Here is a 48,609-nt window from a genome sequence, read left to right on the forward strand (position 1 = left end):
GGGGAGTCGTCAAGCGGTTAAGACACTGGATTTTGATTCCAGCATGCGAAGGTTCGAATCCTTCCTCCCCAGCCAAATAAAAGCGTGTAAGTTTTCTTACACGCTTTTTTACGCTAAGAGCAAAATAACGCTGAAAAACTTTTTTTTACCCGTTTTTACGAGTATAATCGCATAAATTAGTGTCTTAGACATGGGGCAAAGGGAAGCGTAATGTTTTCTGAGCGTAAATCGAATTTAGAATCAGGTGAAGATATGGCTGCTTATGACAGTTTAATGGTGTTTACCGGTAATGCAAATCCGGAATTGGCGCAACGTGTTGTCAAACATTTGGATATTTCACTCGGTGAAGCCACCGTTTCCAAATTCTCTGATGGTGAAGTAGCCATTGAATTGTTGGAAAATGTGCGTGGTCGCGATGTGTTTATTTTGCAACCTACCTGCGCGCCAACCAATGACAACCTGATGGAAATTTTGACTATGGCCGATGCACTCAAACGTGCTTCTGCCGGTCGTATTACTGCCGCAATTCCTTACTTTGGTTATGCGCGTCAGGATCGCCGTCCTCGCTCTGTTCGTGTACCGATTTCTGCTAAATTGGTAGCGAATATGTTGTACTCAGCCGGTATTGACCGCGTATTGACTGTTGACTTGCATGCCGACCAAATCCAAGGTTTCTTCGATATTCCGGTAGATAATATTTACGCTACCCCGATTTTGTTGAACGATATTAAACAACAGCGCATTGAGAACCTGACTGTTGTCAGCCCTGACATTGGTGGTGTTGTACGTGCACGTGCTGTTGCTAAATCTTTAAATGCTGATTTGGCCATTATCGACAAACGTCGTCCTAAAGCCAACGTGGCTGAAGTGATGAACATTATTGGCGATATTCAAGGCCGTACTTGCTTGATCGTAGATGATATGATCGATACGGCAAACACCTTGTGTAAAGCAGCCGTTGCCCTGAAAGAGCGCGGTGCAGATCGTGTATTGGCATACGCCAGCCATGCAGTATTCTCCGGTGAAGCAGTGAATCGAATTGCTTCTTCCGAAATTGACCAAATAGTTGTGACAGATACCATTCCGTTGTCTGAAGCAGCTAAAAAATGTGAACGTATCCGTCAAGTTACCATTGCCGGTTTGCTGGCTGAGACGGTACGCCGTATCAGTAATGAAGAATCCGTCTCATATCTTTTCAATGAAGATGTGATGACTGGCGGCATGTTGCTGCCATAACTCGATGTCGTCTTAAGCTGGTCGCGGCCGATGACGACGATTTTATCTAAATTGGAGTATTAAACATGACTTACGAAATTCAAGCCTCTGTTCGCGAAGCCCAAGGCACTGGTGCGAGCCGCCGCCTGCGTCGCGAAGGCCAAATCCCTGGCATCCTGTACGGTGAAGGTCAAGAGCCTGTTGCTATCGTTGTAGACCACAAAACTGTATTCTACGCATTGGAAAAAGAATCTTTCCATACTGCTTTGATTAAACTGTCTTTGAACGGTGAAACTAAAGACGTTATCGTGCGTGACTTCCAAATGCACCCATTCCGTCGCGAAGTTCAACACATCGACTTCCAAGCTGTAAAAGCTGACCAAGTTGTACGTATCCGTGTTCCTCTGCACATTGTTAACGCTGAAAACTCTCAAGCTGTTAAATTGCAAGGTGGCCGCGTATCTCTGTTGAACACTTCTGTTGAAGTAGTTGCTTTGCCTGCAAACATTCCTGCTTTCTTGGAGCTGGATTGTGCATCAGTAGTTGCCGGAGATATTCTGCACTTGTCAGACATCAAATTGCCAGAAGGTGTTGAAAGCGTTTCTCTGAAACGTAACGAAAACCTGGCTGTTGCTACTGTTACCGGTAAAAAACGCTAATAGGTAGTTAATATAAGAAAACCGTATCAGATAAATCTGATACGGTTTTTGTTTTGCATATAAAATCATTTGCTATAAAACTTGGGTAAATGTAATAGCATATGCACTTTATAAGAATGAAGCAATTTCATTGCGAAGTTTATTAAGAAAGCGTCCATGCCGTACCCATTGTGCGGCTGATTCATAATCCTGTTGTTCAAATGCTTGTTGTAAATCTTGATATAGGTTGCTTTGTACTTCTTGGATTTCTTGATCCAGCGCTCGGATGGCATCATGGTTTTGTTCCATTTGTGCATCCATCAATGTTTCCCGCCATTCCATCTGCTGCATGAGGAATTCTGGTGAAAACGAAGTGTGTTCAGGTGCATCAGCATCGATATTTTGGCTTTTCAAGAGATAAGCGGCTCGATCAATAGGGCTTTTTAATGTGCGGTAGGCGTCATTAATTGTAGAAGACATCATAACGGCTTGTTTCTGCTCAAAAGCTGAAGCAGAAGCAAATTTATCGGGATGAAAACGGGCAGCTAAAGCTCGATAGATCTGTTCGAGTGCTTCGGTATCAATATTGAAAGATGGCTCAAGCTGAAAGAGGTTGAAGTATTGAGACATGATATTAAAGGAAAAAATCTAAAGAAGAGGATTATTTTACGATATAATCCAGAAACTGTTTATACGAAAGGAAAACAATATGACCGGTAAGGTGCAACACAATAAAGGCAAAATACGAGACAATGCCTTAAAAGCCTTAGTCAAATCTGATTTGTTCCGACACAAAGTAGAACGAAAAAGAAAAGGCAAGGGTAGCTATAATAGGCAAGAAGCCAAAAAATGGCGGGATGGTTTTGATACTTTCTCGCCATTTTTGATATTTTAAACGTGGAAGCTCTCGCCACAGCCGCAGGAGTCTTTAACGTTTGGGTTTTCAAATTTGAAACCTTCCTGCAAGCCTTCTTTAGTGTAATCAACTTGCGTGCCGTCCAAATAAACCAAGCTTTTCGGGTCAATATAAACGCGTGCGCCGTGTTCTTCAAAAATCAGGTCATCCTCGTTCACTTCATCGACAAATTCAAGGTTGTATGCCATGCCCGAGCAGCCGCTGGTTTTCACACCCAAACGCACGCCCAAGCCTTTGCCGCGTTTAGTTAGGTAGTTGTTGATGTGTTTGGCTGCGTTTTCTGTGATGGTAATCATGCTTTTTTCCTCATTTCGCAATCATTTTCTGTTTTGCCTGCTTTTTTATTTCAGACGGCCTCTTGATTTTCAGGCCGTCTGAAAACGTTGTTTTGCCCACTCTATTGCGGCGGCAATGGCAGCTTTAGCCTGCGGACTGTTTTTCCAACAGGTTGAGCCGGTCAATTTTGCCCCTAGTTCCAAAACATCGTCCAAATCCGCTGCCGCCAGTGTGGCAACATCATCCAAACCCATTTGCTGCAAACGCTGTAATATGGTTTTACCTATGCCTTTGACAGCAAGTAGGGATTGGACTTCTTCATCGGTAAAAGGCATATCGTCTTCTTTGATTTTGCAGGTACTGGCGCACTTACTATGGCAGTTGGTGCCTATCAAGCCGATTTAGACATTAATGTCTGCAAACTAAGTATCTGGCAAACAAGATTATTTGTTTTCCTGACGTTTGCGATAGTCGGCAACGGCTGCTTTTACTGCATCTTCAGCTAAGATGGAGCAGTGGATTTTAACTGGAGGTAATTCCAACTCTTCGGCAATTTCGCTGTTTTTGATTGCCAGTGCATCGTCAAGGCTTTTGCCTTTGACCCACTCGGTGATCAGGCTGGAAGACGCGATGGCAGAACCGCAACCGTAAGTTTTGAATTTTGCATCTTCGATAATACCCTCATCGTTTACTTTGATTTGCAGACGCATTACGTCACCGCAGGCCGGTGCGCCGACCATGCCGGTACCGACAGATTCGTCGTTTTTGTCGAAAGTGCCGACGTTGCGGGGGTTTTCGTAGTGGTCGATTACTTTATCGCTGTATGCCATGATGTGGTTTCCTTTGTGTTTTTAGTGGTGTAAATGGTTTGTTTACGAATGTTCAGACGGCCTGAAGTTTAGATTTTGCACGCGCCGCCTTCGCAGCCGTCATCATTCTCTGAATCAACGCCGCCTTCTACAGTAACGCCGTCAAAATCTTCGAGCAGGTTGTCGAGATTGTCGAGGTCGAGTTCTTGTTCGTCCATGGGTCTGTATCCTTAATTTGAAGGTTGTGGCTTTTAGGTCGTCTGAAAAGGTCTTTTATGGTTTTCAGACGACTTTTTTTGTTTTTTTAATGTATAAATTGGGTAGGTTATCAGACCTAACGTTTTGAGCAAGTTTACGGTTTCGGTGGGTTCACAATTCAACCTACGCTTGCTTTTTGCAGAAATTATAACTTTCTTAAACTATCAAAATCATCTTTGTTAAACTCAATTTTCGCACTTCTCTTCACTCCATCTTTATAGAATGGTGTAATCGTGCGTCCTCTAGGTAAAGTCTCGTTTTTAATTATAAATGGAACTAGAAAAGTTCTCTCTATATCAACTTGAATATTTTCAAAATCCTTAAAGAAATCATCAAATTCTTTTTGAGTTAAAGTTTTATTATCATTTGTTAATAATGTCCCAGCTTGATAAATAACAAGCCAAATATTCGTTCCTTTCTCTTCTTCATTTTCCTTAGGTTTAATTTTGACCAGTCCGTCATCTTGTTCTCCCTCTTCAATACAATAATTTTCCAACGCAACAATTGAGTATATTCCATTATTGTATTCAAAATGCTTTTTCAAAGTTTTCATTTTAATAGTCTCCTAAGGTTAGTTAAATTAACATCAAAAATACATAAAACAATCAAAGATTAAGTAGTCTAAATTATCAACCCAATCTAAGTTTACTTGATTTGGCTTTTAGGTCGTCTGAAAAGGTCTCTTGCTATTTTCATACGACCTTTTCTCTTGATTAATGCGCCGCCCATTCAATCGAGTTCAAATCAATACCTTCTTTAAACATTTCCCACAGCGGAGACAGTTCTCGCAGTTTGCCGATTTTGGATTTGATCAGTTCTGCTGCGAATTGGACTTCTTCTTCAGTGGTCATACGGCCGAAGGTGATGCGCAGGGAAGAGTGCGCCAATTCGTCGTTGCGGCCGAGCGCGCGTAAAACGTAGCTTGGTTCAAGACTGGCAGAAGTACAGGCGGAGCCGCTGGATACGGCGAGTTCTTTAACCGCCATAATCAGGCTTTCGCCTTCGACGAAGTTGAAGCTGACGTTCAGGTTGTTCGGAGCGCGGTGTTCGAGGTCGCCGTTGATGTAGACTTCTTCGATGCCTTCGATACCTTTGAGGAAGATATCGCGCAGTTTCAAGTAGTGAGCAGTGTCTTGTGCCAATTCTTCTTTGGCAATGCGGAAGGCTTCGCCCATGCCGACGATTTGGTGGGTCGGCAATGTGCCGGAACGGAAACCGCGTTCGTGGCCGCCGCCGTGCATTTGGGCTTCGAGGCGGACGCGTGGTTTACGGCGTACATACAGGGCGCCGATGCCTTTAGGGCCGTATACTTTGTGGCCGGACATGGACAACAAATCAACTTTGGCGGCTTCAACATCGACAGGCACTTTACCGCATGCTTGTGCTGCGTCAACGTGGAAAATGATTTTGCGTTCGCGGCAGATTTCGCCAATGGCAGGAATATCTTGAACCACACCGATTTCGTTGTTTACCCACATTACGGAAACAAGGATGGTGTCTTCGCGGATGGCGGCTTTCAGTACGTCTAAATCAACCAAACCGTTTTCTTGTACGTCCAGGTAAGTCACTTCGTAACCTTGGCGTTCGAGTTCGCGCATGGTATCGAGCACGGCTTTGTGCTCGGTTTTCACAGTAATGAGGTGGTTGCCTTTGGATTTGTAGAAGTGCGCCGCGCCTTTAATGGCGAGGTTGTTGGATTCGGTCGCGCCGCTGGTAAAAACGATTTCTTTGGAGTCGGCGTTAATCAGGGCTGCAATGTCTGCGCGTGCTTTTTCTACAGCTTCTTCTGCTTCCCAGCCGAAGCTGTGGCTGTTGGAGGCTGGGTTGCCGAAAATATCGGACAGGTAGGGAATCATTTTTTCGGCAACGCGGTGGTCAACGGGAGTGGTGGCGGCGTAGTCGAGGTATACGGGGGTTTTGACGGTCATGGTTTGCTCTTTCGTTTGGTCATCTGCCTGCGGTCTTTGCCGCAAGTCGGTTTAATGAATGTGTGTAAAGGTAACGACATGACTGCTGTCGCTGCAGTTTTTTTGTTCAATGATGCTTTGCAGCGTAACGCCGCTGAGGTAATCATTGATGGTTTTGTTTAAGTTTTCCCAAAGGTCATGGGTCAGACAGGGGGCGCCGTGGTGGCAGTTTGCTTTGCTGCCGCATTGTGTGGCATCCAGTCGGTCTTCGGCTGCGGAGATGATTTGTGCAATATTGATTTGCTCGGCGGGAGCGGCAAGGATATAACCTCCGCCAGGGCCGCGTAGGCTTTCAACCAATCCGGCACGGCGCAGCTTGCTGAATAATTGTTCGAGGTAGGAGAGCGATATGCTTTGTCGTTCGCTGATGGCACTGAGTTTGACAGCGCCGGTTTGCGCGTTCATCGCCAAATCTATCATGGCGGTTACTGCAAATCGCCCTTTGGTAGTCAGTCTCATGGTGTGGTTGCCTGTGTGGGCGTTTTTATTAGTGGAGGGAATTGTCTAATATCTGAGTGTTTCAGTCAAGTATGTGGTGGCTCGGTTTGATTGTTTGTTTAAATGGTGGCATGGGTTGATTTTTAAATCGGAAAATATTTTCTTTATTTTTCTTCAATTTGAATTTAAGGCCGTCTGAAAAAAAGCTATCAACCCTACAAATATCAGGGTTAAAATGTTTTGATTTAATATTGATACTGATATAGATTATCAAAATTATTCTTAAAATTTAGTTGTTTTGATGGAGTAAAATAATGAGGTGTTTGAAATGTTCAGACGGCCTTGACCATCCATCTTTACCTTAACAGAGGCAATCGACAATGAAATGTGATTTAAGCAAAATAACCTGTATCGAAGACTTGCGCCTTGTTGCCAAACGTAAAATGCCGCGTATGTTTTATGACTATATTGACTCAGGCTCTTGGACGGAAACCACTTATCGTGAAAATACTTCGGATTTTAAAGACATCCGTTTCCGCCAAAAGGTATTGGTTAATATGGAGGGACGAAGTCTCGAAACCAAAATGATTGGGCAGGATGTGAAAATGCCGGTAGCGATTGCGCCGACCGGTTTCACGGGCATGGCGCATGCCGACGGCGAAATCTTGGCGGCACGGGCGGCGGAAAAATTTGGTATTCCGTTTACGCTGTCGACCATGTCCATTTGTTCGATTGAAGATGTAGCTGAAAACACCAGCTCGCCGTTTTGGTTTCAGCTTTATGTGATGCGCGACCGCGAGTTTATGGAGAACCTGATTAAGCGTGCGAAGGATGCCAAATGTTCGGCTTTGGTATTGACTGCCGATTTGCAGGTTTTGGGTCAGCGCCACAAAGACATTAAAAACGGCCTGTCTGCGCCGCCGAAACCGACCATCGCCAATTTAATCAATTTGGCGACTAAGCCGGAATGGTGCATGAAAATGCTGAACACGGAACGCCGCACTTTCCGCAATATTGTCGGTCATGCGAAAAACGTGGGCGATTTGTCTTCGCTGTCTTCATGGACTTCTGAACAATTCGATCCGCGCCTGAGCTGGGATGATGTGGCGCGTATTAAAGATTTGTGGGGTGGCAAGCTGATCATCAAAGGCATTATGGAACCTGAAGATGCAGAAAAGGCAGCGAAAAGCGGCGCGGATGCATTGGTCGTTTCCAATCATGGCGGCCGTCAGCTTGACGATACTGTGTCTGCCATTAAGGCTTTGCCGGATGTGGTCAGCGCGGTGGGCAGCGACATCGAGGTTTGGATGGACAGTGGTATCCGCAGCGGTCAGGATATTTTGAAGGCTTGGGCTTTGGGTGCGAAAGGTACGATGATAGGCCGGGCGTTCCTGTATGGTTTGGGTGCGTATGGTGAAGAAGGCGTAACCCGTGCGCTGGAAATCCTGTATAAAGAAATGGATATTTCCATGGCGTTTACCGGTCATCGCAATATTCAAGATGTGGATTCCAGCATTTTGCGTTCTACGCGTTGGGCTCAAGATGAATTTTAATTTTTAAACATAAGAAAAGGCCGTCTGAAAATCTGTTTTCAGACGGCCTTTTTATAGACGGCTATTTCTCGTTTTTGCGATACCATTCGATGAAGGCATCGGGTTTGACGAAGCCTAATAAGGCTTCGCTATGACTACCGTCGGCGCGGACAACAAACACGCCCGGAGGGCCGAAGAGGCCGTATTCTTTCAGTAATGCCTGATGGTCGGGAGTGTTGGCGGTCACGTCGATTTGGAAGAAGCGCTGCATATCGACCGCTTCGTGTACTTGCGGTTGGTTGAGTGTGTAGGCGGCCATTTCTTTGCAGGATACGCACCAGTCGGCGTAGAAATCAATCAGCACAGGCTTGCTTGGGTCGGCTTTCAAGGCGGCATCCATAGCGGCTTTGAGTTCGCCGACATCGGTAAACATCTTGCCGTGGTCGGTTTCTTGTCCGGCTTCGGATGGTGGTACCAGCGTTAAGAAGTGGTGCAGGGCGGTGGTTTGTTTATTAAAGCTTTGCCAGCCAAACCATGAGCCGCCAATCAGCAGTAAAAAGCCCAATATGGCGGCAACTGTTTTCAGACGGCCTTTTTGTTTGCCGGATTTCGCCAAAAGCATAAGGGCGGGAACAATCATCAGCAAGGTGTAGAGGCCGACTACTGCGAAATAAGGCAGATGCGGTGTGGCAAGGTATACGGCAACGGCCAGCAGAATGAAGCCGAATGCGTATTTGATGCCGTTCATCCAGTCGCCTGCTTTAGGCAGGATATGGCCGCCGAATGTGCCGATGATGATGAGCGGCACGCCGGTGCCGAGTGCCAAAACATAAAGCGCAAGTCCGCCCAAGACGGCATCGCCGGTCTGGCCGATATAGCCCAAAGCAAATGCCAGCGGAGGTGCAACGCAAGGGCCGACAATCAGCGCGGACAAAATACCCATGATGAAGACGGAAATGATTTTGCCGCCGGAGAGTTTGTTGCTTTGGTTTTGGAAATAGGATTGGACGGAGTTGGGCAGTTGGATATTGAAGAGGCCGAACATAGACAGCGCCAGTATCACCATCAACGCGGCGGCGGCAAGTACGACCCACGGCTGTTGCAGCCATACGGTCAACAGCGCACCGGTCAAGCCGGCAATCACGCCGACCAAGGTATAGGTCAGCGCCAAGCCTTGTACATACACCATCGACAAGGTAAACGCGCGGCCTTTGCCGGCTTTTTTATCGCCCACGACAATACTGGAAACAATCGGCAGGAGCGGATACATACAGGCGGTAAAGCTTAAGCCCAAACCTGCGACAAAAAACGCCAACAGGTTGGCGTTTAAAGTATCCCAAGAGAGCTTGAAGCGGCTGCTGTCGGGATTGTTTGTAGCGGGCTGCGTGGGCATTTGACCGTCTGAAGAGGCGGACGGTTGCAAAAAGCGGTCTTTAGCAGAAACCGGCTCATCGCTTTGGGGCTGGTAAACCCCGTTGCCTTTTACGTCAAACTCAGTGTCCACAGGCGGATAACACACACCCACTTCGGCGCAGCCTTGATAAGTCAGTGTCAGTTTGTATTGCGGCGCGGCTTGTTTGTAAGGCAGGTCAACCTGTGCGGTATGGTGGTAAACCGTTTGTTTGCCGAAGAATTCGTCTTCTTTTTCTTCGCCTTTGCTGAATTTGGGTTCGCCTAGGATTTTGTCAGGATTGGTCGCTGCAACGATTTTGGACTGGTACATATAGTAGCCGTCAGCGATTTTGAACTGCACGCTGATGCCTTGGTCGGTTACATTGACTTGAGGTACAAAGGCTTGCTCAGGGGGCAGCAAATCATTGGCATCTACTGCGAATGCGAAGCTGCTCAAGCCTAAAAATGCAATGAGGAAATAAAGGAATTTTTTCATAGTATCTACGGAGATGCCGTTGAGAAACCGTCATTATAAATGATGGGAAAAACAATCGGCTTAATTTAAGTTAAAGATTACGCGAGTTGTCTAATTCTTTTGAATTATATCGGATTGCAGTTAACCGTACATGAGCGATAGTCTCATGTTATCGTTCAATTTATGCCAAAGGCCGTCTGAAATGTTCAGACGGCCTTTGTTGCTATTCGGCTTGGCTTTAAGGATAAGCGATATAAGCGTAAGCAGAATGGTTGTGTATCGATTCGAAGTTTTCGCTTTCGACGACGAATGATTCGATGCGTTTGTCTGCAATTAACACCGTGGCCACATCACGAACCATGTCTTCGACAAACTTCGGATTTTCGTACGCCTTTTCCGTTACATACTTCTCGTCAGGGCGTTTGAGCAAACCGTAGAGCTGGCAGCTTGCCTGTGCTTCAACGTAATCGATGATTTCTTCAATACCTACATCCGCGTTTGCAATCAGACTGACCGTCACATGCGAACGTTGGTTGTGCGCGCCGTATTCGGAAATTTCTTTGGAACACGGACACAATGAAGTAACCGGAACCATTACTTTCAGGCAGTGGCTGTATGTACCGTTTTTGATTTCGCCGGTCAGGGTAACATCATAGTCAAGCAGCGATTGGATGCCGGAGACAGGCGCACTTTTTTTGCGGAAAAACGGGAAGGTAACGCTGATTTTGCCGGAATGGGAATCCAACAGGGCAACCATATCGGCGGTCAGCTTGTGCAGCGTATCGAAATCCAAAGCATCGGTTTGTTTTTCCATCAGGGCGACAAAGCGCGACATATGCGTGCCTTTTTGGTCGGCAGGCAGGAAAACCGTCATGGTCAGGCGGGCGACGGTGGATTGTTCGCCTTCTTTGCTTTTGAGGGAGATTGGAAAGCGCAGGTCTTTGATGCCGACCTGATTAATCGGCAGGTTGCGTAAATCGCGGCTGGATTGCACGTCTGCAATGGCGTTCATGCGTGGTATGTCCTTCATGATAGGATTGTTGAGATGCGTGTGGAGGGAATCGGCTCGTGTCGGCCGATTTGCAAATGCGAGATTATATCACTTGCTTTATCCGCCTGCATTGATTGTTTCTATTTTTCAGATAGTGATAAAATCTTCGATTATTCACATCTATATAGGCAGAGACCAAATGAAATTCGCCACGAAAGCCATTCATTCCAGCTACGATTGCGACGAACACAACCGTGCGCTGATGCCGCCGATTTATCAAAACAGTATGTTTGCGTTGCACGAGATTGGCGAAAATGTGCCTTACCGCTACTCGCGCCTGAGCAACCCGACCCGTCAGGTATTGGAAGATACCGTTGCCGATTTGGAGCACGGTGCGGCCGGTTTTGCGTTTTCCAGCGGCATGGCGGGGATTGATGCCGTGTGGCGTACTTTCCTGCGCCCGGGCGATACCATTGTCGCTGTCGCCGATATTTACGGCGGCGCTTATGATTTATTGGTCGATGTTTATCAAAAATGGGGTGTGAACGTTGTTTTTGCCGATTTGGGCAATCCGGATAATTTGGACGAGCTGCTTAACGCACACAATGTCAAACTGGTTTGGCTGGAAACGCCGTCCAATCCGCTTTTGCGCTTGGTAGACATCAAAGCGCTCGCCGCGAAAGCCAAGGCAGCTGGTGCGCTGGTCGGTATCGACAACACCTTTGCCACGCCGTATCTGCAACAGCCGTTGGATATGGGTTGCGATTTTGTGTTCCATTCCGCTACCAAATATTTGTGCGGCCATTCGGACGTACTGATGGGCATAGTCGTTGCCAAAACCAAAGAGCTGGCGCAGCCTTTGCACGACATGATGGTGCATACCGGCGCGATTGCAGGCCCGATGGACTGCTGGCTGGTGTTGCGCGGTATTAAAACGTTGGCCTTGCGCATGAACGCCCATTGCCAAAACGCACTCGAAATCGCGCGCCGTTTGGAAGCTCATCCTGCCATTGAAAAAGTGTTCTATCCCGGCATGCCGTCTCACGAACATTACGAACTCGCCAAAGCACAAATGCCCAAAGGCATCGGCGGCGTGGTGACGGTTTACCTCAAAAACGACACGCGTGAAGCGGCCAATAGCGTGATTAAAAACATGAAACTGGTCAAAATGGCTTCCAGCCTAGGCGGCGTGGAAAGTTTGGTCAACCATTGCTATTCCCAATCCCACAGCGGCGTACCGCATGATGTGAAAATGGAAATGGGCATCAAAGTCGGCCTGCTGCGTTTCTCTGTCGGTATCGAAGATGTGGACGATATTTGGAGCGATATTTCTAAAGCATTGGATACGACTTTGTAAATAAGGCTTAAAGGTCGTCTGAAGGTGGATAGTTTTTCAGACGGTCTTTTGCAATAATTAAGGAATGAATATGAAAACATTATTCGGTGCATTGATGAGTATGGTAGTTTTGGCAGCTTGTACATCTCCTTCAGCATCTCAGCCTGAACAAGCCTCTAAAGTGCAGGTACAAACTCAACAAACGGCGCAACCTACTTTAGCCGCCAAATGGCGTGTTGTTGCTTTCAATAAATTTACTGAAAAAGATTTGGCCGGTACTGATGCCTATCTGGATTTGAGCGAGATGCCTAAGGCGTATGGCAAGATGGGGTGTAACGGTATGATGTTTCAAGCGAATGTAATCGGAGCGGGCAAAATTGATTTTGGCCATATTGCGGTAAGCATGATGCTGTGTGAAGACATGAAGCTGGAAGATGCGTTTTTGCGCAAACAAAGCGTGTGGAACTATCGTTTTGATGGTAACGATTTGATTTTGGAACAAAAAGGCATCAGTATCCGTTTGCGTCGTGAATAATCTTAAAGGCCGTCTGAAAATAAATATTTCAGACGGCCTTTTGAATCTTTATAATAAGCCCTATTTGAAACTGATACCAAATATCAAGGAAACCTATTATGGCAGCTTCTCCAGAAGCCAAGTTTACCGAAGAAAAAGTCTTGTGGATCAAACACCATACGCCCAAGCTGATGACTTTTGCCATCAGCCGTCCAGAGTCCTACCGTTTTTCGGCAGGACAGTTTTCGCGCCTTGGTTTCCGTGACGGCGAGGGCTTTATTTGGCGCGCGTATTCAGTCGTGTCTGCCGAATACGCCGATACGCTTGAGTATTTCGCGGTATTAATCGAAGGCGGCCCGATGTCGGCGCGTTTTGCCGCGATGAAAGAGGATGATACTATTTTGCTGGATAAAACGGCTACCGGTTTTCTCTTGCCCGAGCGTTTCCCCGACGGCAAAGATTTGGTTATGCTCTGCACGGGTTCCGGCATTGCGCCTTTCCTCTCCATTATCGAGCAGCCTGAAATCTGGCAGCGTTTCGACCGTTTGGTTTTGGCGCATTCCGTCTCTTACGCCGACGAGTTGATTTTCAACCAGCGCCTTGCCGATTTGAAAGAGCATCCGCTGATTGAAGAATATTTCCATAAATTCACTTTTGTTCCGGTTACCACGCGTGAGGAAACGGAAGGCGCATTGAGCGGCAAACGGATTCCCGAATTGCTGAAGAATGGCGGCTTGGAAGAAAAAGTCGGCTTCAAGTTCACCAAGGCCGATACGCGCTTTATGGTTTGCGGCAATCCGGCAATGGTCAAAGACACTTTCCAAGCGCTAATGGATTTGGGCTACGCCATGCACCGCAACCGTATCCCCGGCGAAATTATGATGGAAAATGGTTTTTAACAGATAAATGGTCAAAGGCCGTCTGAAAGTTTCAGACGGCCTTCAATATTAAATAAATATAAACCGAAAAACAGAGAAAATATGAATATCAAACAAATTATCCAAGCCCTGCCCAAAGCCGAGCTGCACGTCCATATCGAAGGGACGTTTGAGCCGGAGTTGATGTTTGAAATCGCCAAGCGCAACCATATAGCGATTCCTTATGAAAATGTCGATGCGGTACGGCAGGCTTATGATTTTCATAATCTGCAGTCGTTTTTGGATATTTATTATGCCGGTGCCGGCGTATTGTTGCACGAGGCGGATTTTTACGATTTGACCCGCGCGTATCTTAAGCGTTGCCATGAAGACAATGTCGTGCATACGGAAATATTTTTCGATCCGCAAACCCATACTGCGCGGGGTGTGGCGTTTGAAACCGTGATTAACGGCATTGTCCGTGCCTGTCGTGAAGCTGAGCAGCAATGGGGTATAAGCACGCGTTTGATTATGTGTTTCCTGCGGCATTTGTCGGAAGAAAGCGCATTTGAAACCTTAAATCAGGCTTTGCCTTATAAAGAACACATCATCGGCGTAGGCTTGGATTCGAGCGAATTGGGGCATCCGCCGTCCAAGTTTGAGCGCGTGTTTGTGCAGGCGCGGGCGGAGGGTTTGTTGACGGTGGCCCATGCCGGAGAAGAAGGACCGCCGGAATATGTTTATGAGGCTTTGGACTTACTGCATGTCCGCCGTATCGATCATGGCGTACGGGCGGAAGAAGATGAGGCCTTGATGGCGCGTTTGATTGCAGAGCAAATGCCGTTGACCGTTTGCCCGTTGAGCAATTTGAAATTGAAAGTATTTCCGGAGATGGCGAAACACAATTTGCGCCGTATGTTGCAACGCGGCGTGTTGGTAACCGTCAATTCCGATGATCCGGCGTATTTCGGCGGCTATATGAACCGCAATTTTGAAGCGCTTGCCGAGGCTTTGGATTTGAGTACGGAAGAAGTCAAAACCTTGTGCGCCAATTCGTTCCGCGCTTCGTTTTTGAGCGAGGCGGAAAAGGAAGAATGGATACGGAAGATTGAAAGTTTTCATGTTGAATAACGATAAAAGGCCGTCTGAAAAAGCTTCAGACGGCCTTTTATGATGGCGGTTAATAGTCGACTTTGATTTTAGGCGTTTCCTGAGCGGCTTTGTATTCTTCTTCCAATTCAAAGCGCAGCGGATACAAATTCAATTTTTCCATCAGCAGGCGGTCGCCGTCTTCGTCCGGATTGCCCGTAGTCAGCAGCTTGTCGCCGTAGAAAATCGAGTTTGCGCCAGCCATGAAACACATGGCCTGCATGGATTCCGGCATATTGCTGCGGCCTGCGGACAGGCGAACGTAACTGTGCGGCATGGTAATGCGCGCGACGGCGATGGTGCGGACAAATTCCGTCCAGTCCAAATCTTCGGCATCGGCCAGCGGCGTGCCTTCTACTTTGACCAACTGGTTAATCGGTACGCTTTCGGGCTGAGGATCGAGGTTGGCAAGGCTGGCAATCAGGCCGGCGCGTTCGGCGCGGGTTTCGTTCATACCGACGATGCCGCCGCAGCAGACTTTCAAACCGGCATTGCGGACTTTGCCCAAAGTATCCATGCGGTCTTCGTGTTTACGGGTGTGGATGATGTCGTTGTAGCGTTCGGGGTCGGTGTCGAGGTTGTGGTTGTAGTAGTCCAAACCGGCTTTTTTGAAGTCTTCAGCCATGCCGTCTTCGAGCATGCCGAAGGTGCCGCACACTTCCATGCCCAAGCCTTTCACCGCGCTGATGATTTCGGAAACGACAGCCACGTCTTTGGGTTTGGGGCCGCGCCATGCCGCGCCCATGCAGAAACGGCTGGCGCCGCGCGATTGGGCAATTTTGGCTTTTTCGACGATTTCGTCCACGTCCATCATCTGCTCTTTGCCCAGATTGGTGTTGTGGTGTGCCGATTGCGGGCAGTAGGCGCAGTCTTCGGGACAGCCGCCGGTTTTGATGGAGAGCAGGGTGGAAAGTTGGATTTCGCGCGGGTTGAAGTTTTGGCGGTGGATTTCGGTGGCTTGGAAAACGAGGTCGAGGAAAGGCAGTCCAAACAAAGCCTCGACATCGCATTTTTTCCAATAACGCGCAGTCGGATGCGGCTTGCGCTCGGTTTGACGGCGCAAGGCTACGGGAGATACGGTCATAGTGTGTTCTTTCGTGTTTACAGCGACGCAGTGTCGCTGACGGCTTGACTGCCGGCGCAATGACGGCAGCAGCAGGTTTGAAATCAATATAAAAGGCCGTCTGAAACGGCGCAGCAAGTGTAACGCTTTTGATAATGTAGAGCAAATGTTTCAGACGGCCTGAAATATGGTCTGCCCGGGTTTGCTATAATCGCATTTTTAATTTTTCCGTTTTCTTATGAACGCGCCCAAAGCCTTCGCCGTACTCGGCCCGACAGCCGGCGGTAAAACCGCACTGGCCTTAAATATTGCCCAATCGTTGCCGGTGGAAATCATCAGTTTGGATTCCGCGCTGGTGTATCACGGCATGGACATCGGTACGGCCAAGCCGATTGCCGAAGAGCTTGCCGCCGTACCGCATCATTTGATTGATATTATCTCGCCGCTGGAAAGTTACAGCGCGGCGGATTTTGTCGGCGACTGCGTGCGCTTGGTGAATGAAATACATGCGCGCGGTCGCTATCCGCTGATTGTCGGTGGCACAATGATGTATTTCCACGCGCTGACGGAAGGTTTGAACGATTTGCCTGGCGCAGATACGGCGGTGCGCGCACAGCTTCAGGCGGAAAAAAACGAACATGGTCTGGTAGGCCTGTATCACCGTTTGCAGGAAGTTGACCCGATTACGGCAAGCCGTCTGAAAGCCAATGACAGCCAGCGTATTGAACGCGCTTTGGAAGTCTATCTTTTGACCGGCAAGCCTTTGAGCGAACATTTCACAGAGCAGAAGCAGGCTGCGCCTTTATTGGATTTATGTACGGTTGCCCTTATCCCCGAAGAGCGCCATTTGTTACACCGTCAAATCGAAAAACGCTTTTTAAGTATGCTGGAACACGGTTTCCTCGATGAAATGCACGCCTTACGCCGCGATTATCCGCAGCTGCATGCCGATATGCCGTCTATGCGCTGCGTGGGCTACCGTCAGGCTTGGGATTATCTCGAAGGCGAAACCGATTATGACACCTTTGTCGAAAAAGGCATTGTCGCCACGCGCCAGCTTGCCAAACGCCAGTTGACCTGGTTGCGGAAAATTCCTTTGGCGCACACGTTAGATCCTTACGCAGACAGTGATTATGTTCAGGCGGCCTTAGCCTTGGCGCGTCAGCATTTTCAGGAATAATCTATGCTGAACACGCCACCACTTGCGCCTAAAACATTGGCCGCGCTAAAAGAATTGGGTATTTGTACACTGGAAGATTTACAGGAAATCGGCGCAGTCCGATCGTTTCTATTGCTGAAAGCATCGGGTTTGACCGTAACCAAAAGCACTTTGTGGCAACTGGACGCGTTGGTTTCAGGAATGGATGTCCGGCATATTTCCGAGGAGAGAAAGACGGAACTGGGCGAGGCATTGAAAAATCATCCGCCTGTTGCCGTTTTCCCTTCGCAAAGCGATACGGAAGCCTTTATGCGGCTGGCGATAGAACAGGCCAGACAATCGGCGGCATTGGGTGAGGTGCCGGTTGGCGCGGTCATCGTATATCAAGGTAAGGCAATCGCAGCGGCACACAATACCTGCATTGGCGACCACAATGTCAGCCATCATGCCGAAATCAACGCACTTGCCGCCGCAGGCAAAGCCTTGCAAAACTACCGTTTGGAAGATTGCGATGTGTACATCACATTAGAGCCTTGCTCCATGTGCGCATCTGCTTTGATACAGGCGCGGGTCGGGCGTGTGATTTATGGTGCGGCTGAAGCCAAAACCGGTGCGGCAGGCAGCGTGGTCGATTTATTTGCCGACAAACGTCTGAACAAGCATACCGCAATTTTGGGCAGCATATTGGCAGAAGAATGCCAAAGCGTATTGCAGGATTTCTTTGCGGCCAAACGTAAGGCCGTCTGAATTTCAGACGGCCTGTCAGCAAAAACATTTTATTTTAAATTTTCGGATTTCCCATGTCAGTCAATCATTACGAAAACTTCCCAGTCGGCTCCATTGTGCTGCCACGCCGTTTGCGCAAGCCGGTTCATGCCGTTTATGCTTTTGCACGGACGGCGGACGATATTGCCGACGAAGGCAATGCCGAAGCAGTCAAACGCCTGCGCCAACTGGACAAACTGAAGGCAGAGTTAGACCGCATTACACAAGGTGGGAAACCGCAAACGGCTTTGATGCAGCGTTTGTATAACGAAGCGATTGAGCCGTTTCAATTGCCGTTGCAGCCGTTTTATGATTTGCTGGCGGCGTTCAGTCAGGATGTGGTTAAAACCCGTTATGAAAACTTTGGCGAATTGATTGCCTATTGCCGTTTGTCCGCCAATCCTGTGGGGCGCATTATGCTGCATTTGTACGGGCAAACCGATGAAGTGAGCATGGCGCAAAGCGACGGCATTTGCACTGCCTTGCAGCTGATTAATTTCTGGCAGGACGTGGCGGTGGATTGGCAGAAAGGGCGCGTGTACATCCCCCAGGAAGATTTGCAGAAGTTCAAAGTTAGCGAAGAACAGATTGCGGCCGGTAAAGCCGACTTTGCTTTTCAACGATTGATGGCGCACGAGTGCCAACGTGCCTTTCAAATGCTGAAGGCCGGCTCGCCGTTGGGCAAAACCCTCAAAGGGCGAATCGGTTTTGAGCTGCGCATGATTATTGTCGGCGGCCAGTTGATTTTGCAGAAGCTGGACGGTTGCAAATATGACGTGTTTAACCAGCGGCCGCTGTTGGATAAAAAAGACTGGATGATTATCATCAAACGGGCTTTGATGAAGAAATAAAAAGAGGCCGTCTGAAATAGATGTTTCAGACGGCCTTGATGTTTTCGATTAGCGGTTTTTCAAACGGTTGATGCGGTTATCCAAAGAAGGATGGGTGCTGAACCAAGAATCTTTGGCTTCACTGGCAATGCCCATTGCCGTCATGGTTTGCGGCAAATCGCTGGGGTTGCCTTTCAAGCGTTGCAGGGCGGCAATCATTTTCGGCGCGCCCACCAGTTTTGCAGCGCCCGCATCGGCGCGGTATTCGCGTTGGCGGCTGAACCACATCACAATGATGCTAGCGAGGAAGCCGAATACGATCTGCAATACTATGCTGACCATGAAATATGTACCTTGCGAAGTGCTGCCGTCATTATTGCGCGCTACCATGCTGGAAACGATACGCGCCAAGAAGACGACAAAAGTATTCACAATACCTTGAATCAGCGTCAGCGTTACCATATCGCCGTTGCCGACGTGCGCCATTTCATGCGCTAAAACAGCTTCGACTTCATCGCGGGTCATGTGGTCGAGCAGGCCGGTGCTGACAGCGACGAGCGAGCTGTTTTTGGTTGCGCCGGTTGCAAAGGCGTTAGGCTCGGGAGAGTCGTAAATGGCTACTTCCGGCGTTTTCAGATTCCATTGGCGGGCTTGCGCTTCAACAGTTGCCAACAGCCAAGCTTCTTCTTCGCTTTGGGGTTGGTCGATGACGACGGCGCCGACCGAATGTTTGGCGATGGTTTTTGACATCAGCAGGGAGACAATCGAGCCGCTGAAGCCGACGACTGCGGAATAAGCCAACAGGCTGCCGACTTGGTCGGTACTGTTGATGCCCAAGATGGCCAAAATAACACGGATGACAACCAGAACTGCGATATTGGTTGCGATAAATAAGAAAATGCGTTTCACCGATTATTCCTTTTTAGTGTGGTTTGTGAGGTGATTTTTATATGGGCGCATTGTCTCAAAAACTCTATAGAGATGAAACAGCATGATAGGCAAAGGTATGCAAATTCAAAGCAATTGAAGCAAAGGCCGTCTGAAAAGGTAGTCTCAACCAGTGAGAATCGCTTTTCAGACGGCCTTTGATAGGTAAAACTATCTGCCGGCTTCTTCCAGCCAGTTGCGCGGTATAAGGAATTGATTGAGGCGTGCTTCGGGTGAACCTTCTTCCGGCACATATTGATACTCGAAGCGTACCAAAGGCGGCATGGACATCAAAATGCTTTCCGTACGGCCGCCGCTTTGCAGGCCGAACAGCGTGCCTCTGTCCCAAACCAAGTTAAACTCGACATAGCGTCCGCGACGGTAGAGTTGGAAATCTCGTTCACGTTCTCCATAAGGCGTGTTTTTGCGTTTGGCCACAATCGGCAGATACGCTGCGATATAGCCTTCCCCGACTGCCTTGATAAAGTTCAAGCAGGTATCGAAATCCCAACGGTTTAAATCGTCAAAAAACAGGCCGCCCACGCCGCGTGTTTCGTTACGGTGTTTCAAATAGAAATATTCGTCACACCATTGTTTGAATTCAGGATAAACCGATTCGCCAAATGGCGCGCATACGTCCCGCGCCACTGTGTGCCAATGCACGATATCTTCCTCAAAAGGATAAAACGGCGTCAAATCAAAGCCGCCGCCAAACCACCAAACCGGCTCGGCATTTTCAGGATAGGCAATAAAAAAGCGCACATTGGCATGGCTGGTTGGAACATAAGGATTTTTCGGATGAATGACCAGCGATACGCCCATGGCTTCAAACGCCGCGCCTGCCAATTCCGGACGATGGGCAGTGGCAGAAGCCGGCATTTTGGTTCCCTTTACATGCGAAAAATTTACACCAGCCTGCTCGAATACTGCGCCGTTTTTCAATACGCGGGTTTCGCCGATACCCAGTTTCCCCGTCCATGCTTCATGCACAAATTCGGCTTCGCCATCTTCTTGCTCCAACGCGGCGCAGATTTGGTTTTGCAGGGTTTTGAGGAGGGTGAGAACGGATTCTGTGTGCATGATATATCCTTGATGGTTTCGTACTTGCAAAATGACAGGGTGAAAGATGATTTAAGCTGTTGAAACTGAGTGTTATCTTTCTATTGCTTTGTTATGGGTAAATTTTGCATGGGTCTATCTGGCAACTAAGTTTTACTCATCAGCAATAGATTGAAAGGGATCGATGATGTTGCGATACCTTTCAGACGGCCTTGATTTATTCAGTAAAAAAAGTATGTGCGCCCAAATAGTTTTTTGCGTAGAACGGAGTGGAAAGTTTTTCGGTTTTGATGGTTTTACCGCTGCTGGGGGCGTGAATAAATTCGCCGTTGCCGATGTAGAGGCCGACATGGGAATATTTGTGTGCGCCGCCGGTATTGAAGAAGACAAGATCGCCGGCTTTCAATTTGCTGTCGGGAATTTTTCGGCTGGCTGCGGCCATATCGCGTGCGGTGCGTGGCAGATTGACGTTGAGGGCGTTTTTATAGACGAATTGGATCATGCCGCTACAGTCAAAGCCTGTGGCTGTGGTGCTGCCTCCCCATTTGTAGGGCGTACCGATCAGGCCTAGGCTGTGAAGCATCAATTCCTGCGAACCTTGGGTGTGGTCGATATGGGAAATGCGGACAGGTTGGATTGTTCTGGCGGTTGTTTGCGGCTTGTGGGATTTATGCTTGCCAGTGGTGCCGCAGGAGGCCAACAATAAGCAGGTGGTACAAACAAATAGGGTTTTGCAGATGAGTCGAGACATGGTGAATTCCTCCGGCTGCATGATTTTTGTTTTCAGACGGCCTCTATAATAATCCTTCTATGGGCAGGATGGACAGGATTTTTGAAGTCATCCGTTTCCAGAACTTGGCTTCGGGTTCGTGTGCGTAAGTTCGTTTTTCGCTTGGGTCATACCAGTATAGTTTGTTGTAATTGCCAAGCGTTACCTGATAGGCGTAGCTTGGGGTGGTCGTTACGAGGGTACGCTGCATTTGGCCTGCGATTTCGGGGCTTTCAATGACGACGCCCATTTCGGTATTGAGGCGTGCGGAACGTGGGTCGAGGTTGAATGAGCCGATGAAAATGCGTTTCTCGTCCACGATGAAAGTTTTGGCATGCAAGCTGGTGGCGGAGCTACCGGTCAAGCCGCGGTCTTTGGAGGTCGGAACGGCGTGGTTGGGTTGAAGCTCATAGAGTTTAACTCCGGCTTTAAGCAAGGGCTTGCGGTATTTGACGTAGCCGGAATGGACGGCGGCAACGTCGGTCGCCTGGAGGGAATTGGTCAGAACGGTAACATCCACGCCGTTGTGAATCAGCCTTTCTATGGCCTTAACGCCTGATTTTGTGGGTACAAAATAAGGGGAAACAAGGTAAACGCTTTTTTCAGGTTGCTTGAGGGCGTCTTGCAGGCGTTCGGAAATAGGCGGTTTGTGCCGGTCGCGGTCTAAGCCTTTGGCCGGGTCATCGCTGATCAGGCGTGTGCTGACACTTTGCCACTCCATAAGGTTACTCTGCATTTTTTGATAGAGGTTGGAGTGTTCGATGCTTTGACGGTAGCGGATGAGCGTTTGATTTTTATCTTGGTCGGTGTAATCAAGCTCTGCCAATCCTTTTTGCATGTTTCCCCGTTTGATGATGCTGGTCGCGTTATAGGCGGAGTGGCTTGCCCAATAGCGGTCGAAGTCTTGGGAAACTTCGGTTACTACGCGGCCTGTGGCGAGGATATCGAGGTCGGCAAAAATGGTATCGTCGTTAACCTTAAAATATTCGTCGCCGATATTGCGTCCGCCCAAAATGGTGGCACGGTTGTCGGCGGTAAACGATTTATTGTGCATTCTGCGGTTAAGTCGCGGGAAGTCGGCAACGTAGCCGAGTGCACGCCATTTTCTGAAAATAAAGGGATTAAACAGACGGACTTCGATATTGGGATGATTGTCGAGTGCAAGTAGGAGATCATCCATGCCGTTGGTGTTGTTGTCGTCCAGAAGCAAACGCACACGGACGCCGCGTTCGGCCGCGCGATGAATCAGGTTGAAGAGAAGCTTGCCGGAGATGTCGTTGTGCCAGATATAGTACTGCAAATCGAGGGTATGGTCGGCGGATTCAATCAGGGCGGCACGGGCGACAAAGGCTTCATGGGCATCGTTCAACAGATAGATATGGGAAACATCGGTCTTGGAGGATGTAGAAGGAATGCCTAATGCGCTGTCCAGCCGCGGCGTTGCAGGTATGTCAAGATAACTGCTTTGGGTGCGTTCGTCCAATGAAGGCAAAAACGCGGCGCAACCGCCCAATAGCAGGGTATAAAGAAAGGGAAGATGAAATTTCATGGGGAACCGGTACAAACAATCCCTACCTAAATGACATTTAGGCAGGGATTGAAGTGAAATTAGGTTGCTTGAATCAGCTTAGAAGGCAACATAACTTGCCGGATTGACCGGTTTGCCGTTTTGACGGATTTCAAAGTGCAACTGAGTGCGGGATGCATCAGTATTACCCATGTGCGCAATGGTTTGACCGCGTTTCACGGTTTGGTTTTCATTAACCAGCAGGCGTTGGTTGTGGCCGTATGCGCTCAAGAATGAGGAGTTGTGTTGGATGATGACCAAGTTGCCGTAACCGCGCAAGCCTGAGCCTGCGTAAACGACTTTACCGTCTGCCGCTGCAACAACAGGCTGGCCTTGCGTACCGGCGATATCTACACCTTTATTGCTGCCGCCGAAGTTGGCGATAACGTTACCGGTAGTCGGACGTTGCCATGTGATGCCGCTGACGTTGCGGCTGCTGCCGGTAGATACGGTTGGTGTATTTGCAGGAGTGCTTGGGGCCGGAGCAGTGGTTGTAGTTGTTGGAGTAGAAGGTTTGCTTGCAGAAGCTGCAGGTGCAACGTAGCCTTCAGGTTTCACGCGCAGGGTTTGGCCTACGCTGATGGTGTTGTCGGCCAGGTTATTCCAAGCACGCAGATTGTCTTGGGTAATATTGTAGCGTTTGGAGATGTTGTAAACGGTATCGCCACGAACAACGGTATGTGTCGCTGCATTAATATCAACAGGCGCGTAAGAAGGCGTGTAAGTGCCGGTGCTGCCGCTGTTGTACGTTGGAGCAGGTGTACTTGCCGGCGGAGTGTATGGCGCATCTGTCGCTGGGCTGGTGTTGGTATTGTAAGGCGCTGCACCGTAAGGATTGTCAGCGGTAGAACTTGTTGTTGCCCCACCGCTTTGTGTGCCGACGACTACAGGAGCCGGTTGTTGGCTGGCACAGGCTGCAAGTAATAAAACCAAAGCTGCCGATCCGGCATAAGATACACTTTTTTTCAACATGTTAATGACTTTCGTATTCGGGTAATTGTTCTCGTCGGGGCATATCATAATAAAAATATGCTTGTTTCTCAAGTGTTCGGCTGTTAGGGACTGTTAAGGCGCAGGGATTTCTGACCAAAAGGAAGCGGTTTGCTCCATTTGTCCGTAGGCAGTCAAATCGACTTGCAGCGGGGTAATCGTGATGAAGCCGGACGCGCATTCGCCAAAGTCGGTACCTTCTTCGCTGTCGGAAACATCGCCGACCGGCCCAATCCAATAAATTTGTTCGCCACGTGGATTATACATGGGAACAATGCTTTGTTCATGATGACGACGGCCGAGCCGTGTAATTTTTATGCCTTGGATATCTTCAGGTGCGACGGCAGGGATATTGATGTTCCATAAGATGGGTTTGGAAATAGGTCGTTTGAGAAAGTAGGAAAGCAGCATCCAAGCGGCTTTTTCTGCAGTTTCCCAATAACGGCCGCTTGAATCGGCAAGCGAAAAGGCAATAGCGGGAATACCCATTAGATAAGCTTCCGTTGCGGCGGCAACCGTACCAGAATAAAGCGTATCGTCGCCCATGTTTGCGCCGTTGTTAATACCAGACAAGACTAAGTCGGGTTTGAAGTCGGCAAGGGCATGTTGGCCGACATGAATGCAGTCGGTGGGGGTGCCATTCACATAGTAAAACCCGTTTTCCGCCTGTTTCAGTTGTAAAGGACGGTCTAAAGTCAGGGAATTGCTGACGCCGCTGCGATCGCGTTCGGGCGCAACCACCCTGACATTGGCAAATTCTGCGCACACTCTTGCCAAAACAGCCAAACCAGGCGCAAGATAACCATCGTCGTTTGAGATTAATATGTTCATGTGACAATATTGTGTCTATCGGTAAGATGGGCGGTATTGTACTGGTTTGCTTGAGCGATTGTCCATGAATCGGCAACGTTTGGGCGGAAAGGATAATAATGAAACATTATGAGTTAGACCCCAAAGCTTTATTGGGCGGCGTGATTGCTTCAGACGGCAATCAGGAGATTGTTCAGCTTTCACTGCAGAAGGATAATGAAATTCCGGCATATGAGGCGGATGCGATTATTTTGCTTTTGGTTTTAAACGGCAAAGCCGAAATCAAAACGGTGGGCGAAGTTTTGCAAACCGAAGGCTTGCAAGTTATCCGTCTTGAGCCGATGGAAGCGCACAGCATTCGCGCGTTGGCCGATAACACCAATATTTTGGTTATCAAACAATTGATTCACGAAACCGGTCTCAGCAAACGTTTGAGATTTGGAAGTTGCTGTCTGTAATGCAATAAAGGCCGTCTGAAAAGTTTCAGACGGCCTTTTTAAAATCAACTAGATTTATTTCAAACCTTTTTTCACCAAGTCTTCATAACCGCCATGGTTAGTTACGTTGGTGTAGCCGGCTTTTTTCAGCTCAGTCAGCGCGGCTTCTGCACGGCGGCCGCTGCGGCAGTAGAGGTTTACCGGTGCGTTTTTATCCGGGCTGACGGATTTGATGCGGTCAACGATTTGGTCATGCGGAATATTGAGCGCACCTTGCAAATGGCCTTCTTTAAATTCTTCGGCAGAGCGGACATCAATCCAAACGCCTTTTGCTTTTGCAGGCTGTGCCGCAATTTTTTCAACTTTAGGCATAGAGGCAGCGGAAGTGGCCAAAGGAGTGGCAACAGCGGCGGCAAAAAGTACGGCGGTCAGCAGTTTCTTCATGGTTCAATCTCCTATTAGACAGAAAACAATATGATAACTTTATCAGTTTAGCATTTCATCAGGCCGTCTGAAAGGGGAGTCGGCTTTCAGACGGCCTGATTTTACAAACCGATTAGCGTTGGGTTTCTACTGCTTCCAAAGCGCGTAAAGCGTAGGTATAAGCGGCACCAGCGTTCAGGGCGATAGCAGTGGCCAATGCACCGGCGATTTCGCTTTCGGTTGCACCTGCTTTGGCTGCGGCGGCTGCATGCACGCTGATGCAGCTTTCGCAACGCGTGGTAATGGCAACGGCAATGGCGATCAGTTCGCGTGTTTTGGCATCCAGTGCTTCGGCAGCGGCTGCTTGATCCAGTGCGCCGTAGGCTTGCAGCATTTTAGGATGGTTTTTACCCAGTTCGCCGAATGCTTTTTTTACCAAGGCGGTATGTTCAGGCCAGTCTTTAAACATGATATGTCCTTTCTTAAGGTGAGTGGATAAGATAAAAAATCCTATCCGTTTGTGTTTGGTGTGTGTATTATTGCAATAATTGGAAGATTTAAATCGTCAAAACATCTCATTTATTGGTAAAAAACACTATGGATATTTTGGATAGGCTGGTCGAATTGGCGCAGGTAAGAGGCAGCGTGGATGTTCAATGTCTGTTTCAGGGGGAGTGGTATGTACGGCATGAATCAAAGCGTGCGCATGGTTTGGTTCATATCGTAACTGCAGGTTCGGGTTATATCCGAATTGATGGGGAGCAAGAGGCCAGGCTGCTGAGTGCGGGGGATGTCATTTTTTTTCCGCGCAGCGTAGGGCATACTTTGAGCAGCGACAGTAGTTGTGAAAATCTCGGCGTCAGCGTGCTAACGAGTGAAAAAGGCGCATTTAAAGTCAAGCAGAGTCATGCAGGAGGCGATGCGGCTTTGCATCTTTTCTGCGCGCGGTTTGAATATGAAGCGCAGGCGGATATTATGGCGGGACTACCTGATACGGTTTTACTGAATATCAACCATCCTTCTTTACAGTATTTGGTGGCATTGTTGCAATATGAGAGCGGTCAAGCTTTGTCCGGCTCGGTAGCGGTTGTGAACGCATTGGCTTCGGTGTTGCTGGTATTTCTACTTCGAGCCAGCCTGGAGAAAAATGGGGAAGCGCAATTAAGCGGTTTGCTGAATGGTTGGCAGGACAAACGCCTGCGGAATTTGCTTCAGGCAGTAGTGGATAAGCCGGAAGAGGAATGGAATATCGAGAAAATGACTGTGATTGCCAACTTGTCTCGCGCCCAGTTAATGAGGGTATTCAAGCAGCAGACGGGAACAAGCCCGCACGCCTTTGTAAACAGTATTCGCTTACAGCAGGGGGCATTATTGTTGAAACAAACGGCGGATTCGGTTTTATCGGTTGCGCTCTCGGTTGGTTTTCAATCGGAAACGCATTTTGGCAAGGCATTTAAAAAGCAATATGGGATATCGCCGGGGCAATATCGTAAGAATGATCGTACTGATGAGGCGGCAGTACAAGCGGAAGAAATGCCGATTTACTTTATTTGAACAGATGACAAAAGGCCGTCTGAAAGTGTAAAAATGAAATCTAAGATTTCCGAAACACTTTTCAGACGGCCTTAATTTTAAAACGTATCAATCAAACAGGATTAGTCCAGTTTTTTGAAATGACGGCGACGTTCCAATTCGCTCAGGTAGCGTTTACGCAGGCGGATGGATTGTGGCGTAATTTCAACCAGTTCATCATCGTCAATGAACTCAACTGCACCTTCCAAAGTCAATTTGATCGGCGTAGTCAGGCGTACGGCTTCATCTGTACCGCTGGCACGGACGTTGGTCAGTTTTTTACCTTTCAGAGGGTTTACCACCAAGTCGTTGTCGCGGCTGTGAATACCGATAATCATGCCTTCGTAGACTTTGTCGTTTGGAGAAACGAACATACGGCCGCGGTCTTCCAAGTTCCATAGGGCGTAAGCAACGGCTTCACCTTGCTCTTGAGAAACCAGTACGCCGTTGTGACGGCCGGGCATATCAGGTTTAACCGGAGCATAGTCGTCAAAAACGTGGCTCATCAAGCCGGTACCGCGAGTCAAGGTCATAAATTCACCTTGGAAACCGATCAGGCCGCGTGCAGGAATGTGGTACTCCAGACGGGTACGGCCATTGCCGTCGCTTTCCATATTAGTCAATTCGCCACGGCGACGGCCAAGCTCTTCCATAACGGCACCTTGGTTGTCATCCGGTACGTCCACGGTCAGGTTTTCGTAAGGCTCGCATTTTTGACCGTTGATTTCACGGAATACCACGCGCGGCTTACCGACTGCCAATTCAAAGCCTTCGCGGCGCATGTTTTCCAACAAAATGGTCAAGTGCAATTCGCCGCGGCCGGAAACGCGGAATACATCAGCATCGGCAGTATCTTCAACACGCAGGGCAACGTTGGTCAGCAATTCTTTTTGCAGGCGGTCGCGGATTTGGCGGGAAGTCACGAATTTGCCTTCAGTACCGGCCAAAGGAGAAGTATTGACCATAAAGTCCATGGTCAGGGTCGGTTCGTCCACGCTCAACATTGGCAAGCCTTTAGGATTGTCTTTGTCGGTAATGGTTACGCCGATACCGATGTCTTCGATACCGGAAATAATCACGATATCGCCGGCTTCAGCTTCTTCCAAGGGTACGCGTTCCAAGCCTTGGAAACCTAACAGTTGGTTGATGCGGCCTTGGGCAACTTGTTCTTCATGATTCATAACGGCAACGACTTGGCCGGGTTTGATGCGGCCGTTCAGGATGCGGCCGATACCGAGGCGGCCGGTATAGTTGTCGTAGTCCAGTTGGGAAATTTGCAGTTGCAGCGTTTCGTCCGCGCTGCCGCTTGGTGCAGGCGTGTGTTTCAAAATGGTCTCGAACAGAGGACGCATATCGCTGCTCTCGTCGTTTTCATCCAGTTTGGCAAAGCCGGACAGGCCGGAAGCATAGACGATAGGGAAGTCCAATTGTTCGTCGGTTGCACCCAAGTTGTCGAAGAGTTCGAAAGTTTGGTCGATAACCCAGCTTGGACGGGCAGACGGTTTGTCGATTTTGTTGATAACAACGATAGGTTTCAGACCCAAAGCCAAGGCTTTTTTGGTCACGAAACGGGTTTGCGGCATAGGGCCTTCTTGTGCGTCAACCAACAGTACGACGCAGTCAACCATGCCCAATACACGTTCCACTTCGCCACCAAAATCGGCGTGTCCCGGGGTATCTACGATGTTGATATGGTAGCCTTCGTATTCGATGGCGGTATTTTTAGCGAGAATGGTAATGCCGCGCTCTTTTTCAAGATCGTTGCTGTCCATGACGCGTTCTTCGACTTGTTGGTTGGAACGGAATGTACCGGACTGGCGCAGCAATTGGTCAACTAATGTGGTTTTGCCATGGTCGACGTGGGCGATGATGGCAATATTGCGGATTTGTTTCATGATGATTTATGTGTTTCAGCTAGGTGCTTAAAAAAAAAGATAACTGGTAATTATAGCATGATTCCTAAGTGTTGACCGAATAGAAGAGTCAAAAAAATGAGGCAAAAGCAGTTGAGAATAATTCATAATTAAATTTGATTGATTTTGTTGGATTATTTGCTTTTATTTATGGTTAACGAATGTAAATGTTTTTGAATAATGCAATGGATTCTTAATACTAATGTCAAAAAAATATTATTAAAAACAGGGGATTAATTTTTCAGACGGCCTTTTAAGCGGGTTAAATTTTTTGATAATTGTTTGTATTTTAAATAGAAAATTTGTCAAAAGTGCTACTTATGCATACAATTACCTCATTCCATAACAACACACGAATCTTCATTTCGTGATTATCAACTTTTAAAAGAAAGAGAAAGAATTATGCAAGGCAACCAAGCAGTTATTGATTACATGAACGAATTATTGTCTGGTGAGTTGGCTGCTCGCGACCAATATTTTATCCACTCTCGCCTGTACTCTGAATGGGGTTACACCAAACTGTTTGAACGTTTGAACCACGAGATGGAAGAAGAAACCACTCACGCCGAAGACTTCATCCGTCGTATCCTGATGTTGGGCGGCACTCCTAAAATGACCCGTGCCGAACTGAACATCGGTACTGACGTAATCTCTTGCCTGAAAGCAGACTTGAACACTGAATACGAAGTACGCGATGCGCTGAAAAAAGGTATCAAATTGTGCGAAGAAGCTCAAGACTACGTTACCCGCGATTTGATGATTGCCCAACTGAAAGACACTGAAGAAGATCACGCTCACTGGTTGGAACAACAACTGCGTCTGATCGAATTGGTCGGCGAAGGCAACTACTACCAAAGCCAACTGTAATCTAGCCTATAACATATAAGGAGCTGAATATGAAAGGTAATATCTCAGTTATTCGCGAGCTGAACAAAAACTTAGGCTTGTTGCTAATTACCATCAACCAATACTTCCTGCATGCCCGCATTTTGAAAAACTGGGGCTTTGAAGAATTGGGCGAACACTTCTTCAAACAATCCATCCGCGAAATGAAATCCGCAGACGATTTAATCGAGCGTATTTTGTTCTTGGAAGGCCTGCCTAATCTGCAAGAATTGGGTAAACTGTTGATCGGTGAATCTACCGAAGAAATCATTGCTTGCGATCTGAAAAAAGAGTATGAAAAACATGATACTCTGGTTGCAGCCATCACTCTTGCAGAAGAGCAACAAGACTACGTCAGCCGTGATTTGTTGGAAAAACAAAAAGACATCAACGAAGAACATATCGACTGGCTTGAAACTCAGCAGGAATTGATTGGCAAAGTCGGTTTGCCAAACTACCTGCAAACAGCGGCGCAAGAGGACTAAAACACAAACCACTGCCAAATATAGCAGTCCCTGCTCCCATCGACGGCATATCTTTACGGATATGCCGTTTTCTTTTATGGAAATGCTTAAAGGCTGTCTGAATGTTCAGACGGCCTTGATTTTATATTGCTTTCAAACGGTATAGATAAGTAGTTTCCTTGTTTCTGGCAAACGCCAAAGGATCAGATTCATCTATTGCTTTTTTGTGTTGCGGTTTGGTTTTCAAAATATCGACTACATTGAGCGAGGCCGTCTGAAAGCATTGGTTTAGAAAGTCTTTATCTCGCAAATGCAAGTGTTCTGCCAAGTCGGAAATAATCAGCCAGGCTTCGCCGTTTGGATTTAAGTGCTTGCGTACGCCGTTGAGGAATGCAGTCAGCATGGCATGATTGGGGTCGTAAAGGGCGGTCTCAATGGCGGAGGTCGGTTTTGCCGGCAGCCAAGGCGGATTGCAGACGATAAGGTCGGCGCAGCTTTCGGGAAATAAATCAATCGATTGAATGCTGACAGCTTTATCTAAGCCTAGGCGTTCGAGGTTTGCTGTGGCGCAGCCTATTGCTTTTGGGTTGGTGTCTGTAGCAATGATGTCGGGTACGCCTCGCTTGGCCAAAATGGCGGCAATAACGCCTGAGCCGGTGCCGATGTCAAAGGCCGTCTGAATATGGGGAGCGAGTGGTGCTTGGGCGATTAAATCCAAATATTCGCCACGCAGTGGAGAGAATACGCCGAAAGGAACATGGATTTTTCCATCAAGCTGAGGAATGTCTATGCCTTTTTTGTGCCATTCGTGTGCGCCGATAAAACCCAATAATTGATTCAGCGGCAAAAGAAACGGTTTGTCGTTTGGTGTGTCGTAAACATCGCGAAGGGCGGAGTAGATGTCGGGTGCGCGTGCATTGTCCAGTTGAAAATTCGGTTGGATTTCAACGGCAAGCATATTGAGCAAACGACTTTGCTGAGCTTGTTTCATACGGTGGGCGTGGAAGGCCGTCTGAATATCGGCAGGTGCGCCTTTCTTTTTTTCAGACGGCCTGCGGATACGTTTTTTCATTGCAGATAAGACTTGCTTGGCATTGTGAAAATCGCCAGTCCAAACAGTTGCAGTTTGTGCGTGGGCATTTTTTAAAATTTCTGCTGCACCTGCTTCTTGAATGTAAACCGCCTGCTTGGGCGGCTTTTGTGTACTTTCGTTGCGCCATTCGATGTCGGAGCGGTTGGTAGGGATGGTATGGGGCATAATGCGCTTCAAATCGAGGAAATAGGGGATTAGTTTACTATATTTAGGATGGGTTCGGTTTGAGATGGGCTTTTAATAGTCTGAATTAGACAAAATGTATAAAAAATTCTTAAATTTTAAAATTTAATCTGATATTTTGATAAAAATAGATTGTCGTTTTGTCTAAAATGAGTATAATGCAAAACCAGAACACAATAATCTTAATCAGATTTGGACAAGGAACATCATGCAATTAGACATTGACCGTTTGGTTGCCTATTTTGGCGGTGTAAACGCGCTGGCCGAAGCCCTGAAACAGCACGACCCGGAAAATGCTGCGACCACAGCGGCTATCTACAAATGGCGTACACGCGGTTCCCTGCCTTTGGCTCAGTTGCAAAAACTGACCGCTTTGGCGGAAGCGCAAGGCAGACCGCTTGATTTGAATGCTTTTTTACAAAAAAACGAATCTCTGGAGAGAACAGAAATGACACAAACCAATCGTGTAATTATTTTCGACACTACCATGCGCGACGGCGAGCAGTCGCCCGGTGCGTCCATGACCAAAGAGGAGAAAATCCGTATTGCCCGCCAGTTGGAAAAGATGGGTGTCGATGTGATTGAGGCAGGTTTTGCAGCAGCTAGTCCGGGCGATTTCGAGTCAGTTAATGCGATTGCCAAAATCATCACCAAATCTACAGTTTGCTCATTAGCTCGTGCTGTTGAAAACGATGTGCGCAAAGCAGGCGAAGCTGTTTCCCCTGCTCCGAAAAAACGTATTCACACTTTTATCGCCACCAGCCCGATCCACATGGAGCACAAACTGAAAATGAAGCCGCAGCAGGTCATCGATGCGGCGGTCAAAGCGGTGAAAATTGCCAAAGAATATACTGACGATGTGGAATTTTCTGCTGAAGACGCAGTACGTTCTGATTTGGACTTCCTCGCCAAAATCTTTACGGCGGTTATCGAAGCGGGGGCGACCACCATCAATATTCCCGATACTGTCGGCTACTCCATCCCTTCCGTGTGGTACGAGCGTATCAGCAACATCATCAAAAGCGTGCCCAACGGCGACAAAGTAGTCTGGTCGACCCACTGCCACAACGACTTGGGTATGGCGGTTGCCAACTCGCTGGCCGCTGTTCAGGCAGGCGTGCGCCAGGTGGAATGTACCATCAACGGTTTGGGCGAACGCGCGGGCAATGCTAGCCTTGAAGAAATCGTGATGGCCTTGAAAGTGCGTCATGACCTTTTCGGCTTGGAAACAGGCATCGATACCACGCAAATCGTGCCGGTATCGAAACTGGTATCTACTATTACCGGCTATCCGATTCAGCCAAACAAAGCGGTAGTCGGTGCAAACGCCTTTGCACACGAATCAGGCATCCACCAAGACGGCGTGTTGAAACACCCTGAAACCTATGAAATCATGACTGCCGAATCAGTCGGCTGGTCAACCAACCGTCTGACTTTGGGTAAACTCTCTGGCCGTAATGCTTTCAAAACCAAGTTGGCTGATTTGGGTATTGAGTTGGAAAGCGAAGAGGCATTGAATGCGGCATTCGCACGATTCAAAGAGCTGGCGGATAAGAAGCGCGAAATCTTTGATGAAGACTTGCACGCTTTGGTGTCTGACGAAATGGGCAATATGAATACCGAAAGCTATAAATTCATTTCCCAAAAAATCAGCACCGAAACCGGCGAAGAGCCTCGTGCCAATATTGTGTTCAGTATTCGCGGCGAAGAAAAACACGCTACCGCTACCGGTTCCGGCCCTGTTGACGCGATCTTCAAAGCCATTGAAAGCGTGGCTCAAAGTGGCGCGACTTTGCAGATTTACTCTGTCAACGCGGTGACGCAAGGTACCGAAAGCCAAGGCGAAACTTCTGTCCGCCTGCAACGTGGAGATCGTGTGGTCAACGGTCAAGGCGCAGATACCGACGTGTTGGTGGCGACTGCTAAGGCCTATCTGTCTGCACTGAGCAAGTTAGAATTTGGTCAAGCCAAGCCTAAAGCGCAAGGCAGTGGCATGATTTGATTTATTGAAAAAGTAAAGGCCGTCTGAAATCGTAGTGATGCGTTTCAGACGGCTTTTTTTATTTGGTTAAAGAACGAATCTGTTTATTGAAGTTTAAGCAGTCGGTCTTGTTCGACCGACAATACGCCATTTATTTTTTTGAAATAGGCAATGGCATCTTGAATATTGGTTTTGGCTGATGGACGAATGGCAATGCCGTGCAGGTTTTTATATTCATAAACCAAAGTTGCACCGGAGGTTTTCACTGCTTTTAGCAATGGCACGGAACCGGTTTGGGCATCATAGAAGATAATCAGGTTTCCGGTTGTATCTTGGGCTTGCTGTTGAGATGGAATGGCAGTTGATTGAACGGCAGTGCTTGGGCTTTGGCAGGCATAAAGCAGGGTGGAGAGTAGGACGAATGCTAGGATTTTCATGGCATTAATTCAATTTGATAAAAGAAAAAAGGCCGTCTGAACAATCGTAAAACAAAATCAAAGTTTCCATTTACAATGTTCAGACGGCCTTTGTCAGTTATGCTTCAGGCAATTCCATGGCTAGAACGGTTTGTTCTTGTTTGGCACGGAAAGCAGCCAATTTTTCAGCCAACTCAGGATTTTCGTTGGCCAAAAGTGAAATGGCAAACAGCGCTGCATTGGCCGCACCGGCTTCGCCAATGGCAAATGTGGCAACAGGAACGCCTTTGGGCATTTGCACAATCGAAAGCAGGGAGTCTTCGCCGCGCAGATATTTGCTGGGAACGGGAACGCCCAAGACGGGAACCGTGGTTTTGGCTGCAACCATGCCTGGCAAATGCGCTGCGCCGCCTGCGCCGGCAATGATGGCTTTGATGCCGCGTTCTCGTGCGGTTTCGGCGTATTCAAACATCAAATCAGGCGTACGGTGTGCAGAGACGACACGCGCTTCGTATTCAACGCCGAATTCTTTGAGAAATTGTGCTGCCTGCTGCATCACCGGCCAATCGCTGTTGCTGCCCATAATAATGCCGACTTGGATCATGAGGAAGTTCCTTTTGCTTGAATGGATTAAGGGTAAAAAATATTCAGACGGCCTTGGGGATGACAAGGCCGTCTGAACGTTTATCTTTGTTTGAGACTGATAGAAGCGCGTTTTGCCGCTTCGCTGTTGGGGAAGCTTTGTATCAGTTTGCGCCATGTGCTGCGGGCGATGTCTTTTTGTTGCAGTTTGTATTGGCACTGACCGATACTGTACATGGCATCAGGAGCTTGCGGGCTGTTGCGGAATCGGTTGGCGTAGCGGTTGCCGATTTCGATGACGGATTCGCAGTTCCCCAGACGTTGTTGGCTTTGCAGAAGCAGGTACATATTGCGGCGGGCAATTTCGCTGCCGTTGCCGCCGTCTGCCTCTTTCAGAATGGCTACTGCAGCAGAGAAGTTGTTACGCTGGTAGTATTTTTGCGCCTGATTATAAAGGCGAAATTCGTTTTGCGAAGCTGAGTCTGTTTCAGACGGCACGCTGCCGCCATTGGCCAAATAGTTCATTTTCAGCTTGCGGTCGTCCAATCGCTGGGCTTTGGGGTTGGAAGCCGAAGTAGTCGGACGCTTGATGGTTCGTTGTTGTTCCAATGTGTGCAAGCGTTGATTTAATTCTTCAACCGTGCGTTCCAGTCGGGCAATTTGTATACCTAAGTGGTCAATCTGGGTTTGTGCATCTAAGCGTGGATAGGGGATACTTTTTTCATGCAAAGGCTCGCGCGGAATATCCGGCAGGACAAAGTTGGGATTGTCGGCAGGTTGGGGAGGATGGGAAACGGCGCATGATGCGGCCAATAGAGTAAGCGGCAAAAGAAACAGGGAATGTGATAATGTTTTCATCGGATTGTGTCGTTTTATTTTTTTAGCAGCAGTGTCAAACCGTCGCCGATAGGCAGGGTAATGGGAATAATGCGTGTATCGTGCGGCAGATTTTGGTTGAAATGGCGCAGGATATCCAAGCTGGGTGGATCATTTTCGCCAGCTTCATTCATGACGCGCCCGCCCAATAAGATATTGTCGATGGCAATTACGCCGCCACTCCGTACCAGTTGTAAACAGCGTTCAAAATATTTCGGCGTAGGCGGTTTGTCGGCATCGATAAGCGCCAAGTCATAGCTTTCCGATTCGCCTTGCACAATCAAATCGTCCAAAGTCAGCAAAGCCGGTTGCAGATGAAGCGAGATTTTATGCGCTATGCCTGCTGCCTGCCATGTTTCGCGGGCAATATCGGTAAAGGTTACATTAATGTCGCAAGCCGTGATTTTGCTGTCTTCGGGTAGGGAAAGCGCCATGGCGGTGCTGCTGTAACCGGTAAAGACGCCAACTTCCAAATATTTTTTGGCATTCAACAATTTGGCCAACCACACCAACATGGCTGCCTGCTCTTGGGCGATAGCCATCTTTCCCAGACGATGTGATTGGGTACGCTCGCGCAATGCGGTCAAAACGGGATGTTCGGATTGACCGATGCTGTTAAGGTAATGTTGTAATGCCGGATCGGTATTGTGCGTGTTGGTCGTCATGCCGATACGGGATTAGTCTTGATAGTAGGTGTAGGGTTTTTTGTTGACTTTGGCCGCTTCAAATTCGGCCTGCTCTATCGGATTGAGGGTAACATCCCACAGCAAATGGCGGTTTTCGAGGCGTTGCGCTTCCATTTCGGGATTGTCTTCCATGAGTTTGTCGAGGAATTGGGTAGCTTCGGATTTGTAGTGGTACATGATGTTCTGCCTGAATCGTTGTCAGACCGTCATTATAGCCGATATTTTTTGCCAATACGCTAATTAATCGAACTTCCATAAGGTATAATGGCACGTCTTTTTTAGGCCGTCTGAAGCCTTTGCTCAATGTTTTGCCCCTTCTGCGGCAGAATATTGTGCAAAGGCTTAAGCCAGACAAGTTTCAGACGGCCTTTTTTATTGTGAAAAGAGCTGCTTATGTTAAAAAAATGGCTGCATAAAGTGTTGCCTAAAAAACACGTTAAATCGTTGCCCGAAAAGGAAATTATCCCGCTTGAGCAACACGGCATCCGCGCGGATATGTTGAGCTTTGCCGCAGAGAAAATTGCCAAACGCCTTCATGAAGCCGGTTTTCAGGCTTATGTTGTAGGCGGGGCCGTTCGGGATTTGTTACTCGGGGTTGAGCCCAAAGACTTTGATATCGCAACCGATGCCACGCCGGAGCAAATCCGCAAAGTATTCCGCCGCAGCCGCATTATCGGCCGCCGCTTCCAAATCGTTCATGTGATGATCGGCCCTGAAACCATTGAAGTCACGACGTTCCGCGGTGGCGATAAGGTTCAGCAAAATGCACAAGGCCGCATTATGAAGGACAATACTTACGGCAGTATTGAAGAAGATGCCATGCGTCGCGACTTTACCTGTAATGCGCTGTATTACGACCCGATTAAAGAGGAAATTTGGGACTTTCATCAGGGCGTGGCTGATGTTGCTGATAAAAAATTGGTGATGATAGGCGATCCTGCCGAACGCTATCAGGAAGATCCTGTCCGTATTCTTCGCGCTGTACGTTTATCGGGTAAGTTGGGCTTTGAAGTGGAAGAGCAAACTGCTTTGCCAATTGCTGAATATGCAGGCCGTCTGAAAAATGAGCCGGTGGCCCGTCTTTTTGATGAAATTCTGAAAATCTTGTTTTCCGGTTATTCCCGTGCCTGTTTGAAACGGCTAAACGAGTTGGGCATTCCCGAAGGCATCCATCCGCTTTTAGATGCCTTGAAAACTGCCGAAGCGGCCGATAAACGTATGATTATGTTGGCCTTGAAAAATACCGATGAGCGTATCCGTGCGGATAAGTCCGTTTCTGTCGGTTTCGTATTGGCGGCGGTATTGTGGCCGACACTAAATGCTATGTGGCAACGAAATCTGAGCCATGGACAAAAACCTGTCCCTGCATTGATGGATGCGATGAACACCATGCGAGATACGGTAGAGAAGGGTTGGGGTGTACCGCAACGATTTTCTGCAACCATGCGTGAAGTCTGGCAATTTCAGCCGCAATTTGACAATATGCGCGGCGCACGCCCATATCGCCTGCTATCGCAAACACGTTTCCGAGCCGCTTATGATTTCCTGATTTTGCGTAGCGAGGTTGGCGAGGTTGATAAAGAGATGGCTTCTTGGTGGACAACTTTCCAACATGCCGATGAGGAAACACGCCAGCAAATGACTGCGGCCAATGATCACAAACGTCAGAAACAAAGTGGATCAACCGATGGCAAACCTAAACGTCGCCGCCGTCGTCCGAAAAAGAAAACCACTGAGGCCGAATAAATTATCAAATAAATTTAAGGCCGTCTGAAGCGATTAAATCTTTTGAGATTTGGGCCTTTTTGTATTGCAATAAAAAACCGCAGGCTTTTTAACCTGCGGTTTGCTTTTATGATTTGTTTTCTTCGCTGTCGAGGAAGCTGCGGAGACGGTCGCTGCGGGTAGGGTGGCGCAGCTTGCGCAGGGCTTTGGCTTCGATTTGACGGATACGTTCGCGGGTTACGTCAAATTGTTTGCCGACTTCTTCGAGCGTGTGGTCGGTATTCATATCGATACCGAAACGCATACGCAAAACTTTGGCCTCGCGCGGCGTCAGGCTTTCAAGGATTTCTTTGGTTACTTCGTGCAGGCTGGTGTACATCGCAGCTTCTGCCGGCGCAACGTTGTTGGCATCCTCGATGAAGTCGCCCAAGTGCGAATCGTCGTCATCGCCAATCGGTGTTTCCATGGAAATCGGCTCTTTGGCGATTTTCATGATTTTGCGGATTTTATCTTCCGGCATTTCCATCAGCTCGGCCAGTTTGGCAGAATCCGGCTCTTCACCGGTTTCTTGCAGGTATTGGCGCGAGATACGGTTCATTTTGTTGATGGTTTCAATCATGTGAACCGGAATACGGATGGTACGCGCTTGGTCGGCGATGGAACGGGTAATCGCTTGACGGATCCACCATGTGGCGTAAGTCGAGAACTTGTAGCCGCGGCGGTATTCGAATTTGTCCACGGCTTTCATCAGGCCGATATTGCCTTCTTGAATCAAATCCAGGAACTGCAAGCCGCGGTTGGTGTATTTTTTAGCAATGGAAATAACCAAACGTAAGTTGGCCTGAATCATTTCCTGTTTGGCGGCTGAGGTTTCTTTTTCGCTCAACACCATGTTTTTGTTGATTTCTTTCAACTCTTCGATGGAAATGCGGGTTTCAGCTTCCATATTTGCCAGCTCGGTTTGTTTTTCGAGGATGGCGTGGCGGAAACGATCTAACGCGTTTGCCCATACACGGCCTTTGGCTACTTCTTCTTCTACCCATTCCAAATCGGTAATAGCTGGCAGGAAGTTTTTGATGAAGTAGTCGCGATCCATACGGACGCGGTCGATACAGATGTCGCGGATTTCACGCTCGAGTTTACGGATGTTTTCAACGCGGCTGCGCAGGTTGCTGCTCAGGTTTTCGATTTGACGTGTGGCAAAACGGACTTCTAACAGTTTGTTGGCAATGGCATCACGGTGTTTCAGGTAGTTGGCGTGTTGGCTGCCGTGTTTTTCCAACTGCTTGATCATTTTGCCGTATTCGCTCTCGATAAAGGCGAAGTGTTCCAAAACTTTTTGTTTCAGTTCGGCCAAATGGGCAGCGGATATGGCTTCAGAGTCGCTACCTGAATCGTCTTCATCTTCATCGTCGCTATCTTCATCATCGCTAACGGTTTCGCCTTCTTCGTCATCTGGTTTGGCATTTTCTAAGTGACCTAAGCCCAATTCGTTCAACAAGACTTCATTAGGGTCGATAATGGCTTCAACGACTTCATCCACACGGATTTCGTCGTTGCGGACTTGTTCGATCAAAGCCAGAATTTCGGCAATCGAGCCTGGGCAGGCGGAGATTGCCTGCACCATGTTTTTCAGTGCATTTTCGATTTTTTTGGCGATAATGATTTCGTCTTCACGCGTCAACAGATCGACTTGACCCATTTCACGCATATACATACGCACAGGGTCGGTTGTGCGGCCGAATTCTGAATCTGCACTGGAGAGTGCTGCTTCGGCTTCTTCAACGGCATCGTCGTCGGTCATGGCGGCGGCGTTGTCGCTCAAGAGGATGTCTTCAGCATCGGGAGCTTGCTCGGTTACTTGGATACCCAAGCCGGAAATCATGCTGACGATGTTGTCGATTTGTTCGGCATCGGACATATCGTCGGGCAGGGCGTCGTTAATTTCAGAATAAGTGATGTAGCCGCGTTCTTTACCCATAATAATGAGTTGACGCAGACGGGCGCGCTGCTCTTCGATACTCAAGGGACGGTTGTCATCTTGGTCTTGGTATTCTTCGTAGTTTTGATTTTTAGACATGGATTGCTCTCTAGGTTGATAGGATGCCGACGGTTTACGGTGATGTGGCCGTACCTGAAGGCGGAGCAGAGCTTTTTGTTGTGAAATCAGATTTCACTTTAATACTCTGAGGCCGTCTGAAAATATTACGGATGGAGTGTTCTGCGTGTCATGTTTCGCAGCGTGTGTTTAGATTGTTCAGACGGCCTGAGGGGTTAGTTTTGCTTTGCCGTCAAAAGCGACAGCAATAGTCTTTTTTCATTTTCGGTCAAACCAGTTTGAATACTTTTTTGCTTTAAAGTTTCGATTTGACTGTATTTTAATTCATTTAACAACTTTTTCATGCCGATTTGGAAACTTTCGCAATCTTCTTCGTTATCCCCTTCCATTTCTTCAGAATGAAGGGTCGATAAAAAGATTTGATTGACGGTTTCCTCATAGGGTGAGCCGCGCATATATTCAAGCACTTGTGCAGTTGCAGGAGTCGTATCGTGATGCTTGATTGTTTCGGCCAAATTGGCAAGGCAGGCGAAGTCGCCACTTAAAGCCAGATAATCGGGCAGGTCTATATATGAAGCCCAAGCCGGATTTATCAAGAGGCTGCGTATCTGTCTTTGAACCAGCGTCAGCATGGTTGGCTGTTTGACAGAAATAGGCGGCAGTTTGTAACTTTTTTGTTTGACGTGCCGCTTTGGCGCTTCTTGCCCGAGTAACTGGGCGAGATTGTCTGGGTCAATACCTACCAGCTCGCTGAGTTTTTGTTTCAGAAGATAGCCTAATGCCGGCGCGGCAATCTGAGCCAAAAGCGGAGAACTGGTTTTGACCAATTCTGCTTTGCCTTCTTGTGTATTGAGGTTGAGGCCGTCTGAAAGATGTTCCCAAAAGTATTCCGATAGGGGCTTGCTTTGGTTTAACAAGGCATCTTCAAATTGAGCCTTGCCATAGGCACGGATATAGCTGTCCGGATCGTGTTCTTCGGGTAGGAAGAGAAAATGCAGCGATTTATCGTCTTTTAATTGCGGTAACGCATTTTCCAGCGCGCGCCAAGCCGCTTTACGTCCCGCACTGTCGCCATCAAAACAAAAATAAATACTGTCTGCCTGACGCATCAGAATTTTGATGTGTTCCGCCGTAGTTGCCGTACCCAAAGCCGCTACGCCGTAGCCGACGCCGAACTGCGCCAATGCGACCACGTCCATGTAGCCTTCGACCACCAAAATCCGTCCTGCCTCTTTTACGGCAGCACGCCCTTCATATAGCCCGTAAAGGTTTTTACCTTTGTCAAACAAAGGCGTATCGGGAGAGTTGAGGTATTTGGGTTTTGAGTCGTCCAATACGCGGCCACCAAATCCGATAACCTGCCCACGCGGATTACGGATAGGGAACATAACACGATGGCGAAAGCGGTCGTAATGTTTGCCTTCGTTATCAATGACCATGCCCGTATCCACCAACGCAGTATTCGGATAGGGTTGGAATACTTGTGCCAAAGGTTGCCAACCGTCAGGTGCATAGCCCAAACCATAATGCGCGATGACTTCCGCACTCAAGCCGCGTTTATCCAAATAGGCCTTCGCAGCAGGATTAAATTTCAACTGTTGCGCATAAAAATCTGCTGCCGCTGCTGTCGTTTCTTCCAAAGTCTGTTGTTTTTTCTTACGTTCGGCACGGATTTCGGGGTTGTCTTCCTGCCCACGAACTTTAGGTACCGTCATGCCGACGCGATCAGCCAAAAACTGCACCGCCTCCGGAAACGACAGCCCCTGATGTTCCATCACAAAACCAATCGCTGAACCATGAGCCCCGCAACTGAAGCAATGGTAAAACTGTTTGGTCGGGCTGACTGAAAACGACGGCGTCTTTTCCTTGTGAAACGGACAGCAGGCCATATAGTTTGCCCCGCCTTTCTTCAGCGGAACCTGTTCGTCGATAATATCGACAATATCGACTTTGGACAAAAGCTCGTCAATGAAATCAGATGGAATCATGGTTCGGCAGAAGAGGGTGGACGGAAAACATTTCAGACGGCCTTATAAACAGACAAAGGCCGTCTGAAAATGGAATTTCGAATGAGGGTTGAAATGAGTTTTGTATTATAGCAAATTGTTGTAATACATGTGTCCTATCCTTTTTAGGTAGAGTATTAATAATCGTATTTCATTCATTATTAAGATGGATATGATGTTGCTAAAGCAAAGGCCGTCTGTAAGATATTCAGATGGCCTTTGCTGTTGGTTTATTTTTCTATTTAGTTGCACTTTGATGGTATGAATATGATAATGAACGTATATCCTCGGTTTTAGAAAGGTCGTTTCTCATGAAAGATTTTGCCCGTTTGCTCAATCATCCCGATATTTCCTTTTCTCCGATTCCAGATGCCATTAGAGTTGATAACCCTGCAACAGGTGAGGCTTTGGCGTTTGTCCGTAAGACTGGTTCAGACGGCCTAAAGCTTTTGATTCAAAAGGCTGAAGCAGCACAAAAATTATGGGCGGCAAAAACTGCGTTGGAGCGTGCCGATGTGTTGTGGCGTTGGTATTTTTTGATTAAGGAAAACAAAGAAAAACTGGCGCGGATCATGACGATGGAGCAGGGCAAAAGTCTGGCTGAGGCGCGTGGCGAGATTGATTATGCGGCTTCGTTTGTGCGCTGGTTTGCGGAAGAGGCGCGGCGGATTGACGGCGATGTATTGACGAGTGTGAAAGCATCGCAAAAACTGGTTGTATTGAAACAGCCTGTCGGCGTTACCGCTGCGATTACGCCGTGGAACTTCCCGTCGGCGATGATTGCGCGCAAGGCTGCACCTGCTTTGGCGGTGGGCTGCGCGATGATAGTCAAACCTGCATCGCTCACGCCTTTGAGTGCGTATGCGTTGGCTGTACTGGCCTACGAAGCGGGCGTACCGCAGGATTTGTTGCCTGTTGTCAGCGGCAGTGCTTCGGAAATCAGCCATGAATTTGCTACGAATCCGACTGTACGCAAAATCAGCTTTACTGGCTCGACCGAAGTCGGTGCAAAAATTTTTGCCGACAGTGCGGCAGACATTAAAAAACTCAGTTTGGAACTGGGCGGCAACGCGCCGTTTATCGTGTTTGATGATGCTGATTTGGACAAAGCTGTCGAAGGTGCGCTTGCCAGCAAGTTCCGTAACAGCGGTCAGACCTGCGTCTGCACCAACCGCGTTTACGCTCAATCCGGCATTTACGACGAATTTTGCCGCAAATTGAGTGAAAAAGTGGCTGTGCTCAAATTGGGCAACGGCTTGGAAGATGGCGTAAACCAAGGGCCGCTGATTGAGGAAAAAGCGGTAGAAAAAGTTGAGCAACACATCGCCGATGCATTGGCTAAAGGCGCAAGTTGCCTGACCGGCGGCAAACGCAGCGCGTTGGGTGGAACGTTTTTTGAGCCGACTGTTTTAAGCAACGTTACGGCTCAAATGGCGGTAGCTCGCGAGGAAACCTTCGGGCCTTTGTGTCCAGTGTTCCGTTTTGAAACCGAAGTCGAAGTCATCGAGGCTGCGAACAATACGGAATACGGTTTGGCAGCTTACCTTTTCACCTCCGACACCGCCCGTCAGTGGCGCGTCGGCGAAGCCTTGGAATACGGCATGGTCGGTATCAATACGGGCTTAATCAGTAATGAAGTAGCACCGTTTGGCGGTGTGAAACGCAGCGGTTTGGGACGTGAAGGTAGCAAATATGGTGCGGACGAGTATTTAGAATTGAAATATTTGTGCATTGATGTAGCGGAATAAGGCTTACACAGTAAAGGCCGTCTGAAATTCGGTTTTCAGACGGCCTTTTTTAAACGCAGAAAAGGTATTGGGTAATTTTCATATTATGAGAACGAGCTTTATAAAAAAGCAAAACCATAAGAAATAAAGTTGCAAAAAATTTGTCACATATTTATAAAATTAGTTTGATAACTATTTTATATGTTTTTAATTGCATTAGATGTGTATTCCAAATTTCTGGCAGTAGTTTTTCTTTGAGTGATGGCAGAGGAAATTTTGGGATATATATCGCTGGCAATACAACCGTGAGTAAGGAAGGGTTGGTTCTTTTTGCTCGCACAATGTATGGCTTATACTGATACCGTGGGAACTTTATCCAGGCTGCAATTTTTGGGTATGATTTTTATAAAAAAGGTGATGGGAATGTTGAAGAAATTTTTAATCCTGTTTTGCGTAGCTTTCACCGGCTCATGCAGTTCCTTCCTTTGATGGAGACGGTTTGACAAATGGCTCATATTCTCAAGGGAAACGGCTTGACCCGAATTGTGATCATTATGCTGTCGGCGGTAGTGGCGGCGGTTGCACACCGGCAGGTCAATGGCATCTTAAAGATAAGCAAGGACAAAGAGTGCCATTCTAGCTTTTAAAAATGATTGTAGAACGGGCATTTAATTATTTAGGCCGTCTGAAATTTGGTTTTCAGACGGCCTTTGTTTTAGAGTAGATCCTGGATGGCTGAACGTTCTTCTTCCAATTCGGCCAGTGTGGCGGCGATACGTTTTTGGCTGAATTCGTCCGACAAATCCAAGCCTTGGACGATGCGGTAGCTGCCTTCGTCACAAATGACGGGGAAGCCGAAAATCAAACCTTCGGGAATGCCGTAAGAGCCATCGGATGGAACGCCCATGGTTATCCATTTACCGCTGCTGCCAAGCAACCAGTCGCGCAGGTGGTAGATGGCAGCATTGGCGGCAGAGGCTGCAGATGATGAACCGCGCGCAGCGATAATGGCGGCACCGCGTCCGGCGATTTTCGGCATGAAGACTTCGGTATTCCAGTCGGGTTCGGTAATCATGTCTTGGACGGACTCGCCGTTGCTGGTGGCGTAGCGGTAGTCGGCGTACATGGTTGGGCTGTGGTTGCCCCAAACGCACATTTGCTCGATGGAAGTAATCGGGCGGTTGATTTTTTCGGCAATTTGACTGACGGCACGGTGGTGGTCGAGACGCATCAGGGCGGTGAAATTTTCCGGCGGGATGTCGGGTGCGGATTTCATGGCGATGTAGGCGTTGGTATTGGCCGGATTGCCGACGACGAGGACTTTAACGTTGCGATTGGCAACTTTGTTCAACGCCGCACCTTGTACTTTGAAAATTTCGCCATTGGCGTGCAGCAAATCGGCGCGTTCCATGCCTTGGGTACGCGGACGTGCACCAATCAAGAGGGCGATGTCGGCATCTTTGAAGGCGACTTCGGGGTCGTCTGTGGCGAAGATGTCGGCAAGGAGCGGGAAGGCGCAATCCTGCATTTCCATAATCACGCCGCGCAATGCCTGTTGTGCCTGCGGCAGGTCGAGCAGCTGCAGGATAACGGGTTGGTCGCGTCCTAGCATGATGCCGCCGGCAATGCGGAACAGAGTGGCATAGGCGATTTGGCCTGCCGCGCCGGTAACGGCGATTCGGACGGGTGGTTTGAGGGTCATATTTTTCCTTTTGAAGTCTTTGTTTTACTTGATTTTCGGATTATAGCAGTATTATGGGGAGAATGATGTAGTAAGGCCGTCTGAAATTTGATTTTCAGACGGCCTTGAGTATTTGAAAAGATTATTCGCCGTTTTTCTTTTCAGCTTGTTCTTCTGCTGCTTCATAGGCTTCGACGATTTTCTGCACCAAAGGATGGCGGACAACGTCTTCGCTGGTGAAGGTGTGGAAATACAGGCCTTCTACATCGCGCAGTTTTTCTCGTGCATCTTTCAAGCCGGATTTGATGTTGCGCGGCAGGTCGATTTGGCTGATGTCGCCGGTAATGACTGCTTTGGCACCGAAGCCGATACGGGTCAGGAACATTTTCATTTGTTCGGGCGTGGTGTTTTGCGCTTCGTCCAAAATGACATACGCGCCATTTAAGGTGCGGCCGCGCATATAGGCCAGCGGCGCAATTTCAATCAAACCTTTTTCCATCAGTTTGGTTACACGGTCGAAACCCATCAAATCATACAGTGCATCGTAAAGCGGTCGCAGGTAGGGATCGACTTTTTGTGCCAAATCACCCGGCAGGAAGCCTAATTTTTCGCCTGCTTCGACTGCAGGGCGCACCAAAACGATGCGTTCGATTTGATGTTTTTCCATGGCATCGACTGCGGCGGCAACGGTAAGATAGGTCTTACCCGTACCGGCTGGGCCTAAGCCGAACACGACATCGTGGTTGAGCAAGGCGCGGATATAGCCGTTTTGGCGTGGGGTACGGCCGCCGATGCTGCCGCGTTTGGTGCGGAAATAGTATTGTTGGTCGTGGTGTTTTTCTTCGTGTTTTTCATCTGCGGTTTTGGCTTCAACGGCCGCTAGGCTGATAGCGTTGTCGTCCAAGTCGCCTTTTTCTGCGGCTTCGGCAAGCGACAGCAAGGCACGACGGCCGGCGTGTGCCAGTTCGCCCATGAATGTGAAATGTTCGAAGCGGCGGCTGATTTGGATATCAAGGGCTTTGCCTAAGGCTTCGAGATTGCTGTCGAGCGCGCCGCACAGGCGTTGCAACACGGTATTGTCAATTTCTTCAAACTGCAGATGGACGGTGTGGGTCATATTGGTTTCCGTAAATAAATCTAATTTTTCCGTATTATACCCTTGTTCAGACGGCCTGCTTTATAATACGTCGCTTCTTTTTAATAAACCGTTTCAATCAAAATGAATCACACTGCTTCTCCTCAATCGGAATTTCTGCGCGGTATCAAAGAATGTTCCCCCATGCTGATCGGCTTGTTGCCGTGGGCGCTGATTTTGGGTATGCAGGGTGGGCAGAAAGGCATGAGCTGGCTGGAAATGCTGTTGATGACGGGCATGAACTTTGCCGGAGGTTCGGAATTTGCCGCAGTCAATTTGTGGGCAAATCCTTTGCCGATTCTGCTGATTGCAACGGTAACGTTTATGATTAATTCGCGCCATATCCTGATGGGTGCGGCGATTGCGCCGTATATGAGGGATATGCCGCTGAAAAAGGCGATGCCCGCGCTGTTTTTTATGTGTGATGAAAGCTGGGCAATGGCGTTTGCTGAAATTCAAAAACGTAAGGCGGCAGGTTTGCCTGCATTCAATATGCCGTTTTATGCCGGCGTGTGTTTTATTTTGTATGTAACTTGGATTGGTTTTGCGGCGTTTGGCGCGGCAGTCGGCCCGATGTTCGGCGATGTGGCGGCTTGGGGCTTCGGCATGGCGTTTCCTGCGGTGTTTTTAGTGTTGCTGCGCGGTATGTGGAAGAGCTTTGCGGCTTCACGCCCTTGGTTTGTCAGCCTGATTGTGGCGTGCGCAACTTATTTGACCGTGGATGGCGCATGGTATGTTCCGGCCGGGACGTTGTCGGGCTTGTTGGCGGCGTATGTGTGGGGAGAGCAAAAATGAAGGATTTGTTGTCGCTGCAATCGTTTTTGCTGTTTTTAAGCATGTTGACCGTTACTTATTCAACCCGATTAATCGGCTTTTTTGCATTGCGCAACCGTACATTGAGCCGTCGTGCGCAAGTGGTGATGGAGGCTGCGCCGGGCTGCGTGTTGATTTCTGTAATTGCGCCTTATTTTGTATCGGACAAACCACATGAGCTGATTGCCATTGCTTTGACGGTATTGGCCGCCAGCCGGTTTTCAATGTTGGTAACGGTATTAATCGGGGTCGGTACTTCGGGCATACTCGGTTATTTGATGAAATAAAAAATTTTCAGACGGCCTTACTTGTTATAATGGCCGTCTGAATTTTTTGATAAAGCAAAAACATGGCAAACCAACGACTCATCTATGGCTTTCACGCCGTCAATGCCCGTTTGTGGCAAAACCCGAAATCGATTACCGAACTCTATATCCAAGAGGGCAAATCTGATGCGCGTACCCGCGATGTATTGGATAAAGCGGCCTCTGAAAACGTACGCGTGCATTTTGCCGATGCTGACCGCCTGAATGCCATCAGCAAAGGGGCGCGTCATCAGGGCGTGGTCGGGTTTATCGATGCCTCCAAAAACCATGTTCACTTGGAAGATGTGTTGGAAAACCTGAGCGAACCACCGTTTTTGCTGGTATTGGATGGCATTACCGACCCGCACAACCTTGGCGCGTGTCTGCGTACTGCCGATGCGATGGGTGTACATGCCGTGATTGCGCCCAAAGACAAAAGCGCCGGCCTGAATGCGACCGTCAGCAAAGTTGCCTGTGGCGCGGCGGAAACCGTGCCGTATATTACCGTAACCAATCTTGCCCGTACTTTGCGTGAGCTAAAAGAATACGGCATTTGGATTGTCGGCACGGACATGGGCGGCGACTTCGACCTTTACCACTGCGATTTGCCCGACAGCGTGGCCTGGGTAATGGGCAACGAAGGCGAAGGTATGCGCCGCCTGACGCGCGAACATTGCGATATGCTGGTATCGATTCCGATGTTTGGCACAGTCGAAAGTATGAACGTTTCCGTCAGTGCAGGCATGGTATTGAGCGAAACCCGCCGTCAACGTGTGTTGAAATCGGAAAAATAAAAAGTTTAATTAAAAGGCCGTCTGAATGTTCTTCAGACGGCCTTTTTCAGGTTTTATTCTTTAACCAAAGGACCTGAGACCTTTGCAAAAAAGCCCTTCCTTCGACAGCTGAAACTCCAAAACAGGTTTTCGTCTATTTCCGCTCCTAATT

General features: G+C 48.3%; 51 protein-coding genes, 1 tRNA gene and 1 pseudogene. 23 read left to right on the top strand and 30 right to left on the bottom strand.

Going from position 1 to position 48,609, the window contains the following annotated elements; genetic code table 11:
* From ACTHS4_RS04920 to ACTHS4_RS04930, 3 genes are all read left to right on the top strand, one after another.
* Window positions 1-75 (top strand) — tRNA-Gln (locus tag ACTHS4_RS04920).
* A 177-nt stretch (window positions 76-252) separates the two neighbouring features.
* Complete coding sequence (locus tag ACTHS4_RS04925; protein WP_141761492.1) at window positions 253-1,236, top strand: ribose-phosphate pyrophosphokinase; 984 nt, start codon at window positions 253-255, stop codon at window positions 1,234-1,236.
* Window positions 1,237-1,301: 65 nt separating this feature from the next.
* Window positions 1,302-1,874: a 50S ribosomal protein L25/general stress protein Ctc gene (locus ACTHS4_RS04930; protein WP_070826962.1), complete on the top strand. Its 573-nt coding sequence runs from the start codon at window positions 1,302-1,304 to the stop codon at window positions 1,872-1,874.
* 108 nt (window positions 1,875-1,982) lie between these two features.
* Here ACTHS4_RS04930 and hscB read toward each other — a convergent pair whose 3' ends face one another.
* Window positions 1,983-2,483: a Fe-S protein assembly co-chaperone HscB gene (hscB, locus tag ACTHS4_RS04935; protein WP_070826963.1), complete on the bottom strand. Its 501-nt coding sequence runs from the start codon at window positions 2,481-2,483 to the stop codon at window positions 1,983-1,985.
* A gap of 79 nt (window positions 2,484-2,562) precedes the next feature.
* On the opposite strand from hscB, the pseudogene ACTHS4_RS04940 reads away from it, so the two are divergent.
* Window positions 2,563-2,785 (top strand): annotated as a pseudogene (locus ACTHS4_RS04940) (alternative ribosome-rescue factor A).
* Here ACTHS4_RS04940 and iscA read toward each other — a convergent pair.
* From iscA to iscR, 7 genes are all read right to left on the bottom strand, one after another.
* Window positions 2,745-3,065: an iron-sulfur cluster assembly protein IscA gene (iscA, locus tag ACTHS4_RS04945; RefSeq protein WP_049330777.1), complete on the bottom strand. Its 321-nt coding sequence runs from the start codon at window positions 3,063-3,065 to the stop codon at window positions 2,745-2,747. The pseudogene ACTHS4_RS04940 and the gene iscA overlap by 41 nt on opposite strands.
* Window positions 3,066-3,134: 69 nt before the next feature.
* Window positions 3,135-3,380, bottom strand: a complete 246-nt coding sequence (locus tag ACTHS4_RS04950) for a recombinase RecA (protein WP_070826964.1) — start codon at window positions 3,378-3,380, stop codon at window positions 3,135-3,137.
* Window positions 3,381-3,488: 108 nt separating this feature from the next.
* Complete coding sequence (gene iscU / locus ACTHS4_RS04955; RefSeq protein ID WP_003674559.1) at window positions 3,489-3,875, bottom strand: Fe-S cluster assembly scaffold IscU; 387 nt, start codon at window positions 3,873-3,875, stop codon at window positions 3,489-3,491.
* A 68-nt stretch (window positions 3,876-3,943) separates the two neighbouring features.
* A complete protein-coding gene (locus ACTHS4_RS04960) occupies window positions 3,944-4,072 on the bottom strand; it encodes a hypothetical protein (RefSeq protein ID WP_004519897.1) in 129 nt (42 codons plus the stop codon).
* Between the two features lie 185 nt (window positions 4,073-4,257).
* A complete protein-coding gene (locus ACTHS4_RS04965) occupies window positions 4,258-4,665 on the bottom strand; it encodes a hypothetical protein (RefSeq protein ID WP_070826965.1) in 408 nt (135 codons plus the stop codon).
* 160 nt (window positions 4,666-4,825) lie between these two features.
* On the bottom strand, window positions 4,826-6,040 hold the full coding sequence (locus tag ACTHS4_RS04970) for an IscS subfamily cysteine desulfurase (RefSeq protein WP_440365559.1): 1,215 nt from the start codon (window positions 6,038-6,040) through the stop codon (window positions 4,826-4,828).
* A gap of 51 nt (window positions 6,041-6,091) precedes the next feature.
* Window positions 6,092-6,538, bottom strand: coding sequence for a Fe-S cluster assembly transcriptional regulator IscR (iscR, locus tag ACTHS4_RS04975; RefSeq protein WP_003746476.1), 447 nt, complete (start codon window positions 6,536-6,538; stop codon window positions 6,092-6,094).
* A gap of 359 nt (window positions 6,539-6,897) precedes the next feature.
* On the opposite strand from iscR, the gene ACTHS4_RS04980 reads away from it, so the two are divergent.
* Window positions 6,898-8,070 carry an alpha-hydroxy acid oxidase gene (locus tag ACTHS4_RS04980; protein WP_070608875.1) on the top strand — a complete coding sequence of 391 codons (1,173 nt, stop codon included), beginning with the start codon at window positions 6,898-6,900 and terminating at the stop codon, window positions 8,068-8,070.
* 61 nt (window positions 8,071-8,131) lie between these two features.
* Here the strand turns inward: ACTHS4_RS04980 and ACTHS4_RS04985 are convergent, their stop codons facing one another.
* Window positions 8,132-9,937 (bottom strand): protein-disulfide reductase DsbD, encoded by a 1,806-nt coding sequence (locus ACTHS4_RS04985; RefSeq protein ID WP_440365560.1) that lies wholly within the window; start codon window positions 9,935-9,937, stop codon window positions 8,132-8,134.
* Window positions 9,938-10,154: 217 nt separating this feature from the next.
* Complete coding sequence (gene folE2, locus ACTHS4_RS04990; protein ID WP_070826967.1) at window positions 10,155-10,928, bottom strand: GTP cyclohydrolase FolE2; 774 nt, start codon at window positions 10,926-10,928, stop codon at window positions 10,155-10,157.
* Between the two features lie 178 nt (window positions 10,929-11,106).
* On the opposite strand from folE2, the gene ACTHS4_RS04995 reads away from it, so the two are divergent.
* The 4 genes from ACTHS4_RS04995 (at window position 11,107) to ACTHS4_RS05010 (ending at window position 14,745) form a co-directional block, all read left to right on the top strand.
* Complete coding sequence (locus tag ACTHS4_RS04995) at window positions 11,107-12,264, top strand: trans-sulfuration enzyme family protein (RefSeq protein ID WP_070826968.1); 1,158 nt, start codon at window positions 11,107-11,109, stop codon at window positions 12,262-12,264.
* A gap of 70 nt (window positions 12,265-12,334) precedes the next feature.
* Window positions 12,335-12,778, top strand: coding sequence for an META domain-containing protein (locus tag ACTHS4_RS05000; RefSeq protein WP_070826969.1), 444 nt, complete (start codon window positions 12,335-12,337; stop codon window positions 12,776-12,778).
* Between the two features lie 98 nt (window positions 12,779-12,876).
* Window positions 12,877-13,656 carry a ferredoxin--NADP reductase gene (locus ACTHS4_RS05005; RefSeq protein WP_070826970.1) on the top strand — a complete coding sequence of 260 codons (780 nt, stop codon included), beginning with the start codon at window positions 12,877-12,879 and terminating at the stop codon, window positions 13,654-13,656.
* Between the two features lie 81 nt (window positions 13,657-13,737).
* Entirely contained in the window at window positions 13,738-14,745 is a 1,008-nt protein-coding gene (locus tag ACTHS4_RS05010) for an adenosine deaminase (protein WP_070827012.1), read from the top strand.
* Window positions 14,746-14,794: 49 nt separating this feature from the next.
* On the opposite strand, the gene bioB is transcribed toward ACTHS4_RS05010, so the two are convergent.
* Complete coding sequence (bioB, locus tag ACTHS4_RS05015) at window positions 14,795-15,847, bottom strand: biotin synthase BioB (protein WP_440365561.1); 1,053 nt, start codon at window positions 15,845-15,847, stop codon at window positions 14,795-14,797.
* Window positions 15,848-16,064: 217 nt separating this feature from the next.
* On the opposite strand from bioB, the gene miaA reads away from it, so the two are divergent.
* From miaA to hpnC, 3 genes are read left to right on the top strand one after another with little or no spacing between them, the layout of a single operon-like run.
* Entirely contained in the window at window positions 16,065-17,006 is a 942-nt protein-coding gene (gene miaA / locus ACTHS4_RS05020) for a tRNA (adenosine(37)-N6)-dimethylallyltransferase MiaA (protein ID WP_371460241.1), read from the top strand.
* A 3-nt stretch (window positions 17,007-17,009) separates the two neighbouring features.
* Window positions 17,010-17,732, top strand: a complete 723-nt coding sequence (gene tadA, locus ACTHS4_RS05025; RefSeq protein ID WP_070827014.1) for a tRNA adenosine(34) deaminase TadA — start codon at window positions 17,010-17,012, stop codon at window positions 17,730-17,732.
* A gap of 53 nt (window positions 17,733-17,785) precedes the next feature.
* Complete coding sequence (gene hpnC, locus ACTHS4_RS05030; protein ID WP_070827015.1) at window positions 17,786-18,601, top strand: squalene synthase HpnC; 816 nt, start codon at window positions 17,786-17,788, stop codon at window positions 18,599-18,601.
* Between the two features lie 48 nt (window positions 18,602-18,649).
* Here hpnC and htpX read toward each other — a convergent pair whose 3' ends face one another.
* From htpX to surE, 6 genes are all read right to left on the bottom strand, one after another.
* Window positions 18,650-19,489: a protease HtpX gene (gene htpX / locus ACTHS4_RS05035; protein WP_070827016.1), complete on the bottom strand. Its 840-nt coding sequence runs from the start codon at window positions 19,487-19,489 to the stop codon at window positions 18,650-18,652.
* A 189-nt stretch (window positions 19,490-19,678) separates the two neighbouring features.
* Complete coding sequence (gene hemF, locus ACTHS4_RS05040) at window positions 19,679-20,587, bottom strand: oxygen-dependent coproporphyrinogen oxidase (protein WP_070827017.1); 909 nt, start codon at window positions 20,585-20,587, stop codon at window positions 19,679-19,681.
* Between the two features lie 196 nt (window positions 20,588-20,783).
* Window positions 20,784-21,317: a C40 family peptidase gene (locus ACTHS4_RS05045; protein ID WP_070827048.1), complete on the bottom strand. Its 534-nt coding sequence runs from the start codon at window positions 21,315-21,317 to the stop codon at window positions 20,784-20,786.
* A 43-nt stretch (window positions 21,318-21,360) separates the two neighbouring features.
* Window positions 21,361-22,884 (bottom strand): phospholipase D family protein, encoded by a 1,524-nt coding sequence (locus ACTHS4_RS05050; RefSeq protein WP_070827018.1) that lies wholly within the window; start codon window positions 22,882-22,884, stop codon window positions 21,361-21,363.
* Between the two features lie 78 nt (window positions 22,885-22,962).
* Window positions 22,963-23,874 (bottom strand): peptidoglycan DD-metalloendopeptidase family protein, encoded by a 912-nt coding sequence (locus ACTHS4_RS05055; RefSeq protein WP_070827019.1) that lies wholly within the window; start codon window positions 23,872-23,874, stop codon window positions 22,963-22,965.
* A 93-nt stretch (window positions 23,875-23,967) separates the two neighbouring features.
* Window positions 23,968-24,723 (bottom strand): 5'/3'-nucleotidase SurE, encoded by a 756-nt coding sequence (gene surE / locus ACTHS4_RS05060; RefSeq protein WP_070827020.1) that lies wholly within the window; start codon window positions 24,721-24,723, stop codon window positions 23,968-23,970.
* A gap of 98 nt (window positions 24,724-24,821) precedes the next feature.
* Between surE and ACTHS4_RS05065 the strand changes: the two genes are divergently transcribed.
* Window positions 24,822-25,160 carry a hypothetical protein gene (locus tag ACTHS4_RS05065; RefSeq protein ID WP_070827021.1) on the top strand — a complete coding sequence of 113 codons (339 nt, stop codon included), beginning with the start codon at window positions 24,822-24,824 and terminating at the stop codon, window positions 25,158-25,160.
* Between the two features lie 54 nt (window positions 25,161-25,214).
* Here the strand turns inward: ACTHS4_RS05065 and ACTHS4_RS05070 are convergent, their stop codons facing one another.
* Together ACTHS4_RS05070 and ACTHS4_RS05075 are read right to left on the bottom strand one after the other, a co-directional pair.
* Complete coding sequence (locus ACTHS4_RS05070) at window positions 25,215-25,583, bottom strand: rhodanese-like domain-containing protein (RefSeq protein WP_070827022.1); 369 nt, start codon at window positions 25,581-25,583, stop codon at window positions 25,215-25,217.
* 112 nt (window positions 25,584-25,695) lie between these two features.
* Entirely contained in the window at window positions 25,696-26,031 is a 336-nt protein-coding gene (locus ACTHS4_RS05075; RefSeq protein ID WP_003686488.1) for a carboxymuconolactone decarboxylase family protein, read from the bottom strand.
* A 128-nt stretch (window positions 26,032-26,159) separates the two neighbouring features.
* On the opposite strand from ACTHS4_RS05075, the gene ACTHS4_RS05080 reads away from it, so the two are divergent.
* On the top strand, window positions 26,160-27,116 hold the full coding sequence (locus ACTHS4_RS05080) for a cupin domain-containing protein (protein ID WP_440365562.1): 957 nt from the start codon (window positions 26,160-26,162) through the stop codon (window positions 27,114-27,116).
* A 101-nt stretch (window positions 27,117-27,217) separates the two neighbouring features.
* Here the strand turns inward: ACTHS4_RS05080 and typA are convergent, their stop codons facing one another.
* Window positions 27,218-29,029 carry a translational GTPase TypA gene (gene typA / locus ACTHS4_RS05085; protein ID WP_440365563.1) on the bottom strand — a complete coding sequence of 604 codons (1,812 nt, stop codon included), beginning with the start codon at window positions 29,027-29,029 and terminating at the stop codon, window positions 27,218-27,220.
* A gap of 420 nt (window positions 29,030-29,449) precedes the next feature.
* Between typA and bfr (ACTHS4_RS05090) the strand changes: the two genes are divergently transcribed.
* The gene (gene bfr, locus ACTHS4_RS05090) at window positions 29,450-29,914 is read left to right on the top strand and encodes a bacterioferritin (protein ID WP_004520304.1); all 465 of its coding nucleotides are present in this window, start codon (window positions 29,450-29,452) and stop codon (window positions 29,912-29,914) included.
* Between the two features lie 29 nt (window positions 29,915-29,943).
* Window positions 29,944-30,417: a bacterioferritin gene (gene bfr, locus ACTHS4_RS05095; protein ID WP_440365564.1), complete on the top strand. Its 474-nt coding sequence runs from the start codon at window positions 29,944-29,946 to the stop codon at window positions 30,415-30,417.
* A gap of 121 nt (window positions 30,418-30,538) precedes the next feature.
* On the opposite strand, the gene ACTHS4_RS05100 is transcribed toward bfr (ACTHS4_RS05095), so the two are convergent.
* Window positions 30,539-31,654 carry a methyltransferase gene (locus ACTHS4_RS05100; RefSeq protein WP_070827026.1) on the bottom strand — a complete coding sequence of 372 codons (1,116 nt, stop codon included), beginning with the start codon at window positions 31,652-31,654 and terminating at the stop codon, window positions 30,539-30,541.
* 226 nt (window positions 31,655-31,880) lie between these two features.
* On the opposite strand from ACTHS4_RS05100, the gene ACTHS4_RS05105 reads away from it, so the two are divergent.
* Complete coding sequence (locus ACTHS4_RS05105) at window positions 31,881-33,674, top strand: 2-isopropylmalate synthase (protein WP_440365565.1); 1,794 nt, start codon at window positions 31,881-31,883, stop codon at window positions 33,672-33,674.
* Between the two features lie 83 nt (window positions 33,675-33,757).
* Here the strand turns inward: ACTHS4_RS05105 and ACTHS4_RS05110 are convergent, their stop codons facing one another.
* The 5 genes from ACTHS4_RS05110 to ACTHS4_RS05130 all read right to left on the bottom strand — a co-directional run bounded on the left by ACTHS4_RS05110 (window position 33,758) and on the right by ACTHS4_RS05130 (window position 36,390).
* The gene (locus ACTHS4_RS05110) at window positions 33,758-34,090 is read right to left on the bottom strand and encodes a hypothetical protein (protein WP_440365566.1); all 333 of its coding nucleotides are present in this window, start codon (window positions 34,088-34,090) and stop codon (window positions 33,758-33,760) included.
* Between the two features lie 97 nt (window positions 34,091-34,187).
* Entirely contained in the window at window positions 34,188-34,673 is a 486-nt protein-coding gene (purE, locus tag ACTHS4_RS05115; protein WP_003686478.1) for a 5-(carboxyamino)imidazole ribonucleotide mutase, read from the bottom strand.
* Window positions 34,674-34,753: 80 nt separating this feature from the next.
* Window positions 34,754-35,509 carry a tetratricopeptide repeat protein gene (locus ACTHS4_RS05120; protein ID WP_440365567.1) on the bottom strand — a complete coding sequence of 252 codons (756 nt, stop codon included), beginning with the start codon at window positions 35,507-35,509 and terminating at the stop codon, window positions 34,754-34,756.
* Window positions 35,510-35,523: 14 nt separating this feature from the next.
* A complete protein-coding gene (locus ACTHS4_RS05125) occupies window positions 35,524-36,192 on the bottom strand; it encodes a class I SAM-dependent methyltransferase (protein WP_440365568.1) in 669 nt (222 codons plus the stop codon).
* Between the two features lie 12 nt (window positions 36,193-36,204).
* On the bottom strand, window positions 36,205-36,390 hold the full coding sequence (locus tag ACTHS4_RS05130; RefSeq protein ID WP_070644850.1) for a DUF3460 family protein: 186 nt from the start codon (window positions 36,388-36,390) through the stop codon (window positions 36,205-36,207).
* 216 nt (window positions 36,391-36,606) lie between these two features.
* Here ACTHS4_RS05130 and ACTHS4_RS05135 point away from each other — a divergent pair, with 216 nt between their 5' ends.
* Entirely contained in the window at window positions 36,607-37,959 is a 1,353-nt protein-coding gene (locus tag ACTHS4_RS05135; RefSeq protein WP_440365569.1) for a polynucleotide adenylyltransferase PcnB, read from the top strand.
* A 106-nt stretch (window positions 37,960-38,065) separates the two neighbouring features.
* Here ACTHS4_RS05135 and rpoD read toward each other — a convergent pair whose 3' ends face one another.
* Window positions 38,066-40,018, bottom strand: a complete 1,953-nt coding sequence (gene rpoD, locus ACTHS4_RS05140; protein ID WP_440365570.1) for an RNA polymerase sigma factor RpoD — start codon at window positions 40,016-40,018, stop codon at window positions 38,066-38,068.
* A gap of 194 nt (window positions 40,019-40,212) precedes the next feature.
* Complete coding sequence (dnaG, locus tag ACTHS4_RS05145) at window positions 40,213-41,985, bottom strand: DNA primase (protein ID WP_070827033.1); 1,773 nt, start codon at window positions 41,983-41,985, stop codon at window positions 40,213-40,215.
* A 329-nt stretch (window positions 41,986-42,314) separates the two neighbouring features.
* On the opposite strand from dnaG, the gene ACTHS4_RS05150 reads away from it, so the two are divergent.
* Both ACTHS4_RS05150 and ACTHS4_RS05155 read left to right on the top strand, forming a co-directional pair.
* Window positions 42,315-43,751, top strand: a complete 1,437-nt coding sequence (locus ACTHS4_RS05150) for an NAD-dependent succinate-semialdehyde dehydrogenase (RefSeq protein WP_371460246.1) — start codon at window positions 42,315-42,317, stop codon at window positions 43,749-43,751.
* Between the two features lie 485 nt (window positions 43,752-44,236).
* On the top strand, window positions 44,237-44,377 hold the full coding sequence (locus ACTHS4_RS05155) for a hypothetical protein (RefSeq protein ID WP_440365571.1): 141 nt from the start codon (window positions 44,237-44,239) through the stop codon (window positions 44,375-44,377).
* A 68-nt stretch (window positions 44,378-44,445) separates the two neighbouring features.
* On the opposite strand, the gene ACTHS4_RS05160 is transcribed toward ACTHS4_RS05155, so the two are convergent.
* A complete protein-coding gene (locus ACTHS4_RS05160) occupies window positions 44,446-45,432 on the bottom strand; it encodes a malate dehydrogenase (RefSeq protein ID WP_003680720.1) in 987 nt (328 codons plus the stop codon).
* A gap of 121 nt (window positions 45,433-45,553) precedes the next feature.
* Window positions 45,554-46,528: a PhoH family protein gene (locus tag ACTHS4_RS05165; protein ID WP_440365572.1), complete on the bottom strand. Its 975-nt coding sequence runs from the start codon at window positions 46,526-46,528 to the stop codon at window positions 45,554-45,556.
* Window positions 46,529-46,630: 102 nt separating this feature from the next.
* Here ACTHS4_RS05165 and ACTHS4_RS05170 point away from each other — a divergent pair, with 102 nt between their 5' ends.
* The 3 genes from ACTHS4_RS05170 to rlmB all read left to right on the top strand — a co-directional run bounded on the left by ACTHS4_RS05170 (window position 46,631) and on the right by rlmB (window position 48,458).
* Complete coding sequence (locus ACTHS4_RS05170; protein WP_070827035.1) at window positions 46,631-47,341, top strand: AzlC family ABC transporter permease; 711 nt, start codon at window positions 46,631-46,633, stop codon at window positions 47,339-47,341.
* On the top strand, window positions 47,338-47,646 hold the full coding sequence (locus ACTHS4_RS05175; RefSeq protein WP_440365573.1) for an AzlD family protein: 309 nt from the start codon (window positions 47,338-47,340) through the stop codon (window positions 47,644-47,646). The genes ACTHS4_RS05170 and ACTHS4_RS05175 overlap by 4 nt, the downstream gene beginning before the upstream one ends.
* A gap of 62 nt (window positions 47,647-47,708) precedes the next feature.
* Complete coding sequence (gene rlmB, locus ACTHS4_RS05180) at window positions 47,709-48,458, top strand: 23S rRNA (guanosine(2251)-2'-O)-methyltransferase RlmB (protein WP_440365574.1); 750 nt, start codon at window positions 47,709-47,711, stop codon at window positions 48,456-48,458.
* The last annotated feature ends 151 nt before the right edge of the window (window positions 48,459-48,609 follow it).

Source organism: Neisseria sp. P0014.S009 (genome assembly GCF_051958155.1).
Classification (GTDB): Bacteria; Pseudomonadota; Gammaproteobacteria; order Burkholderiales; family Neisseriaceae; genus Neisseria; species Neisseria flavescens_C.

Excerpts from the sequence above, each read along its gene's own strand:
- ACTHS4_RS04925 (WP_141761492.1), top strand. The coding sequence starts at position 253 with ATGGCTGCTTATGACAGTTTAATGGTGTTTACCGGTAATGCAAATCCG.
- ACTHS4_RS04930 (WP_070826962.1), top strand. The coding sequence starts at position 1,302 with ATGACTTACGAAATTCAAGCCTCTGTTCGCGAAGCCCAAGGCACTGGT.
- hscB (WP_070826963.1), bottom strand. The coding sequence starts at position 2,483 with ATGTCTCAATACTTCAACCTCTTTCAGCTTGAGCCATCTTTCAATATT.
- iscA (WP_049330777.1), bottom strand. The coding sequence starts at position 3,065 with ATGATTACCATCACAGAAAACGCAGCCAAACACATCAACAACTACCTA.
- ACTHS4_RS04950 (WP_070826964.1), bottom strand. The coding sequence starts at position 3,380 with ATGCCTTTTACCGATGAAGAAGTCCAATCCCTACTTGCTGTCAAAGGC.
- iscU (WP_003674559.1), bottom strand. The coding sequence starts at position 3,875 with ATGGCATACAGCGATAAAGTAATCGACCACTACGAAAACCCCCGCAAC.
- ACTHS4_RS04960 (WP_004519897.1), bottom strand. The coding sequence starts at position 4,072 with ATGGACGAACAAGAACTCGACCTCGACAATCTCGACAACCTGCTCGAA.
- ACTHS4_RS04965 (WP_070826965.1), bottom strand. The coding sequence starts at position 4,665 with ATGAAAACTTTGAAAAAGCATTTTGAATACAATAATGGAATATACTCA.
- ACTHS4_RS04970 (WP_440365559.1), bottom strand. The coding sequence starts at position 6,040 with ATGACCGTCAAAACCCCCGTATACCTCGACTACGCCGCCACCACTCCC.
- iscR (WP_003746476.1), bottom strand. The coding sequence starts at position 6,538 with ATGAGACTGACTACCAAAGGGCGATTTGCAGTAACCGCCATGATAGAT.
- ACTHS4_RS04980 (WP_070608875.1), top strand. The coding sequence starts at position 6,898 with ATGAAATGTGATTTAAGCAAAATAACCTGTATCGAAGACTTGCGCCTT.
- ACTHS4_RS04985 (WP_440365560.1), bottom strand. The coding sequence starts at position 9,937 with ATGAAAAAATTCCTTTATTTCCTCATTGCATTTTTAGGCTTGAGCAGC.
- folE2 (WP_070826967.1), bottom strand. The coding sequence starts at position 10,928 with ATGAACGCCATTGCAGACGTGCAATCCAGCCGCGATTTACGCAACCTG.
- ACTHS4_RS04995 (WP_070826968.1), top strand. The coding sequence starts at position 11,107 with ATGAAATTCGCCACGAAAGCCATTCATTCCAGCTACGATTGCGACGAA.
- ACTHS4_RS05000 (WP_070826969.1), top strand. The coding sequence starts at position 12,335 with ATGAAAACATTATTCGGTGCATTGATGAGTATGGTAGTTTTGGCAGCT.
- ACTHS4_RS05005 (WP_070826970.1), top strand. The coding sequence starts at position 12,877 with ATGGCAGCTTCTCCAGAAGCCAAGTTTACCGAAGAAAAAGTCTTGTGG.
- ACTHS4_RS05010 (WP_070827012.1), top strand. The coding sequence starts at position 13,738 with ATGAATATCAAACAAATTATCCAAGCCCTGCCCAAAGCCGAGCTGCAC.
- bioB (WP_440365561.1), bottom strand. The coding sequence starts at position 15,847 with ATGACCGTATCTCCCGTAGCCTTGCGCCGTCAAACCGAGCGCAAGCCG.
- miaA (WP_371460241.1), top strand. The coding sequence starts at position 16,065 with ATGAACGCGCCCAAAGCCTTCGCCGTACTCGGCCCGACAGCCGGCGGT.
- tadA (WP_070827014.1), top strand. The coding sequence starts at position 17,010 with ATGCTGAACACGCCACCACTTGCGCCTAAAACATTGGCCGCGCTAAAA.
- hpnC (WP_070827015.1), top strand. The coding sequence starts at position 17,786 with ATGTCAGTCAATCATTACGAAAACTTCCCAGTCGGCTCCATTGTGCTG.
- hemF (WP_070827017.1), bottom strand. The coding sequence starts at position 20,587 with ATGCACACAGAATCCGTTCTCACCCTCCTCAAAACCCTGCAAAACCAA.
- ACTHS4_RS05045 (WP_070827048.1), bottom strand. The coding sequence starts at position 21,317 with ATGTCTCGACTCATCTGCAAAACCCTATTTGTTTGTACCACCTGCTTA.
- ACTHS4_RS05050 (WP_070827018.1), bottom strand. The coding sequence starts at position 22,884 with ATGAAATTTCATCTTCCCTTTCTTTATACCCTGCTATTGGGCGGTTGC.
- ACTHS4_RS05055 (WP_070827019.1), bottom strand. The coding sequence starts at position 23,874 with ATGTTGAAAAAAAGTGTATCTTATGCCGGATCGGCAGCTTTGGTTTTA.
- surE (WP_070827020.1), bottom strand. The coding sequence starts at position 24,723 with ATGAACATATTAATCTCAAACGACGATGGTTATCTTGCGCCTGGTTTG.
- ACTHS4_RS05065 (WP_070827021.1), top strand. The coding sequence starts at position 24,822 with ATGAAACATTATGAGTTAGACCCCAAAGCTTTATTGGGCGGCGTGATT.
- ACTHS4_RS05070 (WP_070827022.1), bottom strand. The coding sequence starts at position 25,583 with ATGAAGAAACTGCTGACCGCCGTACTTTTTGCCGCCGCTGTTGCCACT.
- ACTHS4_RS05075 (WP_003686488.1), bottom strand. The coding sequence starts at position 26,031 with ATGTTTAAAGACTGGCCTGAACATACCGCCTTGGTAAAAAAAGCATTC.
- ACTHS4_RS05080 (WP_440365562.1), top strand. The coding sequence starts at position 26,160 with ATGGATATTTTGGATAGGCTGGTCGAATTGGCGCAGGTAAGAGGCAGC.
- typA (WP_440365563.1), bottom strand. The coding sequence starts at position 29,029 with ATGAAACAAATCCGCAATATTGCCATCATCGCCCACGTCGACCATGGC.
- bfr (WP_004520304.1), top strand. The coding sequence starts at position 29,450 with ATGCAAGGCAACCAAGCAGTTATTGATTACATGAACGAATTATTGTCT.
- bfr (WP_440365564.1), top strand. The coding sequence starts at position 29,944 with ATGAAAGGTAATATCTCAGTTATTCGCGAGCTGAACAAAAACTTAGGC.
- ACTHS4_RS05100 (WP_070827026.1), bottom strand. The coding sequence starts at position 31,654 with ATGCCCCATACCATCCCTACCAACCGCTCCGACATCGAATGGCGCAAC.
- ACTHS4_RS05105 (WP_440365565.1), top strand. The coding sequence starts at position 31,881 with ATGCAATTAGACATTGACCGTTTGGTTGCCTATTTTGGCGGTGTAAAC.
- ACTHS4_RS05110 (WP_440365566.1), bottom strand. The coding sequence starts at position 34,090 with ATGAAAATCCTAGCATTCGTCCTACTCTCCACCCTGCTTTATGCCTGC.
- purE (WP_003686478.1), bottom strand. The coding sequence starts at position 34,673 with ATGATCCAAGTCGGCATTATTATGGGCAGCAACAGCGATTGGCCGGTG.
- ACTHS4_RS05120 (WP_440365567.1), bottom strand. The coding sequence starts at position 35,509 with ATGAAAACATTATCACATTCCCTGTTTCTTTTGCCGCTTACTCTATTG.
- ACTHS4_RS05125 (WP_440365568.1), bottom strand. The coding sequence starts at position 36,192 with ATGACGACCAACACGCACAATACCGATCCGGCATTACAACATTACCTT.
- ACTHS4_RS05130 (WP_070644850.1), bottom strand. The coding sequence starts at position 36,390 with ATGTACCACTACAAATCCGAAGCTACCCAATTCCTCGACAAACTCATG.
- ACTHS4_RS05135 (WP_440365569.1), top strand. The coding sequence starts at position 36,607 with ATGTTAAAAAAATGGCTGCATAAAGTGTTGCCTAAAAAACACGTTAAA.
- rpoD (WP_440365570.1), bottom strand. The coding sequence starts at position 40,018 with ATGTCTAAAAATCAAAACTACGAAGAATACCAAGACCAAGATGACAAC.
- dnaG (WP_070827033.1), bottom strand. The coding sequence starts at position 41,985 with ATGATTCCATCTGATTTCATTGACGAGCTTTTGTCCAAAGTCGATATT.
- ACTHS4_RS05150 (WP_371460246.1), top strand. The coding sequence starts at position 42,315 with ATGAAAGATTTTGCCCGTTTGCTCAATCATCCCGATATTTCCTTTTCT.
- ACTHS4_RS05155 (WP_440365571.1), top strand. The coding sequence starts at position 44,237 with ATGGCTCATATTCTCAAGGGAAACGGCTTGACCCGAATTGTGATCATT.
- ACTHS4_RS05160 (WP_003680720.1), bottom strand. The coding sequence starts at position 45,432 with ATGACCCTCAAACCACCCGTCCGAATCGCCGTTACCGGCGCGGCAGGC.
- ACTHS4_RS05165 (WP_440365572.1), bottom strand. The coding sequence starts at position 46,528 with ATGACCCACACCGTCCATCTGCAGTTTGAAGAAATTGACAATACCGTG.
- ACTHS4_RS05170 (WP_070827035.1), top strand. The coding sequence starts at position 46,631 with ATGAATCACACTGCTTCTCCTCAATCGGAATTTCTGCGCGGTATCAAA.
- ACTHS4_RS05175 (WP_440365573.1), top strand. The coding sequence starts at position 47,338 with ATGAAGGATTTGTTGTCGCTGCAATCGTTTTTGCTGTTTTTAAGCATG.
- rlmB (WP_440365574.1), top strand. The coding sequence starts at position 47,709 with ATGGCAAACCAACGACTCATCTATGGCTTTCACGCCGTCAATGCCCGT.